Here is a 57671-nt window from a genome sequence, read left to right as displayed (position 1 = left end):
GCCAAAATGATCGCTAGCAAAAAGATAGAATTGGCAATTCTTCGCAGTTCCCGATAGCGCTGTAAGCCCTGTTGATTCCCCACTCGTATCATTGCCGCTACACTGAGTCCCATAGCCACCATAAAGGTCATGGAGGATAAGTTCAACGCAATTTGATTTGCTGCTTGTGGGTTCTTTCCTAATATTCCTGACATCCAGATGGCAGCCGTAAATATGGCTACCTCAAAGAACATTTGCAAGGCAGATGGAAAGCCGAGATTTAAAATACGTTTGATCATCGCGCTTTCTAAAACAAAGAGTTTGATCTTCAACACATAATCCCTTGATTTGAGATTGCGCTTCATCAAAAGCCACAAATACCCAACCATAATCAATCGCGAGGCAAGTGTACCAATGGCTGCTCCAACAATTCCCATTTGCGGAAATCCGAACTTTCCAAAGATCAAAAAGTAGTTCAAAATGATGTTGATCACATTGGCCAAAAGCGTAGCATACATAGGCGCCCGCGTCATGGATAAACCATCACTACACTGCTTAAAGGCTTGAAAAATGATTAAGGGGATCAAAGAAAAAGCGACAAGGTCCAAATAAGGTTCAGCCAAAACCACAACCTCTTCCGGTTGATCCATGAAGTACAACATAGGTTTGGACATATAAACCCCTAAAAAGAGCGTAATACCCAATACAGTACAGAGGAACAAACCGTGTTTAAAGGCCGCTTTACCAGCAGTGAAATTACCTTCAGCATCAGCGGCAGCTACCAATGGCGTTATGGCCGTAGAAAAACCAATACCCAATGACATGGCAATGAACATAAAACTATTTCCTAGCGAAACAGCTGCAAGTTCCGCAGTGCCCAACTGCCCCACCATGATATTGTCCACAAAACTGACAAAAGTATGCCCGAGCATGCCCAAGATCACCGGGGCGGCTAAGGTCCAATTGTATTTAAATTCTTTGGTGTATTGCGCTAGATTCATCAGGGATGGTTGGCTTGCAGTATTGACCTGCTGCAACGGTCTATCAAAATTAAAATTTAATATCTTTAAACAAAGACTCGCAGCATGAAAGTAAACGCCAATACTATAGAAGAATATTTCCAAGCCATTCCTGAAGAGCGACAACCTTATATGAAAAAGTTGCATCAAACCATTGTGGACAACCTGCCTGATGGTTTCCAAGTGGGGATGAGTTACGGCATGGTGGGCTATGTAGTTCCACACAGTTTATATCCCGCGGGTTATCATTGCGACCCCAAGCTCCCGCTTCCATTTATAAGCATTGCTTCACAAAAAAACTTTATCGCCCTATATCATATGGGAATCTATGCCAATCCTGAGCTTTTACAATGGTTTCAAGAAGAATATCCGAAGCACGTAAAGACCAAGCTAGACATGGGTAAAAGCTGTATTCGATTTAAAAAACCAGAGGTCATTCCTTATGACCTGATTGGAGAGTTGTGTAGGCAGATGGACCCCCAAAAATGGATAGATATCTATGAATCAGTGATCAAGTAGTAAGAAATTCCTTATATTCGCACCAACATATTTGCAATCCAGATTTTAAAAACTACTTATACCCCCCAGTATAACCATGAAAAAACCGCAAATTCTGGCTTGTGTTGCGGTACTCTTTTTTGGAGTACAACACGCCAAAGCCCAAGTGGGTATCGGAACCACTACGCCGACTGCCCAACTGACTATTGATGCAGGGTCGAGCGGAATAGCTCCCCTTGAACTGACCAACACTACTACGGCACCTACGCACAACTTAAGCGGAGGACAAATTGCCGTGATCAACAACGAGCTTTATTTCTACGAACCAGACAGAAGCCATTGGTTAAGTGTGACCACAATTCCAGTTGCTTTTGTGAGAAACGGAAGCGTAAGCAATCAAAACCTCTACTTTTCTGGAAGAATTACAAACCAGAGCTCAGGTGCTGTTATGCCTAAAAATGGGACGATAATCGCTATCTCCGGGATTTCTTCAGGTGGAAACGGTGAAAAGCGTTTTCAGCTTCGCGTGCGCAACGATGGTTCTGATCAAAGTGTGACCGATGTAAGCTTAGATGACAACGTGCTCAACGATGATGAAGTTAATATTGATTTCTCTGCAGGAGATAACATTACTATGCGCGCTCGTGACGATGGAAACGGAGATGTTAATAATCCATCCATCATCCTTTGGATCAAGTGGCGCGAATAAGCTTATTTAATTCCGTACTTATCAAACAGGTATACTAGGGAAGCCATAGCGGCTGCCCCGAGTTCCAATTCCCTTTTGTTAATGGCATCAAAGGTGTCATTGGGTGCGTGATGGTAGTCGAAGTAACGCTGAGAGTCCGGTCTTAATCCGCAGAGTACAATACCATCATCTTTCAATGGGCCAATGTCGGCTCCACTTCCCCCTCGGGTGAATGAGTGCACTAAATAAGGTTCAAACAAGGTATTCCAAGACAATACTTGCTCATAATTGGCTTGATCGGTATCAAAAGAAAAACCGCGAGGTGAGAATGCACCGGCATCACTTTCAAGCGCAAAAACGTGGGTTTCCTTGTTCTTGGATGCAGCTTCTGCGTAAGCTCTTCCGCCGCGTAAACCGTTTTCTTCATTCATAAACAGCACTACGCGCAAACTGTGCTTGGGCTTGTAATTGGCCTTTTGCAATAAACGCAGCACTTCCATGGATTGTACGCAACCAGCTCCGTCATCGTGAGAGCCGTCTCCGGTATCCCAAGAATCTAAATGTCCACCAACCACAAAAAATTCGTTGGGCTTTTCAGAGCCTGTAATCTGACCGATCACGTTATACGACTGAACATCTGGAAAGGTCTCGCAGCTTTGTTTTATTGTAAGTGTTAAATCCGCATCATTTTGAAGCGCTGCACTCAAGGCCTCTGCGCCCAAAGTGCTCACAGCTGCAGCGGGTATGCGATCGTCAGGATTTAAATCACCGTAAGACATGGAACCTGTATGCGGATAATCATCCAAACGCAAATTCATGGAACGGACGATAACACCAACTGCACCGTATTTGGCAGCTTCCATGGCGCCAGCGTAGCGCTGATCTACACAGCCTCCATAGGCAGCAAAAGTGTTGATGAGCTCCGCCTGCATGGGTCTGTTATAGAAAACGATCTTTCCTGAAATTGCATCTTCGCCCAGCTCTTTTAAGGCCTCAATAGACTGCACTTCAATAACCTCAGCTTTGAGTCCCGAGGCCGCGGTAGCTACAGATCCGCCCAAAGCACAGATCTGCAGGTCTGTTCTAGATCCTGCGGTTTCAAAATAGGCAGTTTCCTTTTCCCCTCTAACCCATTTAGGCACCATTACTGGTTGCAGCCAAACCGAATCCAAGCCCAGATTTTTGAGCTCTTGTTCGGTGTATTTTACGGCCTGCTCTGCTTCTGGAGAACCCGACAAACGTCCGCCTATTTCATTAGAAAGATGCTCCAACCACGAGTAGCTCTGACCGTTGAGTAAAGCCAGATCATAAATATTACGCAACATTAAAGAATCTGATGGCTGCGTTTGCCCAAAGGATACTGCAGTAACTAACAGGCAAAGGCTTAGTAAACGCGCTTGAAATTTCATGAGGTTTATTCGTTGTTGAGTTCTTGGATGTACTGTTTGAGTTTGGCTTGAGTCTCTGGATCCAACTCCGGTTCCTGGATGTTGTTGTAAGTTTCCATTGCTTCCAAAAGAATGCTCGCAACGATCACTCGAGCCGCTCTTTTATTATCTGCTGGGATCACATACCAAGGGGCGTGATCCTTAGAAGTTCTGTTGATGGCATCTTGGTAGCATTCCATATATTGATCCCAAAGTTTGCGTTCTTTGAGGTCTCCCGAAGAGAACTTCCAGTTTTTTTCTTTTTTATTCAAACGCCGAAGCAGGCGTTGCTTTTGCTCGTCCTTAGAGAGATTCAAATAGAACTTAAAAATGAGCGTCCCGTTTTCTGCTAAATGCTTTTCAAAGTTGTTGATCTGTTCAAAACGCTTATCCCAGAATGCATCGTCTATCTGATCCACACTTTTGAGTTTAGGCAAACGCTCGTTGAGAATGTATTCTGGATGCACTCGAGTCACCAAGACATTCTCGTAATGCGTACGGTTGTGGATTCCAAAGATTCCACGACGAGGCAAGGCAATATAATGCCTCCAGAGGTAATCGTGATCCAATTCTAAGTCTGTTGGCACCTTAAAGCTGTGCACCTCTACCCCGCGAGAATTGAAATCTTTAAATACCTCTCTAATTAAACTGTCTTTTCCAGCAGTATCCATCCCTTGAAGACAAATAAGCACGGCGTACTTATCGTGAGCATACATGGTATCCTGAAGTTTGCCCAGACGAGCGCGCACACGCTCTAAAACATCTTCTAAGGTTTCTTTGTCTAGACCAAAGTCTTCATAGGTTGCGTGTTCTTTGAGATCCGTTTGTCCGGCTACGCGGTATTTACTGCTGTCAATATTCATGCTGATGGTATTATTTGCTGGCGAACAAGCGCACGTCTTCCTCGCTAATAGATTCTCCTCCTAAGATAATCAATCGTTCCACTACATTGCGCAATTCCCGAATGTTTCCGGTCCAATCGTACTCTTTGAGCAGCTTTACGGCCTTGTCTTGAAACTTTTTCTGTGCGGTTCCTTGTTCTTCGGAGATCTTCTTGGTGAAATAATCCAAAAGCAAGGGAATGTCTTCTCTGCGATCGTTGAGGGCAGGAACTTTGATCAAGATCACCGCTAAACGGTGATAAAGGTCTTCTCTAAAATTACCCTCTGCAATTTCTTTTTTAAGGTCCTTGTTTGTCGCGGCAATCACCCGAACATCTACTTTGATGTCTTTATCATTACCCACACGCTGGATCTTATTCTCTTGTAAGGCTCGCAGCACTTTGGCCTGAGCAGACAAACTCATATCCCCTACCTCATCCAAAAAGATGGTTCCGCCATTGGCAGCTTCAAATTTTCCGGCGCGATCTTTATTGGCAGAAGTAAAAGCACCTTTTACGTGACCAAAAAGTTCGCTTTCTATGAGTTCGCTTGGAATGGCAGCACAGTTTACCTCGATCATGGGTCCCTTGGAACGATCGCTCTTTTGGTGCAACCAATGAGCAACAAGTTCTTTACCCGTACCGTTAGGCCCTGTAATAAGTACACGAGCTTCTGTTGGAGCTACTTTTTCAATCATCTCTTTGATGTGAGTAATTGGAGCGGATTCCCCGATCATCTCGTAATTCTTACTCACCTTCTTTTTAAGGCGTGTATTCTCAACCACCAACTCTTTGCGATCTAAAGCAATACGCACGGTATTTAAAAGTCTATTCAGATCAGGTGGCTTGGAGATATAATCAAAGGCTCCAAGACGCATGGTATTAACGGCAGTATCCAGATCACCGTGACCAGAGATCATGACAATAGGAGTCTCAGGCTTGAGCTTCTTGGCCGCTTCTAAAACCTCAACGCCGTCCATTTTTGGCATTTTAATATCACATAATACCAAGTCGTAATCTTCTTTTTTGATCAATTCAATTCCGGAAAGTCCGTCTTCGGCCTCGGTCACTTTATAATCGGCACTCTCTTCTGTGAGTATCTTGGTCAATACTCGGCGGATTGCCGCCTCATCTTCTATGATTAATATTTGAGCCATATCAAATCTTATATTTTACACCGGTTCTGAAGTAACCGGTATTGTTTTCATTCAAGTTAAATACGTTGTTGCGGTTTTCATCACGCAATCGTAATTCATTGTACAAAGTGTATGCCGCATAAAGGTAGAAATAGAAATTCTTGGCAAAGTTGTACTCATATCCCAGACCTGCAAGGATTTGCGTCATGGAAATATTATCTGCTATTGCAGTGGTCCCGTCCGGATTGGTCACCACACGATTGTTCTGTATATTGGAAAAGAACCCATCTAAAGAGGCATAAGCCTGCAGGCTATTCTTGGCATTGAACATATGCTTGATGTTCGTTTTTGGGGTTCCGAGGGAATACGACCAGCGCGGGTGAAACTGTCTGTAATAGTTAATGATCGGCAAAGGAAAAGGACGCCCTTGGTTTGTGGAATACTGCAACCCTATAACCCAACGATTGGGTTTTGCAACCTCATCAGAAGATCGATCTCGAATCATGTAAGCAGAACCACTGAATCTAAAATCACGTCCTAGAAAATCAGCACTTTCAAAATTGGAAGCCAATTCAAACCCAGCTCTCGCCCCAAAACGCCAGCCACTTTTAAACTTAAAGGTATAGGCTATGGTTGCTCTGAACATTTGAAACGTCTTGGCATCATTGGCATCAAAAGGCACCGGATCATCAATATCTAGCGTAATGTGTCGGTATTCAAAACCAGGGATCAGATAACTGCCTTCCCAAGAAAGCGGTATCGGAAAATTGATAAAGGTTCTAAATCGACTCAAAGAATTGTCACTGTCTACTTGCGGTATCCGAAGCCATTCCACACGCATAAGATCGGTGGATTGTCCCAAACAACATCCGCCAGAAAGTATCAAAAGCAAGAGCAAGAATTTACGCATTGCCCTCCTCTGAAATTTTGGTTGCAACCATGGATCTGATGTGCAAATCACGTTGTGGAAACGGAATGCTGATATCATTAGCTCTAAAGGCCTCGTCGATCTTAAAACGGACATTACTCTTGGTCAACGGATCCTTAAAACTATCAGTCACGTAAAAGAACACGCTAAAGACCAAAGCAGAATCACCAAAGTCTTGAAACAACACTCGAGGTTCCGGACGTTTGAGGATTCCCGGCTCAGATTGAACGCATTCCAACAAGAGCTTTTCTACCAAACGGGTATCGCTGCCATAAGCCACTCCCACGGTTACGCTCTCCCGCGTCATTTTGTGATTCTGGGTATAGTTAAAGACGGTATCGCTGATGAACTTATGGTTGGGAATGATAATGACTTTATCATCTCTGGTAATGCAACGCGTGGTTCGGAGTCTGATTTCTATGACCTTTCCCACCTTACCGTTGATCTCAATGATGTCGCCTACCAAAAGGGATTTATCTACGATGATGAAAATCCCGCCAATAACATCTTGAAAGAGTTCTTGAAGCGCCAGCCCAAGACCCACAAAAAGTGCGGCTGAAGCGGTCAATAAGACGGTGACATTGATTCCTGCAGCGTTCATGGTGAGCAGGATCACCAGCATATAGATCAAATACTTCAGGAATTTGAAAATGCTCACAAACTTCAAGCGATTTTCTTCTTCCATGCGGCGGGTTACCCACTTGCGGATCAGGTTTAACATAAAACCTGAGATCATAATGGCCACTACCAAAGTTAGGATAAGCCCTATAGTGAGGTGAATCTGTTTATCACCTTCACCAAAATGAAAGCCTCTATTGAGAAAATCTCGAATAGAGGCCCACAAACTTTTACCGATCTCCGTGGCCTCTTCGGCCAGGGTTTCATCTTGTATAAGCGCTAGTATTTTAACCATTTAAACAATTCCTTGTAGCTGGCCTTTTTTCCGTACATCAAAATACCGACACGATAGATTTTCGCGGCCACCCAAACTGTGCCTATAAAAGTAGCAAATAAAATCACTACTGATAGTATTTGTTGCCAGATTGGGACTCCAAACGGTATACGCATAAGCATAACCACTGGAGAGGTTAAAGGAATGAATGAAAATACTTGAGAAACAGTACCATGTGGATTTTCAATAACGGTGAAAACCCCGACATAAACTGCCAAAATCAATGGCATGAGAATGGGCAGCATAAACTGCTGGGTATCTGTTTCATTGTCTACTGCAGCACCAATGGCCGCGTAGAGCGATGCGTACATCAAATATCCTCCTAAGAAGAACAGGATAAACATGATCACCAAGTTCATCAAAGGCAAAGCGTTGATTTCATTGACCAAGCCAACCATCTCGCTTTGCGTCTCCGGACTATCTTGCATTTGCTGTACCATTTCTGTTTGAGCGGATTGCGCCTGTGCCGGATCAATGTCCAACATGGCGGATCCTACTGAAAGGAACACACCGAGCAGAACTACCCACACGGCAAACTGAGTGATCCCAGCCAAGGAAGTTCCAAAGATCTTTCCAAGCAGCAGCTGAATAGGTTTCACTGAAGAGATGATCACTTCAATGATACGGCTGGTTTTTTCTTCAATCACCGAGCGCATGATCATGTTTCCATAAATAATGATGAACATGAACAATAAGTATCCCGCTATACCTCCAAAGGCCAGCTTTACAACGGAGCCCATTTTAGAGGTCTCCTCGCCTTTAAAGGTTTCTAGGTTGGTACGCACCCGTACCCGAAGGTCTCGGATCTTTTCGGCATCCATCCCGGCTTCTGCCAGACGTGAATCCGTAGCCAAACTACCAATGCGGTCTTCTATCTTGCTTATAAGCAAAAGTGAAGGAGAATCCGCTGAATAGAAGGTTACTTGATCTGCCATCTGATCCATAGAATTTACTTTAGGAATATAAAGCAGACCATACTGTTCAGCACGCTCCACCTTTACTTTGGCAGAGTCTAAACTGACCCCGGTGAGGATTTCGTATTTGGTATTGTCTGTGTTCTCAAATTTGTCAATAAACAAGCCCGTTTCATCCAAGACAGCAATGGTCTTGCTGCTTTCGTTGTTGAGCTGTGACAAATAGGCTACCACAAAGATCAGCGCCACCATGATCAGCGGGCTAACAAAGGTCATTACAATAAAGGATTTGTTCTTTACCTTATTGAGATATTCGCGTTTTATAATGAGTGGAAGGTGATTCATCTTAGCTGTTTTTTACCGTTTGAATGAAGATATCGTTCGCGCTAGGCACAACTTCTACAAAGTGCGTGAGTTGTCCTTTCCCGCTTAGGTACTGGATCAGATCATTGGCCGAACCATCGGCACCTAACTTGATATTACACATCAGCTCATCATTGATGCTCTTGAATTGAGCCGGAGACACCTCGAACTTTCCTTGAAGTTCTTTTAAAACAGCCTCCTCATTTGGCGTCATCAAGCCAATCTCAAAGGTATTGGTCTTGTTTTGTCTTTTGATGTCGATGAGTTTACCGTCCAGAATCTTATTGGATTCGTGAATCAAAGCGATATGATCACACATTTCTTCCACCGACTCCATGCGGTGCGTAGAAAAGATGATCGTGGCTCCATTGTCGCGTAGACGAAGGATTTCATCTTTAATAAGAGTAGCGTTGATCGGGTCAAATCCGCTAAAAGGTTCGTCAAAGATCAACAGTTTAGGTTCGTGCAGTACGGTAACCACAAACTGAATTTTCTGAGCCATCCCTTTGGAGAGTTCTTGGATCTTTTTGTTCCACCAATCTCCAATTTCTAGGCGCTCAAACCACATGCGCAGGCGCTTTTTGGCCTCGGCCTTATCCAGTCCCTTTAACTGGGCCAAATACAAGGCTTGTTCACCTACTTTCATAGACTTGTACAAACCGCGCTCTTCTGGCAAATAACCGATGTCTTTGATGTGATCGGCACGCAGCGGTTCACCGTCTAGCGTAACGCTACCGGTATCTGGCATGGTGATCTGATTGATGATACGGATAAAAGTAGTTTTCCCAGCTCCGTTAGGCCCAAGCAGTCCAAAGACGCTTCCCTTTGGGACACTAATGGAGACTTGGTTGAGGGCAGTATATTCACCAAATTTCTTGGATACACTGTCTGCAACTAGCAAATCATTCATAAGATACGTTGAAGTTTTTTGGTTATGTTCATGCAGGCACATCACTACATAGAACACAAAGTTAGTACAATCCGACGGTTATTTGTTACAATCTAAACTGTCCTAAAAAATAAAACCCACCCTTGACTGTGATCAAGGATGGGAAAAAAATTGCTATGAAAAAGAAAAATTATCACTAGAAAGGAATCTAGTAATAGTCAAATATAAAAAAATATTTTTAATAACTGTCTTTCATTAGGAGAACATATCCTTCACTTTCTCAAAAAAGGATTTGTCTTCTTTTTCTGGTTTTGGTTGGAAGTGTTCATCGGCACTCATGCGCTCAAAGAACTCCTTTTGCTCCTTAGAAAGTGTGCGTGGAGTCCATACGTTTACATGAACCAACAGATCTCCTTTACCGTAGCCGTTCAAGTTTGGAATTCCCTTGCTTCTCAGACGAAGGATCTTTCCGCTCTGCACTCCGGATTCGATCTTGATTCTCACCTTTCCGCTCACGGTTTCAATCTCTTTGGAAGTACCCAAGGCTGCCTCTGAGAAACTGATGTATAAATCGTAATGCAGATTGTCGCCTTCTCGCTGTAAAAGCTCGTGTGGCTTCTCGGTAATGGCAACCAAAAGATCTCCAGGAATACCGTTGCCAGGAGCGTCGTTTCCTTTACCGCTAACTTTGAGCTGCATACCGTCTTCTACTCCGGCTGGAATTTTGATCGATACAGTTTCTTCTGTAGCGATCATACCTTGTGCATCTGCATTGGCCGGCTTTTTATCTACGATCTGCCCAACTCCTCCACATGTAGGACAGGTAGTAGCTGTTTGCATACGTCCTAAAATGGTATTTTGGATTCGAGTGACTTGTCCGGTACCGTTACACGTGCTACAGGTAGTGAAAGTAGTTCCTTGCGCCATTTTCTTGCGCTTCACCTTGATCTTTTTCTCCACGCCAGCAGCGATCTCCTCTAAGGTCAAACTCACGCGAATACGAAGGTCACTCCCTTTGCGTCTACGTTGGCCACCACCGAATCCGCCAAATCCTCCAAATCCGCCGCCGCCAAAGGCACCGCCAAAAATGTCTCCGAATTGACTGAAAATGTCATCCATGTTCATTCCGCCGCCGCCGCCAAAACCGCCGCCTTGGAAAGCTTGGTGTCCAAACTGATCGTATTGCTGACGTTTTTGAGGATCGCTTAAGATCTCATAGGCTTCTGCAGCCTTTTTGAACATCTCTTCTGCCTTCTCATCGCCAGGGTTCTTGTCTGGGTGGAACTCAATGGCCTTTTTGCGATAGGCCTTTTTGATTTCCGCTGCAGAAGCGCCTTTATCAACGCCGAGTATTTCGTAAAAATCTTCTTTCACTGTCTTGTCTTATTGTTGTCCGATCACCACTTTTGGGTATCTGATGATCTTATCGCCTAGGGTGTAACCTTTCTCAATCACATCAATGATCTTTCCTTTTAAGTCATCCGACGGCGCAGGAATTTGCGTCACAGCCTCGTGCAGATCGGCATCAAATGTCGTGCCTGCTGCGATCTCTATGGGCTGTAATCCTTTACTTTTCAAAGTTTCTTTGAGTTTGTTGTGGATCAGGGTAACGCCTTCAAACAGGCCGTCATCACCGGCACGATCGATCTCTTTTAATGCACGATCAAAATCGTCCAAAACAGGAAGCAGGGATTGAATTACCTCTTCTCCTGCGGTTTTAAACAACTCCACACGCTCTCTGCTGGTGCGCTTTTTAAAGTTCTCAAATTCTGCAAAAAGTCTTAGAAATTTATCTTTCTCCTCTTGCAACTCACGTTGGGCTTTTTCCAAGTCAGTTTCTTGTGGAGTTTCTTCTTGCTGATCTAAAGCAACGTCTTGATCCAAGATCTGATCCAGTTCGTCGCTACTAGTATTTTTATTTTTGTCTTTCTTGCTCATGGCAAAAACGCTGTTTTTATAGGTCGATTTACAGCGTGCAAAAGTACTGCCATTGTTTGAAAAATGTCAAAATGTCACCAATTATTTATGCCGCTAAAGCAAATTTGACAAGGCAGCGTCTAAATCCGGGAATTCAAAGCGGTATCCGGAATCTATGATCTTGGCCGCACTGACCTTCTGCCCTTCTAAGACGAGTAAAGCGCGCTCCCCCAAAGCCACTTTAAGCACAAAGCCTGGAACTGGAGGCAAAATGACTTTCTTACCGAGCGCTTGGGCAACGCCCTGAGTTAGGGTTATATTGGTTACCGGATTGGGCGCAACACCGTTGAACACACCGCTTAATCTGTTCTGGATCAGGTGGAAATAAATTCCGCTGATGTCTTTTCTATGAATCCAAGAGAACCATTGCTTACCAGATCCTAAAGCTGCACCAAGACCTAGTTTAACCGGTTTCATGATCTCCGGCAAAGCGCCTTGATCAGGATCTAAAACCACCCCTGTGCGCAATTTAGCCACTTGCATTCCCATGGCCTCAAAACGATCCGCAGCAGCTTCCCACTGCACCACGACTTCTGCCAGGAAATTATCTCCAACCGCGCTGCTATCTTCTGTGTAATGTGCTGTTAGACTATTTGGATACAGGCTGATTCCGGAAGCGCTGATGAAATGAGTCACTTGATGATCCAGTTTTCTCAAACTTTCTTCCAGCAGCATCATGGTACCTACTCGAGATTCTACGATCTCTTGTCGATAGGCTTTGGTCCAAGGTTCGCTAATGGGTGCGCCGACTAAATGTACAATAGTGTCCACGCCGTTAAAGCATTGATCATCGATCTCGTTGTTCTTGGGGTTCCAAAGAAAACCGCGATGATTATCGGTTTGTATGAGTTTACTGGATCGGGTGGTTAAGAAGTGAACGGTATGTCCTGCCTGATGCAAGTCCGCAGTAAGTTGAGTTCCGATGAGTCCAGTAGCTCCTGTGATTAAAACCGTCATGCTATTTTTTTGCAAAAATACGCATTAGCCGGCGGACTATTTCTGAAACTTATCTTAAGGCTTTGTGGCTCTGAGCATATGACGTTTGCCCGGAGGGCCATCCAAGCGTTCCACTTCAAAGCCCAGGGATTGTAGATCACGCCGTACATCGCCTTTGGCACAGTAAGACACCCAAACACCGCCAGGCTTAAGCGCTTTGAAAGTCTTTTCCAAGATATCTCGATGCCAAAGTTCCGGCTGGACTCGAGGTCCAAAAGCGTCAAAATAGATCAAATCATAGGCCTGCTCGGCGTCTAATTGATCAAAGGTGCGTTGCTGCTTGGTCAACGTAAAAAGCGGATCAATAGATAGTGGTTGCTCCCAAGGGCCTTCATGCATGGCTTGAAAGTCTGCCAATGGCATGCCTAGGTCTTCCGGGTATCGCATAGCTTGCCATTCCTGTTCAGCAATTGGAAAGGCCTCCATCCCTGTGTAGTGTAATTCAATTTTGTGGTCTTTGGCAAAACCCAAACTCAATAGCGCATTGAGTCCCGTCCCGAATCCAATCTCCAGGACAGACAAAGACAAAAAAGACCCCAGCGCATGTTTGTGCTGGAGTCCTTGTTTTATAAATACGTATTTGGCCTCAGCAATTGCGCCGTGTTTGGAATGGTATTGTTCGTCCCAATCGGGCAATTGAATGGTCCAGGATCCGTCTCCGGTCTGGATGAGTTCGCGTTTCACAGCTTACTCTTGAGGATTGGAGTCTTCCTCCTCTTCTACTTGCGCCTCAGGTAAAAGAACACCGCTGGATACGATGGCCAAAGATTGTTTAGGTTCTGTGATGGCAGCGATCTCTTCTGGAGATTTTCCATCATCTTCTGCGTAGTGCTTTAAGTCTTCTACACTAACTTCCTCAATAAAGGCAACACCTTCTATGATGGCGTCTTGACCGGCAATATCTTTAGGCATGAAGAAGGCATAATCCTTAAAACGAACCATGGATTCTTCTCCGTCGATATCGACCTTCATCCAGCAACCCTTCTTTTGGCAAACAGAGTTTACCTTAGAGCTGAATTTCACAGGAACGGTGTCCCCAACTTTCAAAGTTTTGGTGAATTCTGCCAAAGCATCTGGAGTCATCACTTCTGAAACAGCTACAGGAGCTCCAAAATTTTGGAAACTCTCTTTAACCTCTTCTACGGCGATGGTTGCATCTTCTTGAGAAACTTCTGATTTACACCCTACCAAGGCTGCAGCCAGAACTAATAAAACAAACAGATTTCTCATTGTTTTTTGATTTAATGATAAGCAAATAATATAGTGCAATTTTATGAATTATTTACATTTTATGTGGCGGTTTTTTTGGCTAATTTTGCGCTTTAAACCTTCCTTACATGCAGTTATCTACTTCGAAATCCCTAGAAATTACGCAAATCCCTGAGTCTAGAATAGATCAGGTTGATTTCCAGAATCTTGTATTCGGGCGTGTTTTTACGGACCATATGTTTGAATGTGATTTCGTAGACGGAAGCTGGCAAACTCCTAAAATCAGACCTTACGGGCCTTTGAGTATTGAACCTGCGGCTAAAGTATTTCACTATGGCCAAGCGGTATTTGAAGGCATGAAAGCTTATAAGGATGAAGATGGGAACACTTTTTTGTTCCGCCCAGAAGACAATTTTGAGCGCATCAATAAGTCGTCAAAGCGTATGGCGATCCCAGAATTTCCTAAGGAGTTTTTCTTTGAAGGTTTGGAGACTTTATTGAGCATGGACAAAGCTTGGATCAAACCAGGGCTTGGAAACTCCTTGTACATCCGTCCGTTTGTTATTGCGACGCAAAACGGAGTATCAGCCTCTCCATCGGATCAGTATAAGTTTATGATAATTCTCTCTCCGGCTCAAGCCTATTATACCGGAGAAGTGAAAGTGGTGATTGCAGAACACTTTTCTCGCGCTGCCGATGGTGGTGTGGGTGCTGCCAAGGCTGCTGGTAACTACGGAGCCCAGTTCTACCCTACCAACCTAGCAAAGGAAATGGGCTACCAACAAGTGATCTGGACCGATGCCAATGAGCACAAATACCTGGAAGAAGCGGGTACCATGAACGTGTTCTTTAGAATTGGCGATACGCTCCTTACTGCACCAACCAATGACAGAATTCTGGACGGAATCACTCGAAAAAGTGTGATTCAAATTGCCAAGGACGCTGGAATAAATGTAGAAGTAAGACGCGTTTTGGTGGAAGAAGTTGTGGCAGCTGCTAAAAATGGAACTTTAAAAGAGATCTTCGGTGCAGGAACTGCAGCGGTGATCAGCCCGGTAAGCGGTTTTAGTTATAAAGGGGAACAGTTCGACATAGCTAGTTCAGAAGATAGCTACGCGAAGAAATTCAAATCGGCCTTGATGAACATCCAACACAATTTGGCTGTTGATCCTTACGGTTGGCGCTACGCGATCAATTAAGCATTTAAAATCTCAGCGATATTGGGCTTGAAGTAATTAGGCCCTTTAAGTACTTTCCCGTCTTCTCTGTAGATGGGTTTTCCGTCTGCACCCAATTTGCTCATATTGCTGCGCTGAATTTCTGTAAAGACCTCTTCTATTTTGTGTTGCAACCCGTGTTCTATGATGGTTCCACAAAGGATATAAAGCATATCTCCCAAAGCGTCGGCAACCTCAACTAAGTCTGCATTATTGGCAGCCTCTAGATACTCCTCATTTTCTTCACGCATGAGTTTGTAGCGCAACAAATGTTTGTCCTCTCCCAAATGGGCCTTAGGAGCTTTTAAACTATCTAAACCAAAAGCGTCATGAAAAGCCTGAACGGCAGCAATTTTATCTTGCATAATGTGGGTTCTAAGTTGTAATTTTGTAAAAGCTAAATCTACAAAGATGTTCACGACCGGACGTATTGTTTTTATAAGTTTTTTTGTCCTTGCTTTTGTTTTGGCCATGATCTGGGCCTACCGCAAAGACAAGAATCTACACCTCAAACAATACAAGGGTGCCAAATGGATCCTGCTTGGGTTCATCCTTTTCCTACTCGCACTACTGGGGCTTAAAGAGGTGCTAAACCTATAGTCCTAAGCCACTTCCTTAACAAATATATTGAGGATTGCAAATTGGAATTTTAACATTTGCAGACTAACTTTTCAAAAAAATACCCCGTATAGGGTATGTTTTTGGGGCTATACTATTCTCAATTTTGACCTATGAAACTATTCAACAATCCTGTAGTAAAAGAGGTGATCCCTCATACCCTATTGTTCTTTGCTGGCATTGCAACACTAATCTTTTGTTATAAACTGGCCGGTGGTCTGAATGCAGATACACCAGATGAACAGATGCACGTATTGCGCATTTTTGTAGCCTTTGGAGCGGCGGCAATATCTATTGCACTCCCTGGCTTTATTGAGGTAGGTAATAACGCGCTTAAAACAGCGGAAGACAAATCTACCATGAGTTTAAATCTTAAAGCAGGCGGAGCCTTAGCCATCTTTGTGTTGGTGTATTTGGTACAGCCGATTGGGGGGTAGCTGACATGTATTACATAAAAGACAAACAATTAGCCGATGAAGTTTTAGACCTAAACTACCGCGATTTTTTCAATTTAATAAAAGATACGGTTTATGTCGCCGTAATTGCTAAAGATGACAATCCTGAAAGCAATTTATGGGGAATAGAAGTCGGGTATAAAAAAGGAAGAGGAATTGGAGTAGATTTAATTCCATTTAACGTTGGTCAGCTGGATATTAACTCGAACAAAGGTATATCAGCTGAATCCATTGTCAATGACATTTTTGACCGAATAAAAGATAGAAACAATCCTGATAGTGGAATTGAATACAGAGAGGTCGATAATTTCAAACTACATTGTTTAATTGAGAACAATGACCAAGTAAGAATCACTCATAAAGTGATAAGACCGGCAGCATCAGGTTGTGCGATTGGACCGAGCAACATATACAGAATGGGAACTTTAGGAGCTGTAATTAGACTAAAGTTCAGAACCCACAATAATGATCATCTTGTGAACACAAGACAGTCACAAGAAAACTTTAGCCAACAATATTACCTGATGTCTAATTATCATGTTTTAGTCACGAATTACCGGGAACTTGGTAAATCAAATTTAGTTCATCAACCGAAAGACAGATATCAAAACAGAACTTCTTTTAAGAATGTTCTGGGCGAAGTCGAATATGGAAAATTCAACAACTTTGTTGATGTCGCTTTGGCGCGAGTTCATAACCCAGATGACGTTAGTTTAGGGAATATATGGAATAGTCGAAAGGTCAATGGTTATAGATCTCCCATAATAGGAGAACAAGTATACTTCCATGGTAAAACGACCTATTGTCGTGAGGGTTTTATTAGATCAGATAATGCTTACGTTTTCCACAAGAACCCTTATTCAGGTGAACCAATGTCGATACAAAAACAAATCTTAACCACCGCTGTAAGTGAAGACGGAGATTCTGGGAGTTTATTGATATCTAGAAAAGATAACGCTGCCATAGGACTTATAATTGGTGGTGATGATAAACATTTCTCCATAGCGAATTCTTTGGATACAATCTTTAGTCAAAACACATATTTTGAGTCTAGATGGCGTAATGATAGAATTTCGTTTGAATTATATAATATCTAAATCAATATATCATGTCACAACCTTGTCAACAGCATCACGTAAAAGTGATCAACGGAAATCAAAGCACTTACGATATCGCAAAAGGCGACGGAACTATAATGCGATTCAATGTACGAGCCGAGTTTTCTAACTGGATAACTCAAAACAATAAAGACTATGCTCGTAGCATCGAGGTTGAATTGTTCAATGTTTCATTTGGCGATTTATACCGTTTATCGAAAGTTCGATTCTGCTCGGATTGTAATGTTTTCGAAATTCATGTCGAGAAAATATCTAACCCAGCTGGTGTCAAACTGGCTTATGAATATCGTAACGCAATTAATGAAAGATTTGACCTTACTGGTGATAGTAATGGAAATTGTGGAGATGACCGTCAAGTAATGATCATAATCTATAATAACGATCCTTCCCATGAAGACAATTTTTACAATACTTGCTGCGAATACGATCCACCGGTAGCTTCTAATGAGCCACTAGACTATCCGCATGATGAAAGTGCAAAGGATGACAAAGGCAATCTTGAAGGCCTGAAAAGTGGATTTAACCCAGACACCGCTAACGGCAACATCCTTGTCGGTAAAAAACAGTAAGTAGATTGAACAAACTGTTATCATACATCCTTGTCTTGACGAGCCTTGTTGGATTTGGCCAACAACTCGATATAAACACAGGACTTCAATATACGCGTGATGGCCTCTTTACTGAGGCTATTGCGCATTATGAATCCCTAGACACTATTGGCGCAACCATTGAACAACAAGCACTCTGGTCCTTTTATTTGGCAGACGTATATAATTCTGACGACAAGCAAGATAAAGCCTACAAATTGATGCTACACGCCAAGGAGTTATTCAAAAAGTTGGATGCACCTAAAGATGTAAACGATTGCAATATGATGTTACTTCGAATTCGAAGTCATATCAACGACATTACTTTTGATAACAGTGATATTCTCGATGAGATAAACGCCTATGTTGAAACCTATAAGGACTCCGATCCTCAGATTCAGTTCAACAACTATTTGACCATTGGATCTGGTTTCAAAGATGCCCAACTCTACGATAAAGCTATAGCCGTATTTGAAGAGAGTCTAGCTCTTTCAACTCGATTGGGAGATAGTGTTCAAATGGCCTATGACAATATGAACATAGGTTCTATGTATCAATCCAAAGGAGAAAATGTCAAAGCCTTGGCTAAGGCCAACGTAGCACTCCCAATCCTACTTAAGATTCAAGATACCAATAGCATTGCCGCCAACTATAATAACCAAGCTCAAGCATATAAAGCTTTGGAACGTTATGATGAGGCGCTAAGACTTTATTTAAAGGCCGATAGTATAGATTTACGAGAGAATCCGTACAAAACCAAAGAGATCATTTATGAGAATATTGCGGATCTCTACAAGAGAAAAGGTGATTTTGAAAACGCTCTACTCTACTATAGAAAGTCAAGAGATCTAACCGATAGCACTGACAGCCGGATTCAAAGTCTCGATATAAGTTTAGCCGATAGTCGAGCTAGTTTAGCAGAAGAAAAGGCAGAACGCATTTTAAAGGAACAAGAATCCACCCGCAACCAAAACATCGCTTATGGCCTTGGAGGTTTGCTTTTATTGGGCAGTATTATTGGCTTTTTGGTATATCGCAATACCAAACGCAAGCAGCGTATTGCAGAGCAGGAAAAAGAGATTGAGGTTCAAAAGACAGAGAAACTGCTCAAAGATCAGGAGCTAAGCACCATTGACGCCATGATCGCTGGGCAGGAAAAAGAACGTCAACGCTTGGCGAGCGATCTGCACGACAGCGTGGGTGCAACCCTCTCTGCGGCTAAAATGCAGTTTGAGCATCTTAAAAAACACCGAGGCAAACTGGACAATGAAGAAGAATTCTATGAACGAACCCAAACACTCTTGGAAGAAGCCTATACCGAAGTTCGCTCTATGGCGCATGCCAAGAATTCTGGAGTAATTGCCAAACACGGTTTGTTGCCGGCTGTAAAAAAACTAGCCCGCAACGCATCAGCAACAGGAAAAATAAGCGTAGAGGTTCAAGACTACGGCTTGGATCAACGCTTAGAAGGATCTTTAGAAATCGCTGTGTTTAGAATGGTGCAAGAACTGGTCACCAACATCATTAAGCACGCAGAGGCTACAGAAGCCAATATTTCACTCACCCAACATGAGGATGTCCTCAATCTGGTTGTAGAAGACAATGGAAAGGGCTTCAAAGTGGGCAAATTCACCGATAAGGATGGAATGGGCCTCGGCAGTATTGAAAAGCGCGTAGAGCATATGGAGGGCCAGATGGAAGTGGACAGTACACCGGGCAAAGGCGCAAGTATAATCATAGACATTCCGCTCTAATGTGGAACGACCTAACATCTAACGTATACAGCTTTTTTACTGGAGGCTTGCTCTTTTTGGTGGTCTACCACCTGATCATCTACGCCCAAAACAAGAAGTCTTACTACCTCTACTATTCGTTTTATATGCTGTGCCTGGCCTTGTATTTATTGCAATGGAATTTAGGCATGCCCAATGATATTCCCTTAGCCTCTACTCGGGCTTTACTGCTGTGTTTAAGCGGTGGATTCTATCTGTGCTTTGTCAATACCCTTGTTGATTTTAAAACAGAGAATCCAAAATGGAACCGCATTTTAGATCGAGCTTCTAAGATCGCTTTTGCGCTGAACGCTCCTTTGATTCTGGTCTACTTTTTAGGTCCAGAGGGCCTGAATTATCAGATCATGCTGTTCAATCTATACGCTTTGGCGTATATCATCTTTGCAGCACGGATCTTTTATCAACTCTACAAGCTTAACACCATTTATTCACGCTATTTGTTATTGGGATCAACATTCTACTTTATAGGAGCCGTACTTACCTTCTTTACAAGCTTCTTTATCTCTATTGCTGAATTTAGCGAGCGCTTTGGATTTCAACTGCTGAGTTTTACGGTGATAGGCATTACCCTTGAGGCCATTGTTTTTGCCGTAATTATTGGGTACAGAAATAAGGAGACCGAAAGGCTCAAATTACTCTCCGAAGAGAACGAAAAGCTGGAGGCCCAAAAAGTAATCACTTTAATGAAGGATCAAGAACTGCGTGCCATTGACGCCATGCTTACCGGTCAGGAAAAAGAACGTCAACGCCTGGCCAGCGATCTTCACGACAGCGTGGGCGCTACCCTATCCGCAGCTAAAATGCAGTTCGAATATTTAAACAAGCATCAAGATCAACTAGAAAACAAAGAGCAGTTCTTTACCAAAACACGAGAACTTTTGGACAAAGCTTATCAAGACGTTCGCAGTTTTTCACATGCCAAGAACAGCGGAGTTATGGCGCAAGACGGCTTATTGCCGGCCATTCATCAGCTCATCAAGACCAATTCCATCGCTGGTGCCCTTGAAATTGAACTGCAGCAGTTTGGACTGAATGATCGTTTGGATGCCACCATGGAGATCTCCATTTTTAGAATTATTCAGGAATTGGTCACTAACGTAATCAAACACGCCAAAGCTCGCTTTGTGAGCATTTCTCTGACCAAACACGAGAATTTTTTGAGCATCGTTGTTGAAGATGATGGCCAGGGTTTTAAGGGCGATCAAAAAACATTAAAACAAGGCATGGGACTCTCCAGTATAGAGACCCGTGTGGAACATTGGGAAGGCACTATGGAAATAGACAGTCGGCCCGGAAAAGGAAGTAGCATTTTAATAGACATACCTTTATGATACGCGTAGCAATAGCAGAGGACCATCAGTCCTTAATTGACGGAATCAATCTTTTACTCAAATACGAGGAAGACATCAGTGTAGTTGGCATGGTCAACGATGGTGAAGCCTTGGTAAACCTGGTCAACCTCAAGCAACCCCATGTAGTATTGACCGATATAAAAATGCCCAAAATGGACGGTATTACAGCTTGTAAATACATTCTGAAGGAACGACCACACACCAAAGTCATTGCCTTTACCATGTTTGAGGATCAAGGAGCTGTAAGCGAAATGATCGCCGCAGGTGCCAAAGGATATTTGCTTAAAAACTCTCCTTTAGAAGATGTGCTCACCGCAATAAAAGAAGTGCATAATGGAGGTACCTTTTTTGACAAGACCATCGATGTGGAAGCTGCGAGCAATCCCTCTGGACAGGGCTCTAAAAAAAGCCTGCTGTCTAAAAGTGAACGAGAGATCCTTCGATTGATCGGAGAAGGAAAGTCTTCTAGCGAGATCGCTGAGATCAGATTCAACTCGGTCTCTACCATTGAAAAGCACCGTAAAAATATGATTCGTAAATTAGGGCTTTCAGGTAAAGGGGAACTACTCCGCTACGCCTTAGAAACCAAATACAAATTTGAATCCTAAATGAATTCTATTTGCATCCCCAATCTACCCGCCACTGGGTATTTTACAACCTCAATCTGCTCCCTAATATTGTAGAAATTAATTCAATTATCATGTATAAATTAGCACTCCTCACTATTCTTAGTTTATTTTTGACCACAACTGACGCCACCGCCCAAAGCCGAGATTTTGACGGAATTTGGTCCGGTTCTCTAATTACCTCTAACGGCGATGAAAGCGAACTCACCCTGTACATTGAAGACAACAATGTCTATTCCGTTTACATTGACGAAGACGGCGACAGAGCCAAGTACAAAATGAATGAAGTCATTTGGTCCAAAGGCTATGGGGAACAGATCAGTTTTGTTTGGATGAACAAAGGTGGCGTCTGGACCGAAACCCAAATGTATTCCATTGTCTGGTTGGACAGTAACCGCATTTCTGTGCATCACCTGCGCCACGTAAGCAATGAAGATGGCGAAAGCGGAAATACGGACTGGGGTTACACCTCTGAAGGAATCTTAAGAAAAGAATAATAGTATTTCAAAACCATAAAAAAACCTCCCGGAACCATCAAGGTCGGGAGGTTTTTTTATTTTCTTGATTCCTGTTTACTTCAGGAAGTTATAACGCTTGGCATAGTCCAGCATTTGAGATTCAAAGCTCTCTGGCTGAACAATTTCAAAACCGGTGATCTCACCAGCATCGTTCATTACCGGAACGATCTCAGGATTCACAAAGCCTCCATAAGGAGCAGAAGTGAACTTGCTGTTTCTATCAAGAACCTCCTTATGCAAGTTCTGGTCAACCTTCACTCCGTAGTCCTCTACCAAGGCCTTAGCTGCTTCGTAATCACCTTCTGAGGTAATACGTTGGGTCTCGCGTAATAGACGCCCAAAGATCTCACGTAGCTTTTGATAATCGTTGATGTTGTAATAGGTCTTTCCATCTTGAACGATCTTCTGGATCACATTGTCTTTTAAACCTTGCTCATAAGCCCAAGCGCTCACCCATTGGCGGTTACGCATATGCGCTTCTTCTACATCAGCACCCAATTCCAAACGCACCAATTGACTCACCAAACCATTACGGATATAACCGTCATAGGCAGCCATACCGGTTTTCTCCCAGTCTTCAACCAAACCGAGCTCTTGCAGCTTAGGGTCCATCAAATAATACAATCCGAATAGATCTGCACGACCTTCCTCAATGGTTGACTTATAACTCTTCAAAGTCTCTTTTGGAGTTCCAACGCCTGGATTGATCTGCCCAGAAGCGTGTCCAACTACCTCGTGAAGCGCTGTGTGTAGCTTATCGGCTAATTGTCCGTATTTAGTTTCTAGTTCGATCTCTAAAGAGTCATAGGCAAACTCCTTTAAACGTCCAGTACTACCGGCATTGGCATACGAGTTAATGATGTTTCCTAAAGACACGGACTTACTGCCGTGCTTTTGACGGATCCAGTTGTTGTTAGGCAGATTCACTCCTATCGGTGTTGAAGGTGAAGCATCTCCAGCCTCTCCGGCTACGTTTACTGTCTTATAAGAAACTCCGGTAACGCTGTCCTTTTTGTGTTCATCCATCAAAGGAGAATTGTCCTCAAACCACTGTGCCTCTTTAGAAAGCACCGCCATCTTTTTAGACATATCAAAATCCTTGATTTCTACGATAGTTTCATAAGATCCTTTGTAACCTTTAGGATCGTTATACACTTCAATGAAGCCGTTGATCCAATCAATATTTCCTTCGGTAGAGTTTACCCAAGCCACGGCGTAATCATCCCAAGTATCTAGGCTTCCTGTTTGATAGTACTCAATAAGCAAACCTAAAGCCTTGGCTTGGTTCTCGCTTTCAGCCACACCTTTAGCAAGCTCCAACCACTTAATGATCTCATCAATTGCGGCACCATACATACCACCGCTTTTGTATACTTGTTCTACCAATTGACCATTTTCCTTAACCAATCGGGTATTCAATCCAACTTCGATAGGCTCATCAGCATCTACCTCGATAGCGCTGTAATAGGCCTCAACATCAGCCTCAGTAACATCAGGTCCGTAGAAGTTGATCGCACTTTCTAAAACGATATCCGCATCTTTACTCAGGTTTACTTTCTTAGAATCTGCATCGTTAAAGATCACTTCAAAAGCCTCAGCATTCAAGTCTGTATTGGTAGCAGCCAAGAGCTCTTTCAAATAGCTCTGCCCAAACTCTGGCATTAATTTATCATTGGAATAATGGTGGTGAATTCCGTTGGAGAACCACACGCGTTTTAGATACACCTCAAAAGCTTTCCAATCATCGCTAGATTTATCACCTTGATACTTGGTATATACATTTTCTAAAGCTGTGCGAATGGCCAAGTTATGTCTGTAATTCTGAGCCCACATAATATCGCGGCCCACTAATCCAGCTTGAGTTAAATAATAAACCAGCTTTTGCTCTTTGAGGGTCAGATCATCCCAGCCGTCAATCTTGTAACGCAAGATCTTCAGATCCGCGAACTGATCAATCTGATATTGAAATTCCTGCTCGGCCTGTGAATTGGGAGTCTCTGCGCCAGAATCGTTTGCAGATTCCTGACAAGAGATAAGCCCTAGCGCAAGAAAGCATCCCGCTAAAAGGTATTTGATATTCATAATATAGTTAGTTTAGATATGCGCAAATGTAGCAAAATATTCCCGTTGAATTTGATATCTTAGAGCCTCATCAACAGCTAGAAAACATGAAGTTTTTAAAGTATTTGTTTTTGCTGATCCTAGTGATCATAGTGGCAGGCGCGGTCTATTTCGGAGCCCAAGACGGCACTTTTGACGTCACGGCTACCAAAGATCTCAAAGTACCTCAATCTTTGGCCTTTAAGACTGCAGATAATTATCAGACCTGGAGTCAATGGGGTCCTTGGATGCAAACCGATCCGAATGTACAGATCACCTATAGCGATACCCTCCAAGGGGTTGGCGCTGGATATTCTTGGATCAGCGATCACCCTGAAGTGGGTCAAGGAAATATGAAAACCGTGGCCGTTACAGAAAATGAAGCCATAGAACAAAAGATCACCTTCAATACGCCTTTGGGCGATAGCTCCTCTGATGTCTATTGGAGCTTTGAACCGGGGCCGGACAACACCACTCGCGTTAGCTGGGGAATGAAAGGAGAACTCAGTCTATTGGAAAAGGTCTTTATGTCGTTTCAATCCGGATCCTTTGAAGAGGCCACTAAAGAAATGTATGAAACAGGCTTGGAAAATATGGAGAACCACATTTTGGAACAGATGGCAAAGTTCTCAGTGAATTTTGACGGCATCGTGGAATATGGAGGCGGCTATTATATGTACGTGACTGAATCTGCAACAACTGCAGGCCGAGCGGCTAAAATGGGTCCCATGTTAGGCGAGGTGATGACCTATATGCAATCCAATAACATTCAGCAAAGCGGTGCGCCTTTTACCATCTTCCATCAAACGGATGAAGCCGCGGGAACTGTTATCTTTTCCGCAGCTATTCCGGTAAAAGAACGTATCAATACCGCTCCAGACAGCAATGTTTTATGCGGGTATATTGAACCTTTAACAGCGATCAAAACCACACTTAAAGGAAACTATGATCACTTGGATGAGGCCTACAAAGCCGCTCATACCTACATTGAAGAAAAGGCATTGACACTGGATCCAGAAAAAGCACAATTTGAGGTCTACGCTTCAGATCCTGGATTGGAGCCCAACCCTGCCAACTGGTTGACCGAGGTCTATGTTCCTATTATTGCACCAACAGAAACCATTAATTAATGAAAGCTGTATTACTGGTCTTTTTAGGAGGCGGATTGGGAAGTGTTTTGCGCTATGGCGTTAATACTTGGACAGCACATCTAAACTATTCTCCTTTCTGGGGAACCTTTATGGTTAACATGATCGGTTGTTTGCTTATTGGATTGCTATTTGGATGGAGCATGCGCTTTTCTTGGATGGATCAAAGCCTACTTTGGTTATTATCTGTGGGATTCTGTGGTGGATTCACTACTTTTTCCACCTATGCCCTAGAAGGTCAACAATTCTTAAAGGACGGTCAATTGGCCAATTTTGTGGGATATATGGCCGGGAGTGTTTTGGTGGGAATTGCAGCAGTCGGTCTTGGGATTTGGCTCAGTCGCATTGGAATAAATTCCTAAGAAGCCTTGCCATTGAATTAAAAATTGTAGTTTTACTCTTCAATTGAATCAAAATGATTTGTACCACAGTCCAATACAAGTATCAAAACTGGTCATATGACCTTATGGAGGCTGTGCATTAATGAGCGAAAATTAAACCAATTATAACAAGCGTCCAGTCTAAACCCTGGACGTTTTTTTTTACCCAAAGTGAAAACACTATACAGAAACTATATCGAAAACTTTAAAGGACTTTCCAGAGAGATCTGGATGCTGTCCTTGGTGACACTGATCAACAGAACGGGTGCCATGGTGATTCCGTTTCTCTCCCTTTATTTGATGAAAGAGCTGAATTTCACCTTTGCACAGGTCGGGTGGATCATGTCGTGCTATGGTTTGGGTTCTGTTTTGGGCACTTATGTGGGAGGACGCATTACAGACGTCATTGGCTATTACAATGTGATTGTTCTGAGTTTGTTCTTAGGTGGATTGGGCTTTATTAGCTTGCAATGGGCTTCTGGATTCTACGGAGTCTGCGCAGCGATTTTTGGCGTTATGTTTTTGGTGGATGGATATCGCCCTGCGGTCTTTGTGGCGGCAGAAGCCTACAGTACTCCACAGACCGTGACGCGTGCCATTGCTTTGATCCGCTTGGCGATCAATTTGGGCTTTTCCATAGGCCCGCTAATTGGCGGAATTATAATTGCAACAGCCGGATACAACGCTATTTTCTGGATAGATGGGGTAAGCTGTATGATCGCCGCAGGAGTTATGATCTTGGGCTTAAAAGCGGTTAAAGCGCCTACCAAGGCAGAGCGCAAAGCTATGGTCAAACACGGAGCACCTCCGCTTAAAAACCGTCCGTTTTTGATCTTCTTTTTGCTGATGATGCTCATAGCCATTGTCTTTGTACAGTACTTTTCTCTGGTACCGATCTATTATGAAAAGATCTACAACCTCAGTGAAGATATCATCGGGTGGATCTTGTTCCTCAACGGAGCCATGATCGTACTGACAGAAATGCCGCTGGTGGGTTGGCTGGAAAGAAGCAAACTCTCTAAGACTCGATTGGTAGCCATTGGTACGCTCTTTTTAGCGGCGAGTTTCCTGGTATTGAATTTAGGGCATCACTTTGGCTTGCTAATCATAGGAATGATCTTGATGACCATAGGAGAAATGATAGAGTCGCCCTTTTCTAACGCCTTGGCTTTGGAGCTCTCTCCAGAAGGCCGCAAAGGAAGTTATATGGGCATGTACTCCATGAGTTGGAGCTTTTCTCACGTTTTTGGACACAATACAGGGATGAACATGGCCGATCGTTTAGGTTTTGGGATGACCTTTAATATCTTCGGAATTGGACTGTTAGTGATCGCCTTGATTTGCGACCGAATGCATAAGATTTGGAAGCAATCTGTTACCTTTATTCAAACAAAAGAAGACTCATAAAATGAACACAAGCAAATTTAGTTTTTAGCATACCCCTGCTGGAATAAAAATTATTTACATAGATGAAATATTGGGCAATCATAATAGTAGCGCTACTGAGTTTGAGCAGTTGCAAACAAGCACAAGAGGGAAGCTTGGGTACGGTAGAATTAGAAACTACTAAAACCTTTCCCCCTATCAATCCTTTTAGATACAACGTAGGTTTCTTGATCATGGATGGGACGTACAACACGGAGTTTACGGCACCATTTGATATTTTTCAACATACCATTTACCGAGACAGCATCAAAGCCATGAATGTCTTTACAGTTGCCAATACCGATGATCCAATCACTACCTTTGAAGGCGTGCGAATTATTCCGGATTACAACTATCTGAACGATGAAATTCCTAAGATCGATATTTTGGTGATCCCCAGTGCAGAGCATCATTTAGACACGGATTTGGAAGATACCGCTATGTTGGAATGGGTTAAGCAGGTTGCAGACAAAGCCATGTTTGTGACCTCTCATTGCGATGGAGCCTTTGTATTGGCTAAAGCTGGCTTGTTGGATGGTTTGGCTTCTACGACCTTCCCTTCTGATATTGAAAAATACAAGGAAATGTTTCCACAATTGGATGTGCGTGAAGATGTGCTTTTTGTGCGTCACAACCGCTACATTACTTCTGCTGGCGGCGCTAAGAGTTTTGAAGCAGCTTTGTTCACTGCAGAATTACTCTACGGAAAAGAAGTGGCTAAACGCCTAGCACAAGGCTTGGTTATCGACTGGGATCTGGACCAAGTACCACACGTGAATATTGTGGATTAGTTTAAGGGCTGAATTGGCGCATTCTTGATCACATCAGACAAAACGATCTGTGTTTTGGTCTCTCCGTAAATGATCAGCTGGTCAATAAAACTCTCTAAGTGAAGTTGGTTTTTAAGCACCACTTCCATCACGATATTCTCATTACCAGTAATGCGATAACAGTTTACAACTTCATTAAAGGTCTTTACCTTTTCTAAGAAGGGTTTGAGTTTCCCCATAAAGGCTCTCAAGGTTATAATTGCCTTGAGTTGATAGCCCATCTCTAGAGAAGAAAGATTGGCGTGATAACCATTGATCACTCCTGCATCTTCCATCTTTCTAATGCGCTCTGCAACGGCCGGTGAAGTAATGCCAACTTGCCGCCCGATCTCCGCATTAGACTGACGAGCGTTAGCCTGCAAGCACTTGAGTATCTTCCAATTAAGGGTATCCATCTTCATTTGTTCAGTATTTTCGCCTATAAAATTACGATTATAAAGTAAATATATCCAAAAACTTTAAATTCGATAGAATACTCCCTTAATATCTAAGTAACTTTGAGTGTTTTGATAATCTATCATTACAATTGCTATGTATTCAAAGGTTCCCTCATCGCCTGTTTATCAAAAGGCACTAGAGATTTTTACCTTGTCGAGACGGATATCTGACTACCTCATTGAGGATTTGTCAGAATTGAATCCTCACGGTAAGGAGAATCCGCACATCTATTTCACAGGAGATATTATTCAACAGTCGGTTTGTTTAGCGCCAGAGATCTTAAAGGCTGAACAACAGCTAGAGCGCGATAAAAAGCATAAGCACGCTGATTACCTAAACCGATTGACCAATCGTCTTTACAGAAATTGCGAACGCTTAGAAGGCAGTAACAGCAACGGGGCTGAATTTGTAGGAATTCTTAGAAAAGAATTGCGCAAATTCAAGAAGTTACAACGCAATTGGATGCTTACCCTTTAAAGATTTCTTACATATTTCTGCGGTACTGTCCGCCAACTTCAAATAAGGCCTGAGTAATCTGTCCTAAGGAACAACGCTTACAGACTTCCATAAGTTGCTGGAAGATATTGTCGTTTTGCACCGCAGCTTGTTGCAATTCTGCAATCAAATCTGTGGCTATATCCTGATGACGCTCATGCAAGGATTCCAAAGTTTCGATCTGTTGCTGCTTCTCCTCTTCCGTAGCGCGAATCACCTCCGCAGGCAATACTGTTGGAGATCCCTTTTTACTCAAGAAGGTATTCACCCCAATGATCGGGAATTCTCCATTGTGCTTAAGAGTTTCATAGTACAGGCTCTCTTCTTGGATCTTAGAACGTTGATACATGGTCTCCATAGCCCCAAGAACACCTCCACGTTCTGTAATACGGTCAAACTCCGCTAAAACAGCTTCTTCTACCAGCGCAGTCAACTCCTGAATAATATAGGCCCCTTGGATTGGGTTTTCATTCTTAGCCAGCCCTAATTCCTTATTGATGATAAGCTGAATGGCCATAGCACGACGCACACTTTCTTCCGTAGGCGTAGTAATGGCCTCATCGTACGCGTTGGTATGCAATGAGTTACAATTATCATAGATTGCGTACAAGGCCTGTAGCGTCGTTCTAATGTCGTTAAAATCGATCTCTTGTGCGTGCAAGCTTCTTCCCGAGGTTTGAATGTGATATTTCAGCATCTGCGCTCGAGGGTTTGCACCGTATTTGTGCTTAAGCGCCTTGGCCCAAATTCTACGTGCCACACGCCCGATCACTGCATATTCCGGATCGATTCCATTACTGAAGAAAAACGAAAGGTTGGGACCAAATTTGTTGATGTCCATCCCGCGGCTCAAGTAATACTCTACATAGGTAAATCCATTGGCTAGGGTCAAGGCCAACTGTGTAATTGGGTTGGCACCTGCCTCTGCAATGTGATAACCAGAAATAGAAACTGAATAGAAATTACGCACCTTGTGATCAATGAAGTACTCTTGTACATCACCCATTAAACGCAAAGCGAACTCCGTAGAGAAAATACAGGTGTTCTGTGCTTGATCTTCTTTTAAGATATCGGCTTGTACCGTACCGCGAACTTGTGTCAAAGTCTCTGCTTTGATACGCTCGTATACATCCTGAGGCAATACCTCATCACCAGTGACCCCTAAAAGCATTAAACCTAAACCGTCATTACCCTCAGGCAAATCACCACGGTAAACAGGACGTTGTTGCCCTTTGGCTTTATAGATGGCATTGACCTTTTTGTCGATCTCGGCCTCCAGGCCTTCTGCCTTAATGTATTTTTCACAATTTTGATCAATTGCGGCGTTCATAAAGAAGCCCAAAAGCATCGGTGCCGGACCATTTATAGTCATACTCACCGAGGTCATTGGATCACTGAGATCAAAGCCACTGTAGAGCTTTTTAGCATCGTCCAAACAACAGATAGAAACTCCAGAGTTCCCGATCTTTCCATAGATATCGGGTCTGTGCCCTGGATCATTTCCGTACAAGGTCACCGAATCAAAAGCCGTAGACAAACGCTTGGCTGGCATACCTTGAGATACGTAATGAAAACGTCTGTTGGTGCGTTCTGGCCCACCTTCACCGGCAAACATACGTGTTGGATCTTCCCCTGTGCGTTTAAACGGATAGAGACCAGCCGTATAAGGGAATTCTCCCGGCACATTCTCTTGCAACGCGTATTCTAGGATCTCTCCCCAAGCAGTGTACTTAGGCAAGGAAACCTTCGGAATATCTGAATGAGAAAGTGACTTGGTGTGTGTTTCAATTTTGATCTCTTTGTCACGTACTTTAAAGCTGTAGATCGGAGCCTTATAGCGCGCCACCTTATCAGGCCATTGTAATAGCAATTCCCAATTGTACGGATCCAGGTTCATCTTGACACGATCGAACTCCTTTTGCAGTAAGTCCATAAAGACCTTGTTGTCTTCTGACACGGTTTCTGCAAGAAACTCATCATTCAATCCGGCTTTGGACAATACGTCCTTAAAGCGCGCATCAGAATCCACATTCAAAACAGAACATATGGTCTTGTAGATACCAAAGAGCTGTTGAGCCGTGGCGATCTGCGCAGTAGCACGATCGTCATAAGCGCGGTTGTTCTCCGCAATTTCAGAAAGATAACGCGTACGCGCCGGAGGAATAACATAAATCTTCTCACTCATGGCATCGGTCACCTCATAGGTACTGCTAAGCTCAGCTCCGGTACGCTCTACCAAAGTGTCCATGACTTTGCGATACAGGGTATTCATGCCTGGATCGTTGAATTGTGAAGCAATAGTTCCGTAAACCGGCAACTGCTCCTGCGGCGTATCCCACAGATTGTGGTTACGCATATATTGTTTTTTCACATCGCGCAGCGCATCCAATGCTCCGCGTTTGTCGAATTTATTGATGGCGACAAGATCTGCAAAGTCAAGCATATCGATCTTCTCCAATTGCGTAGCTGCTCCAAATTCAGGAGTCATCACATAAAGGGAAATATCCGAATGCTCTAAGATCTCGGTATCGCTTTGGCCAATTCCGGAGGTCTCCAAAATGATCAGGTCAAACTCCGCAGCTTTTAAAACCTCAACAGCCTCATTGACATACTTAGAAAGAGCCAAATTGCTTTGACGCGTAGCCAAAGAGCGCATATAAACGCGAGGAGAATTAATGGCGTTCATGCGGATACGGTCTCCCAAAAGGGCGCCACCCGTCTTTCTTTTAGACGGATCCACAGAAACTAAACCTACAGTCTTCTCCGGGAAGTCAATTAGGAATCTACGAACCAGCTCATCCACCAAACTCGATTTACCAGCACCACCAGTTCCCGTAATACCTAAAACAGGAGTGGTCGTCTTTTCATTTTTTTTGTGGATGGTATCCAGAGTTTCTTTCGCGACCTCTGGGAAGTTCTCAGCTGCAGAGATAATACGAGCAATCGCGCCTGTTTCTTTGCTTGCCAAACGACCAACCTCACCATTGAGTGAATCCCCAATTGGGAAGTCTGCTTTTTGAACCAGGTCATTAATCATGCCTTGCAAGCCCATTTCACGGCCATCGTCTGGAGAATAGATTCTGGTGATCCCATAATCCATGAGTTCTTTGATTTCCTCAGGAAGGATTACTCCTCCACCTCCACCAAAGATCTTGATGTGACTTGCTCCACGCTCCTTAAGGAGGTCGTACATATACTTGAAGTATTCATTGTGACCACCTTGATAAGAAGTCATGGCAATGGCGTTAGCATCTTCTTGAATCGCCGTGTTGACAACCTCTTCTACGGAGCGATCATGTCCTAAGTGAATCACCTCAACCCCTGTGGATTGAATGATTCTGCGCATGATGTTTATAGCGGCATCGTGACCGTCAAACAGAGAGGCTGCTGTTACGATTCGTACTTTGTTCTTGGGTTTATATGGAGCGGCTTGCTGCATGGTATTTTATCCTAATTTTGGGGCAAAGTTAACTATTTTGAGGGTGATTTTTGTACTTTCACCCACAGAACGAAATCGTTTTAGGATACACTTAAGAAAAACACCCCTCAAAACCGAAATAAAACTCATGAAACGCCTTTCCTTACTCGTATTGACCTTGATCACTTTTAGCTGCGGAGAACTGCAACAAGTCGTAAACTCGCTTCCCAATGGTTTGCCTCAACTCTCAGAGCAGGAAATTGGAAACGGTCTCAGAGAAGCCTTAGATCAGGGTATTGAAAAACAAGTGAGCAAACTCACGGCCAAAGATGGATTCTATAAAAATGAGCTCGTTAAGATCTTATTGCCAGAAGAGCTTCGTAAAGTAGATAAAGCGCTACGTGATATAGGTTTAAGCAGTTTAGCCGACGAAGGCTTAAAAGCACTTAACAGAGCCGCAGAAGATGCTGTGAAACAAGCTACACCTATTTTCGTGGCTGCGGTGAAAGATATCAGTTTTGCAGACGCTAAGAACATACTTTTAGGAGCCGACAATGCGGCGACTACTTATCTGCAGAATAGGACGCAAACAGCGCTATACAATAAATTTAATCCCGTGATCAATGACTCCTTTAGCCGTGTTGGTGCAGATGAAATCTGGGAGCAACTTATCAACAAGTACAACAGCATCCCTTTGGTCAACGACGTGAACCCAGATTTGACCGATTATGTTACTAATGAGGCACTTAAGGGCGTGTATACAATGATCGCAGTTGAGGAGCAAGAAATCCGAAATAAAATAGGTGCGCGTACAACTGACTTATTGCGCCGTGTTTTTGCACTTCAGGATTAAAAGTTAATTTTTACGGATAAAACCACAATTCAGCGGGGGTTTTCTTACAGTTTTAAGAAAAAGCTTTAAGGTAATATTAAGCTTAGTTTAAAGATTAGTAATTAACTTTAATGAAAATCACTCCCCTATGTTATTTACCTTAAAAAGAAGTAAGCTACGGCGTCTGGAGATTTCCTACCAGCGATGGATGCGGTATGCTTACACGACAGCCGTCTTTGACAAAGAAGAAAGCAAGCGAGCACTGCAAAATGCGGAACGCAAATTGCAAGAAATTCAAGGCTTGTTAAACTCAGAATACGTTAGCGCATCTGCCTAAAATAAGTGTAGGCATCCTTTAAGCGACTGCCGTACCAACTGAAGTATTCTCCGTCAACCAATTTTACTGGCTTACCGAGCTGGTCACTTAACTCTGCACGATCTTTTTCTTTAAAGGGATAGGGCTCAGAACTCAATAGGATTAAATCAGCTTGAGTTAATAACTCTTGGTCTACCTCTGGGTATCTACCCTCGGGATCTTGCAATAGATTATCGTAACCATTCTCGCGAAGCAGATCACCAATAAAAGTAGCTTCACCTGCCGCCATATAGGGGCCTTTCCAAATCAGATAGGCAACTTTTAACCGCTTACGACCTTTTATATGATCAGCGAATGCTGCGCGTTGCTTTGTTATGCTATTTACAAGTTCATCGGCCTTTTGCTGCTTACTAAAAAGGGCGCCCATCCCATTAATATATTCCAAGCTGTCGTCTACAGTGTAAATATCACTGACCCAAACCGGAGCTATACCGGCCAAAGTTTCTACGATCTCTTGGGTATTCTCTTCTTTATTGGCGATGATGACATCTGGAGCAAGCTGCGCTATTTTATCAATCTTGACATTCTTGGTTCCGCCGATTACAGTTTTAGATTTTCTGAGATGCTCTGGATGTACGCAGAATTTTGTGAGCCCCACGATCTTATCGGCTAAACCTAAATCCACCAAGAGTTCTGTTTGAGAAGGTACTAAGGAAACGATCCGTTGTGGCACGGATTTAAAGCTGTGTGTGGTCCCTAATTGATCTTTAGATTGCATCTAGAATTACGGCCATTTGCTCTTGCAGTTCAGCCGCTCTTGCCGCAGCTGCTTCTGCGAAGTCTTCACCTTTAGAGGCGTAGATGATTCCGCGTGAAGAGTTCACCAACAACCCTACATTTGGAGCCATACCGTATTTGCATACTTCTTGCAAACTTCCTCCCTGCGCTCCAACACCTGGAATCAGCAAGAATTGCTCGGGCAACTGTTTGCGAATTACAGCAAGATGCTCTGCCTTGGTAGCTCCAACAACATACATCAATCGGTCTGCATGTTCCCAGTTCAAGGAAGTCTCAATGACTTGTTCATACACATTTTGATCACCAACTTGCAGGGTTTGAAACTCAAAAGCACCAGCATTGGAAGTTAAGGCTAAAAGGATCACAAACTTCCCCGGAAACTGTAAAAAAGGCTCCACCGAATCGCGGCCCATATAGGGAGCAACGGTAACAGAATCAAAATTCATGGATTCAAAGAACGCCTTTGCATAGCGCGTAGAGGTATTCCCAATGTCGCCGCGTTTTGCATCAGCTATGGTGAAGTGATTCGGATACTCTTGATTTAAATAATCAATGGTCTTTTGCAGGGCTTTCCATCCATCTAAACCGTAAGCCTCGTAAAAAGCGGTATTGGGTTTGTAACCTACGCACAAATCAGCTGTAGCATCAATAATTGCTTTGTTGAAGGTAAAAATCGGATCTTCCTCAGCCAAAAGGTGTGGAGGAATCTTTTCGAGATCAACATCGAGTCCTACACATAAAAAGGACTTTTTAAGCCGTATTTGCTCGGTAAGTTCTTGGCTGGTCATTTAAAAAAGTTCGCTGTTTTCTTTAAGCTTTTCAGTATTCTCGGCCAACATCAATTCATCAATAAGTTTTTGGATGTCACCATCAATAATGTTGCCCAGATCGTAAAGAGTGAGACCAATACGGTGATCGGTCACACGGCCTTGCGGATAATTATAGGTGCGGATCTTAGCAGAGCGGTCACCAGAAGACACCATACTCTTACGCTTCTCTGAATCTGCAGCTTGCTTCTTAGCCAATTCTGCTTCATAAAGACGAGATCGCAATACTTTCAACGCCTTTTCTAAGTTCTTGTGTTGTGATTTCTGGTCTTGACAACTCACAATGATACCAGTAGGTTCGTGGTGAAGTTTAATTGCCGAATAAGTCGTATTTACCGATTGACCTCCAGGTCCGGTAGAGGTGGTACGCTCAATACGAACATCTTGCATATCCAGTTCTACATCAAACTCTTCAGCTTCTGGCAATACCATCACCGTTGCTGCACTGGTATGCACGCGTCCTTGGGTCTCAGTTTGAGGCACGCGTTGTACACGGTGTACCCCAGCTTCAAACTTCATAGTACCGTATACATCTTCTCCGGCTACTTCAAAAATAACCTCTTTAAACCCGCCTGAAGTACCTTCATTATAGTCTACCGTAGAAACGCTCCAACCCTTTCCTTCACAGTACTTGGTGTACATGCGGTAAAGATCTCCGGCAAAGATACTCGCTTCATCTCCTCCAGTTCCAGCGCGAATCTCTACTACAACATTCTTGGCATCTTCTGGATCTTTAGGGATCAACATATAACGGATCTCCTCTTCCAATTGGGGAAGACGCTCTTTGGCCTCATCGAGTTCCATCTTAGCCATTTCAACCATCTCGTCGTCAGATCCGTCTGCGATGATCTCCTCGGCTTCAGAAATATTACCCGAAAGCGTTATGTATTCCTTGCGTTTTTTCATGAGTTCGCTAAGCTCCTTGTACTCCTTATTGATCTGCACATACCGCTTCTGATCAGAAATGATATCCGGCTGAATAATAAGGTCGCTTACCTCGTCAAAACGCTGTTTAACTATATTGAGTTTATCAAGCATAATTGCAAAACTTGGTCGTAAATTTACGACAATTAATGATAGCGGAATTCCCCGTATTCACTGCGAATAGTCAGTGATTTCTCCGCAGATGCCTCTACACGACCAACGCGCTTGGCAGCGACACCGAAAGATTCCGAAATGGCAATGATCTGATCGGCAACCGCCTCAGGAACGTACAATTCCATACGGTGTCCCATATTAAAGACCTGATACATCTCCTTCCAATCGGTTCCGCTTTCTTGCTGAATCAATTTAAAGAGCGGAGGCACCTCGAACATATTGTCCTTTACAATATGGAACTGATCTACAAAATGCAAAATCTTGGTTTGAGCTCCGCCACTACAATGCACCATTCCGTGAATGTGATTGCGCTTAACATCCTCCAATATCTTTTTGATTATAGGCGCATAGGTACGCGTTGGTGACAGTACCAACTTTCCGGCATTTAAGGGACTGTCAGTAATCGCATCGGTAAGTAGCTTGGAACCGCTATACACCAGATCTTCTGGCACTGATGGATCAAAACTCTCTGGATACTTGCTACTGAGTTGTTTGCCAAACACATCATGTCTGGCAGAGGTTAGGCCATTACTGCCCATACCTCCATTATATTCGGTTTCGTAATTGGCCTGTCCATAAGAAGCCAAACCTACGATCACATCACCGGCTTGGATATTGCCGTTGTCAATCACTTCATCACGGCGCATACGCGCAGTTACTGTAGAATCAACAATAATGGTTCGCACCAAATCCCCAACATCGGCAGTTTCTCCTCCTGTGGGATAAATATCAACACCAAAGTCGGCCATTTCCTTTACCAAATCTTCAGTTCCATTGATTATGGCAGCAATCACCTCTCCTGGGATCCGATTTTTATTTCTTCCGATGGTAGAACTCAAAGTAATCCCAGTGGTTGCTCCTACGCATAATAAATCATCGAGATTCATCACCAGGGCGTCTTGAGCTATACCCTTCCAGACAGAAAGATCACCCGTCTCCTTCCAATACATATAAGCTAAGGAAGATTTGGTTCCAGCCCCGTCTGCGTGCATAACCAAACAATGGTCCTCACTCCCGGTCAAGTAATCGGGAACAATTTTACAGAAAGCCTTGGGAAACAAGCCCTTGTCAATATTCTTGATGGCATTGTGAACGTCTTCTTTGGCCGCAGACACTCCGCGACCTGCATAACGTTTGGAAACCTCCTTACTCATAGTGTTGTTGACTTAAAGGGCAAAAATACCACAATTGCTATAATTACTAAAGCAATTGGCTGGGCTTACTCTTCAAAATCAATCATAGATGCGTTCGATTCTAAAAGTGTCTCATTAGCCATCGGATCTCCAAGATCATGTACAAAGATATTTGGAATAGCCGTTGCAGCTCTAGCCTTATCGGTGTAGTAAACATTGTTTTCATTAGGGCCAAACTTCGGATCAAAGTTGTTACGTCCTATTGTCACAAAATTATCGATCTGAGTTGCCGTAGCCGTAGGGATATCATAAATAAAAACACGAGCGTCTTGCGGCAGATAAGAAGGCAATTCCAAGCCTGAGATATCGTACCAATACAACACTTTGGATCCGTTAATATTTAGATCTAAACCGCCAGCAGCACCAGGCTCGCCATCAAAAATAGTATCCAGAAGATTTCCGTCAATATCAACAGTAATAATAGATACGTTATATCCGTCAATATCATTCAACTTTAATGCAATAACATCATTAAACTGGCTCCAAGCAATTTCTGTTACCAACATGCCCGCGGCAGGTTCATAGAATGAAGTCGTAACACCGGTAGTCGCAGAACTGCTCACACGGCGCACGCCACTCAAGGTTGGATATAAAATACTCGCACCATTGGGTTCCCAAGCAAAATCAATCTCATTGAGATCAAAACCACTCACAGGTACTGGGAAGGTCAATCGGCGTTTATCAGAACCGTCCTCGTTCATCAGGAATAGATGCGTTTGTGCTCCGACACTCTGCAGATAAGCAATTTTACCAATTGCGCTGTTCTTACGTGGACGCCAACTGTTGTTTGCTTCAGATGTCAACTGAATTAAGTTACCCTCTAGATCGGATCCGAAGATCACATTATTGTCTCCAATTTTGCGTACAAAGAGGAAATCTGCTTGAGGAATAGCTGAAGTTTCAAAGCTACTAATAGCACTTAAGACCGGCGGATTTACACCATCATCAGCACTGATCTGCCAAAAATATTGCGCAGAATTGATCAAACCGCTGTTCACGGTCAAGGTAGTGTCAGTAACCGTTTGAAATTCCAACACCTCATCATTTTGATCATTTTGCAGACTAATGGTATAGGTCACATTATCGTCCTCGTCCGGATCACCTCCCGACCAAACAAAGTCCAAACTTAAAGGTAGGTCTGTTGCGTTATTGGCAGGAGCAATAGGAACAGGTGTAAAAGGTGATGAATTTGCAACAACTTCTTTATTGAGTTCAAAGATCACGTTAGACTCGCGATTCGTCTGAATTACTGCTGCCTCAAAGTCAACGACAAATCCGTCTAGCTCTGCCTGAACTGCATAGTCTCCAACCGGCACACTTTCAATTACAAAAAGTCCTGCCTCAGAAGTAAACACCGTACTGGTGATTGGCTGTGTAGAGATCTTTACATTGGCCAAGGGCTCATTATCTCCACTAGAAACTACTAATCCAGTCAATGTTCCAGTAGCTCCATCTTCAATTTTATCTTCACTACAACCTATAAGAACAGCAAGGGTAGCGATTGTTAGGTATCGAAATATATTCTTGAATTTCATGGGTCCTTGTTTAGTTTGTAGGTTCCGGAGCTTTCCCTCCGCCAAAATGATAGTTTAGTCCAATTCCAAAAGTGAGGTAATGATCGTTTCTCGATCCAAAGATCTCATCATCTAATTTGTCCGTGAAAGTCACGTGGTATCCAGCTCGAGCCATAATAGAAAAGTTAGGATTCAAGGTATATTCAAACCCTGCACCTCCCTGCACTTTAAAGAAGCCCTCCCACTCTTGCAAGAACCTGGATCTCGTATTATCGACAAAACTGATATAGCCTCCCCCTCCGTAGAAAATTGGCGAAAACTTATCATAAGGCAATAACCTGTATTGTAGATTGGCATCTGCTGCTAAAAACCAATACCTTCTGGAAATTGCTTTGCTCGAGTTTAACCTGAGGATACTCCCTTCCACACCAACCCTAAAGGCATCTGAGAGCTTATACTGATAACCTAAACTAGCGTTAGCATCAACCTCGCTAGAAGAGAAATCACCGTTGATCAAAGAACCACCCACATTCACATTGAGAACATGCTTCTTCTCACTGCGCGCTGCAAGCTCGCGTTCGTATAGTCCAGTGGAAGCCTCCAGCTCTTTTTCCAATAAGTAATCATCGATCAATGCTTGATCTATCTCTTGACCGTCTTTAGATTGCCAAAGACCGTCCATAATACCTTCAATGATCAAAGCTTCAACAGCTTTTTCAATCGCCTCAGAAACGGCGAGTTGCGTAGGTTCATTTTTTGTAAACCCAGTTTCAACCTCTAAGAGACGTTGAAAATTCACATAACGGAACAAGCTTACATCTATGGCTTGAGATAAAATAGTCTTTGAGACATAAACCGTTTTCAAAATAGCACCATTGCTAGTAGAGACGGCACGCAGATAAACCGTAATACGGTCTTGACGGTAACGGGTTGAACCTCCGGCTCCGAAATAACGCGCTCCAGCTCCTCCGGTCAAAATATTGGTATCGTATGAGATCACTCCACCTTCTAAAAGAATTCCTGCAAACAGCAGGGGTTTTAGTCGAGGGATATTTGCGTCAGGATTGGCCTTTCTGTAATCATCACGCGTAGAGCGAATGATGTTACGTTCATTGAGCAGGTTACTTAAATTCTCACGCTCAATAGGATTGAACCACTTGGAATCTTCTAAGGCCTTTATAAGAATGGTCGTAGCTCCTTGCGTAACGGCTGTACTGAATGTACTTCCGTTCTCTACAGCCTTGTATTGACCCGTTTGATCCTTGAAGTTGTATACACCCACTACAATGGGTTCGTTGGGTACTGGTAACTGCTTTAGTGTAGTTGTTTGAGTAGATATCTCTCCCAATCTGGCAGATTGCACATCTACCGGCTGATTAAATAGTGCCCCACAGCTGTTTAATAGGACAGCAAGAGACAACAGGGATATCCTGGACAGTAACGTTTTCATTACTTATTTATCTAGTTAGGTATGACTATTTGGGTTTGCTCACCCGTGGAAGTGTCGAGAATATTCACCACAAGGCCTTCCGCAGAATCGAAAATCTCAAGAGCTAGGGTACCAAAACTGTAGGTACCTGCTTCGAGACCATCTCCTAATTGAGCGGTGAATAAACTTCGTGTTAATTGGCCCAACACCTGTCGGTTAATGCTTTCTGCAAAGTCATCAAGCGTGGATAGGTCTTCACGAAGCGTCCGGTCGTTGAAACCGTTTTGCGCGTTCGCCGAATTCAGCAACCAGTTGTAGTTGAAGGTATCCCCGCCAAATGCAGGGTTTACCGCTCGATAAACCAACTCTTGTCCAAAGACAGATTGAGCGATCCCAAAAAGTAAAAGCGTTAGTAAAATCCTCATGGGTTAAAGCTAATATTTTTTTATGTTATTTTGATCCCGTTTTTGCTGTTGTAAGTACCTAATTGTTCGACTAAGTGCAATGTCGGCCATTTCTTTGATGTAGTCGCTTCTAGGGTTTACAAAAAACTGCCAAACTAGCGTCTCACCTACTTTGACCTCTACCTTAGTATTTGTTCCTAAAGCCAGCAGTTCTTCGATGGTTATGATGAACTCTGAATTTACATTCTTACGCAAGTAGTTTGCGTAATATTCGCGATAAAAGTCACGAGCGGGTCTGGTCTTGGTATTCTCAATCACAAGACCGGTGAGAACAATACCGTCGGGTTCGTCATTGAGTTCTTGTTCGTTTTTAACTGCTTCTGTGTCGAATTTGAACAGATCAGGATCATTTTGATCTTGTCCAAAGAAAACTACTCGGTCCTTACCAACTATCTTGTCGTTCTCGTCGTAAATCAAAAGTAGGATGATCTTTCTACGTTCATCCCTCCTGGGTAGGGTAATGCTGTTCAAATTACGCTTTTCACCGGCAGACAAAACAAAGCGTTCCTCCTTGTCCTCTTTGGCGGTACTACCGTCATCCATCTGAACAAAGCCAGACATCACATAACGCAAGGATTGATCAATAGCTGTTTTGTTTTCTCCAGACGCGACTATATCAATGAACTCGTCATTGAATGATACGTCAAGCTTGGCCGCAATTTCTTTATTGTAGATCTGAGCTAGTGTCAGCCCTGAGAATAACATCAGGACGACCGATAAGTAGTATCGTCTTTGTCCTGAGTAGTTCATGGTTTAATTAAAACTTCGAACGATGATGGATTGGTTTTGACCTTGCATAGAAACCTTCATGTCTTCAGTAATACTATTACCTCCGTGAAAGACAAAGTTTTGACTTTCTCCTTCTTGTACGATGGTCAAATTATGCACACGACTGTTTAAGCTAAAGTCGTTAACCAGGTGATTTGTCCCTCGCTGCACCACTTGTTGATTGATTAAGTCTGCACGCAATTGAAGATTGACAATATTATCCTGTCCAATTTGAGTGATAGCAAAATTACTTTGCAGCGCTGAGTTATCTATTCGAACATTATTGTTCTCTCCAATTTGATCGATAAATACTGTATTGCTTGATTGAGCTGCAATGGCTACCTCAGTGCTTTGCTGCTGAGTTTGTGACAAAACCTCCTGCTGTTGCGCAGTATTAGTCTCATCAGCATAGGTTTGAGCCTGGATACCTCCAATAGAGACAACAAGCATAAACAATAGGATTCGAATTTCTTTTTTCATAATCAGCGTTAATTTACATAATTAATTAACGTTATAATGGGCGTGTTCTGTTAAAAAACACGCCCAGTTATAATTTATAGGAGAAACCCTTATAAAGGATTTCAATCTTCTAATTAGTCGTTTTGAGTAACGATAGAAGAGTTGCCGTTTCCAAGCTGAGTAACAACACTCATGTGACCCAATCCATTTTGAATTACAGTACTTGTGTTGTTGTCACCAGTTTGAGTTACGTAGCTCTCGTTTAGATCACCAGTTTGGATTACACCAGAAATGTTAAGATCTCCAGTCTGATCAACATCACTGAAGTTGTCATCTCCGAATTGCTTAACATCACTAAAGTTACCCATTCCAATTTGAGATACGAAGCTCTCGTTGCTGAAACCGTTTTGAAGAACACTGCTGTTGTTTAGCATTCCTTCTTGGTAAACAGTAGACTCATTCTCATCACCAACTTGGGCAACACCAGAAGTGTTGTTGTCACCAATTTGTTCTACGTAAGAATAGTTATCGTTTCCGTTTTGGTTAACCAAAGATCCGTTAGCGTCACCAGTTTGGTATACCTCAGACCAGTTGTCATCACCAGTTTGGTTTTGAAGGCTTCCGTTGGAGTTTCCGTTTTGGATGTTGAACCCAACATTATCATTACCGGTTTGTGTAGTAAAGCTATTGTTGTTGTCACCATATTGACCAGCTCCAGCGTAGTTATCGTTACCAGTTTGGGTCATACCATTAGTATTGCTATCTCCAAATTGTTCGTTTTCAGCTACGTTGTTGTTTCCAACTTGAGTCTGATCGTTGTCGTTCTCGTCACCTTGCTGATCACTACCTGCGTAGTTGTCATCACCTTGTTGAAGAATATCTGACTCGTTATCGCTTCCGATCTGACGGTTTCTACCATCGTTGTCATCACCTTCTTGAGTAACGTTAGAGGTGTTATCGTTTCCAACTTGTCTGATCCAAGCAAAGTTATCATCAGAACCGTCACCGTCAGCATCACCAAATTGGTTTACATTAGCTTCGTTGTCGTTTCCTTCCTGATAAATCTTAGAATAGTTGTCATCGTTAATTGAAGCACCTGCGTCAAAACCTTGATACGTGTTCGCCGAGTTACCATCACCAATCTGATCTACATCAGATTCGTTATTGTTACCAAGCTGGTCTGTATCATTTGCGTTAAGAGCTCCTGTCTGATCAACAGCAGAAATGTTTTCATCACCAACTTGATCAACAGTAGAACCGTTCATGTAACCTGTCTGGTTCACTGTTGAACCATTCATATTACCTGTTTGTGTTACGGTACTGTTGTTCATCTGGGCGAAAGACGTCGCTGCGAACAACAAGGCAAATGCACTTAAAATTACTTTTTTCATAAATATAAAATGTGGGGAATAGCAGTTTCCTGCTTAGACCATAATTATAATCTGATTTGAACTACTACCCGCCTAATGCGGGTAGCAGATCAAACCTAAGATCAATTAATAATAATTAGTCGTTTTGAGTTACAGAGCTCATGTTTCCGTTACCCTGCTGAAGAACAACTGACATGTGCTGAGTACCAGTTTGAGAAACTGTGCTCATGTTGTCGTTTCCAAGCTGATCAACATCAGAGTCATTTTGGAATCCGTCCTGAGTAGTAACAGCGTCGTTCATGTCACCATCTTGGAAGATACGGCTAAAGTTCTCGTCACCAGTCTGAGAAGCAGAAGCGTTGTTGTCATCTCCAAAAGAAGTGTTTTGAGCGTCGTTCATGTCTCCGAACTGACCGATGTAAGCAGTGTTTCCGTTACCTACTTGGTAGTTACCGAATGAAGGACCGTTAGCGTCGTTCAAGTTACCAACTTGCTCGATAGAAGAAACGTTCATGTCTCCAAACTGTCCAGTACCAGAGTTGTTGTCATCTCCGATTGAAGAGTTAGAAGCAGTGTTCACGTTACCATCCTGACGGATACCCCAGATAAATGGAGCGTCACCAGTAGCAGAACCACCACCTAGGTTACGATCACCATCTTGCAAAGAAGAAGCAGTGTTCGAGTCACCTGTCTGAGTGATACGGAACTGGTTGTCGTTTCCATCTTGACGAAGGTTGTCAATGGTGTTAGAGTTACCAGTCTGCTCTGCAGATCCAGTGTTGTCGTTACCAGTTTGACGAACACCCCACTGAGATCCGTTAGCAACGTTGTTGTTACCCAACTGATCGATGTTAGCGTCGTTACGCTCACCGAACTGACGAGTACCAGCGTTGTTACCGTCTCCAATAGAAGAAGTGTTAGCTACGTTGTCAGTACCATTTTGAAGAGTACCCCAGATGAAAGAACCACCTGTAGCTGCTCCACCACCTTGGTTACCGTTACCTTCTTGGTAAGTAGTAGACTGGTTAGTAGTACCAGTTTGAGTCGTCAAGAACTGGTTGTTGTTTCCAAGTTGATCAACGTCAGAGTTGTTCTCTACACCGTTTTGCTCAACTTCAGAGTTGTTGGCGTCACCGATTTGGTCAACGTCAGAAACGTTCATAAGACCTGTTTGCGATACAACAGAGGCATTCGCATTACCGTCTTGGAAAACGTCACTATCGTTCATCTGTGCAAAACCCACAGTTCCAATCAATAGTGCTGCTGCGCTTAAAATTACTTTTTTCATAATTGTTTGATTTAAAGTATAAGGATTAGGAATTAGTATTCAATATTAAGGTATCGCTCGTGCGTGAGAGAAAATGTTTGGTAATATTTGGCAATAAGTATCCTTGCACGCTTTTTAGCGATGTTTTAATCATTTGTTTTTCAGTAAGTTAACTCAAGGCTTTTTTACATTCAGCCCGGAATTACATTTGGGATGTGTTGATGTTAGTAGCGCTTGACTTCTCGTCTTGCAATCACGCTACATGGGGAATTTCGTTTTAATTGCGGATTAAATATAGGAAAGATTCCACGTCAGAAAAAGAGGATAAATCCTGTTGATTTTCTCGAAGGTTTAAATTGTAGGACAACACCTACGCAAGGGTGAGAATATGCCGACCTCTGACCTAATTTTCTCGGCGAAAAACCAATATCTTTCGATATTTTGAAATGTTAAATTTTTGTTAATTCCTACAAAGGCACGAAATCGTTTTCGTACAACAGGTAGAACTACGTAGTTCTACTTATCTAATTCGTGAAAAGCAGCTCTCTGTACTTGGTTAGCGGCCAAAGTTGATCATCAACCAACAGCTCTAATTTGTCACAATTCTTTCTAACTGATTGAATATGAGGGAGTACAGTTTTACAATAGGCCGTAGCCTTTTCACTTGCATTGCGCACATTTGCCTGCTTCCGAGCCTCAATCATCGCGGCAACGCCCTGATTGATCTCCCGAATATAACCGGATATCTGTTCAAGCAGGCGCAAAGGTTCTTCGGTATATTCGTTTATGGTTTTGCCGTACACGACTTTTAAACCTGAAATATTCTCAAGCAAAACATTCTGATATCTGATGGCTGTAGGAACAACATGGTTTCGGGCAATATCTCCAAGCACTCTCGCCTCGATCTGAATACGTAAGGCATACTCCTCCATTTCGATCTCGTACCGCGCTTCAACTTCTGTCTTACTCAGTATCCCTAAAGACTCAAAAAGAGCTACGCTTGAATCGCTAATTTTAGCCTTGAGCGCTTCTGGAGTATTCTTGGCATTTGAGAGTTTGCGTTTTTTAGCTTCCTTCTCCCAGGCTTCTCCATAACCATCGCCTTCAAATCGAATGCGCTTGGCGTCCTTAATATATTCTCTAAGGACATTAAAGATCGCATCGTCCTTTTTCATTCCCTTATTATCAATAAGGGCATCCACCTCAACTTTAAAGTCTTGAAGCTGTTTAGCAACAATCGCATTGAGCACGGTCATGGAGTTTGCGCAGTTGGCGCTGCTACCCACTGCTCGGAATTCAAATTTATTCCCGGTAAAGGCAAAAGGAGAAGTTCTGTTTCGGTCCGTGTTGTCCAATAAGATCTCTGGGATCTTCCCTACTACATTGAGTTTGAGTTCTGTTTTTTCCTGCGGAGACAATTTACCGCTGGTTACTTTTTCAAGTTCATCAAGCACTGCCGTAAGCTGTGAACCTATAAAAACAGAGATTATAGCAGGAGGCGCTTCATTGGCTCCCAGCCTATGATCATTCCCTGCACTGGCTATTGAAGCGCGCAAAAGCGCTTCATGAGTATTCACGGCCTTAATCGTATTAATAAAGAAGGTGAGGAACTGCAAGTTCTTCATCGGCGTGCTTCCAGGGCTGAGCAGATTGACACCAGTATTGGTTTGCAACGACCAGTTATTGTGTTTTCCCGAGCCGTTAATACCTGCAAAAGGTTTTTCATGAAATAAGACCTTAAAATGATGACGCTTAGCCACCTTGTCCATAACATCCATTAATAAGGAGTTGTGATCTACTGCCAGATTGGCTTCTTCAAATATAGGAGCCAACTCAAATTGATTAGGCGCCACCTCATTGTGACGTGTTTTTACTGGAACACCTAAAAGCATGCATTCATGTTCCAATTCGCGCATAAAGTTCAAGGCCCGCGATGGGATCGATCCAAAATAATGATCGTCCAATTGCTGTCCTTTAGCAGATGCATGACCTAATAAGGTACGGCCCGCCAACATGATATCCGGTCTTGATGCCGCTAAGGCTGCATCGATCAAAAAGTATTCTTGCTCCCAACCTAACGTGGCATTGACCTTACTGACATTCTTATCAAAATAACGAGCTACTGAGGTTGCCGCAGCATCAACGGCTTGGAGCGCTCTAAGTAAAGGTGTTTTATAATCTAAGGCTTCTCCGGTATAGGATACAAACACCGTCGGCACGCAGAGGGTAGTTCCATAGACAAATGCCGGAGAGGTCGGGTCCCAGGCAGTATAGCCTCTGGCCTCAAAAGTATTTCTTATTCCACCATGCGGAAAACTACTCGCATCGGGTTCTTGTTGCACCAATTGACTGGCCCCGAGCTTTTCGATAACCGTACCGTCAGCCTGGGTTTCAAAAAAGGCATCGTGTTTCTCCGCAGTTGATCCTGTTAAGGGCTGGAACCAATGCGTATAATGTGTTGCTCCTTTGGATATGGCCCACTCTTTCATCCCAGCCGCAATATGACCTGCCGTTTGACGATCGATCTTATCTCCCTTTTCTATAGCTGCTTGAATAGTCTGATAAGCGTCTGATGTTAGATACTGACGCATGGCCGCATCATTAAATACATGTTTAGCAAAGAGTTCGGAGCGGCGCCCTGTTTCTTCTACCTTAATAGTGTTGCGCTGAAGTGCGGTTTGCAAAGCATTGAATCTGATCTGTGCCATAGGTCTGATTTTTGACAAAAATACAATTTAAAGCAGTCAAAACTACGATTAAAATAAAATGACCCCCTAAAATTGAGGGGGTATCAACAAAATAATCAATTTTGTTGAAAACTTACCCCCTATTTCTTTAGCGGTTCATTAAAGAATATTACTTTTGCATCGTTCATTTAATATTGAAGCTATATATTATGAGTAAATCTAAACTAGAGTACATTTGGTTGGACGGTTATTTTCCCACCCAAAACATGCGAAGCAAGACTAAAGTAGTAGACGATTTCAGTGGAAATCTGGAAGATTGTCCTATTTGGTCTTTTGACGGCTCTTCTACCAAGCAAGCGGAGGGTAACTCATCTGACTGTTTGTTGAAACCCGTAGCAATTTATCCAGATCCTGCGCGTAGAGACGGGTACCTGGTTATGACAGAAGTATTGAATGCGGATGGAACTCCACATGAGTCTAATGCGCGCGCTACTATTGATGATGACGATAACGACTTCTGGTTTGGATTTGAGCAGGAGTACTTCATTATGGACAAGCATACACAACTTCCTCTAGGATTCCCAATTGGTGGATACCCTGGACCTCAAGGAATGTACTACTGTTCTGTTGGAGGTAAGAACACTCACGGACGTGACTTTGTTGAAGAGCACGCTAACCTGTGTATCGATGCCGGATTGAACTTTGAAGGAATCAACCAAGAGGTTGCTTCTGGTCAGTGGGAATTCCAATTGTTTGCCAAAGGAGCTAAGAAAGCTGGAGACGAGATTTGGGTAGCTCGCTACTTATTGGATCGTCTTACTGAACAATACGACTACTATATTGAATACCACCCAAAACCAGTAAAAGGTGACTGGAACGGTTCTGGTATGCACGCTAACTTCTCAAACACCACTTTGCGTACTTGTGGTTCTCAAGAAGTATATGAAAAGATCTGTGAAGCCTTCCGTCCAGTGACTAAAGAGCACATTGATGTGTATGGTGAATTTAACGATCAACGTTTGACTGGATTGCACGAGACTGCATCGATCAAAGACTTTAGCTACGGAATCTCTGACCGTGGTGCTTCTATCCGTATTCCTATTATTACTGTGGAAAAAGGATGGAAAGGATGGTTGGAAGATCGTCGTCCAGCATCGAACGGAGATCCATACAAGATCGCAGGAAGAATTATTAAGACGGTTAAGTCTGCAGAGGTTTAATCCGAAGATTAACATCCCTACTTACTCTAAAAAGCGTCTGTTCACTCAGGCGCTTTTTTTTATATAAAAGCTAAGGCAATAAAGACGGCGTAACCGATCACTAAAAGCAACCCCTTATAACGCGCAAAGACAAAGCGCTTTGGAATAAAAGCAAGAGGTATCAAGACCCCTGCAAAAGCTAACATCCAAAAGATGTCCGCTGTCAGTACCTTAGGGTCATTCAGTCCAATGGGTTGAATAATTGCGGTAAGCCCTAAGACCGAAGCGATGTTGAAAATATTGGAACCAATCAGGTTTCCCAAAGAAATTGCTTTCTCTTTTTTAAGTGCAGCGATAACTGAAGCTGCCAGTTCTGGCACTGAGGTCCCGATAGCGATCATAGTCACGGCGATGACGCGTTCGCTGATTCCAAAATAAGTGGCAATGTCCACAGCTCCTTTGACCAAAAGTTCACTTCCACCCCAAAGAGCAACGCCTCCAATAAGAAGCCAGATTACGATTTTTACGCCAGAGGTCATGGCCAGAGCGCCATTTACACTCCCCTCTCCTTCACTCTTAGCACGCAAACGCGCACGGCGGATCAGCAAATACAAATACACTACTAATGCACTGATCAACATAATGCCCTCCCAAAAGGAGATTACTTTGTCATTTAGCAAAAAGAGGTAGAGCGCTCCACTGAGCAGCATCATTACGGGCCAATTGAATTTGTAGAAGTCTTTGTCTATGGCTAGCGGCATGATCACGGCAGTTACTCCGAGCACCAAACCTATATTGGCAATGTTGGAACCGATCACGTTCCCCAAAGAGATGTCTGAGTGTCCATCCAAAGCCGCTTGAAGACTGACCAAAAGTTCAGGCGCAGATGTTGCAAAGCTCACTACGGTAAGCCCGATGACCATCTTGGAAAGTTTCAATTTAAAGGAAAGGGCTACGGAAGATCGGACCAAATACTCGCCCCCTACTACCAACAGCGTAAACCCTAAGAGGATATACAGTACACTCATTCACTTAAAGTATGCGACGAAGATACTACAATAATAAAGGACGAACAATGACCAAAAACAGGGAATTTTTTATCCTTTAAACAATATTTAACTATAATCGTAGTTGTATAACTAGAAAAATAGTTATAGATTTGATTCATCAATCAAGCACAAGGTATTATGGAAAGACTCACCAATAAAGAAGAAGCGATCATGCAAGCGCTTTGGAAGCTTAAAAAAGCTTTTGTAAAAGAGATTCTTGCAGAACTGGATCACAACAATCACTACAATACAGTATCAACAATTGTTCGCAATTTAGAAGAGAAGGGATATATAGGACATCAAGCCTTTGGAAAAACCCATCAGTATTTCCCACTGGTAAGTAAGGAGGCCTATACCGACACCTTTATGAGTCTGGCTAGTGAACGCTATTTTGATAGCAGCTTCAAGAATATGGTAAGCTTCTTTGCCAAAAAAGAAAAGATCAGCGCCGCCGAACTTAAAGAAATCCTAGATATCATCGAAAACCAAAAAGAAGACTAATGGAACTGTTCTACTACCTGCTAAAATCGGCGAGCATCCTAGGGCTTTTTTATGTGGTCTATTGGATTGCACTGCGCAGACACACCTGGTTTATCGCTAACCGCCAGTATTTGGTGTCTGGAATCTTAGCGGCTTTAGTTTTACCGCTAATAGAATTTACTCAAACGGTTTATTTACCCGCGCCAGAGTTAGTACCTGTGACGACCTTCACAGGAACTCCTGTAGCAATAACAGAACAAGTTGCTGCGGTTCAAGTCGAGTCTTTTAATTGGGCCCTATTGGCCATAATTCTTTATTTAATTGGTTGTTTGGCTGGACTGATTCGATTTGGATATCAAAGCTGGTCCTTGTTACGCGTCTTAAAACAAGGGCACTACAAGAAGCATAACGATTTTTACTATGTAAAGACCACCCAGAATATTGCGCCATTCAGCTTCTTTAAATTTTTAGTCTACAATCCAGAATTACACAGCGCAGAAGAACTGGAGATGATCCTGCAGCACGAACGTGCCCATGCTCAAGGATGGCATTCCGTGGATGTGCTCTTGAGTAATCTTTTGACCATTGTTCATTGGCTAAACCCAGTGGCTTGGCTGTATAAAAAATCAATCATTCAAAATCTGGAATACATCGCAGACCAGCAAACGGTGCGTGAAGTTCCATCAAAAACCGCTTATCAATTGGCGTTGGTAAAGGCCTCTACAGGCGCCCAGCACCTTGCGTTAAGCAATTCATTCTATCAATCATTCATCAAAAATCGAATAGTTATGTTAAATGCAAATCAAAGCCGCAAGATCAAAAAGTGGCGCCTTTTGTTAATCCTGCCCTTGTTGGTCGGGTTTATGTACAGCTTCAATGTGAATACAGAAGTTGCCTATCTAGAAAATGAAGAAGCTACCGCAGTGACTCCATCCTTTTTAATTGACAAATTCTCAACTCAGGCCGATATTGAGGCGGTTGAAGCCTATTTTACTAACAACCACCCCGAGGTAACCATTGAGTTCAGTAAAGAAAAGTGGATAGACAATACCTTGACCGCTTATCAAATGGAAGTGAACTTCCCACAAAGTAATAGTGGCGGTGGCAAACTAGTTGACGAGCGCACCGAGGAAGCCGTTATAGCACGCTTGATTAGCTTCAAGGAAGGGCCCGAGATCTTGATTGAACACCCAGACCCAGACCGCCAAGATTATATAGTGGTCAACGAAGAAGGGCTGTCTATATTTGATCCGGAAATTGAAGCGCAATTAGATAAAACGTTTCCTAAAAAAGAGTCCGCAGAAACAACAAGCACTAGTAATCAGACTGCTTCTGTGATCGGTGACACAAAAATTGTCAGTACCTCTTTCACGTTAAACGATAAAGAGTCAACACCTAATTATTTATTCATCATCAATGAAAAACCTTGGAAAAGTGAAGATTTACCGGAAGGGAAGATCCTAACGGCAAAAGGACCTATTGAATTCTTTGAGCCAGAAGAAGCCATGGCAACCTATGGTCAAACAGGACCTGACGGATTGATCGTGGTTCATGGTCTCGCTAAATTTGAAGATGCCGTTACGTCCAATACTACTGCGGCCGGATTGAGCGAAGTAAAAGTGATGATCACCGCCAATATGACGCGTGCAGAATTAGACGAGAAGATCGCCTACCTCAGCGAGAATTATGATATTGAATTAGTGGTAAAGCAGCTCAATTACAATGCAGATGGCATGATCTCTCAGATTGAAATTAGCTACAGTCGCGCTGGAAACTCTGGCCACTACTCCATCAATAACGACGACAAAGCCATAGACGATATTGTGTTGATCTTTGGAGAGGACGGTAGTATGAGCAGCATGTCTGGAGGCAACCGTGCCGATGCGCGCTTAGAAGCGCGTAAAGCTGCTTTGGAAGCACGTAAGGCAGAAATGGAAGCCCGAAAGTTAGCCCGCAAGGCAGAAATGGAAGCCCGCAAGGCAGAAATGAAAGCGCTACGCGAAGCTCGTGAAGCCGAATTGGCAGCTATGAGTGATACCCAACGTGCAGAAATGGAAGCTAGGGTTGCTGAACTTAAAGCTCGCGAAAAGGCTTTAGCCGCCGAGCAACGCGCTTTAGCAAGAACATCTACTACTGTAAACGGCAGACGTACTAGTGGCTATGCAAGACGAACCAACAGCAGAACTACAGCCACAGTTTCTGGTTATGGTGTTTCTGATGTATACATTACCAAAAACACCACGGATGCTGAGTTAGAGCAGATCAAAAAAGAACTAGCCGCAGAAGGCGTAAGCTTCACCTACAAGCGTGTAAGACGCAATGCTGCTGGTGAGATCACAGGTATTAAGATCACCTTGGACAATAACAAAGGAAGTCGTTCCTCAACCCAGGTTTCTGGAGAGAATGACGGAATTGACGATATTCACTTAGAATACTAAGTCTTAAAGACAATTAGACGAAGCCCCGACCGAGTTCGGGGCTTTTTTTATATTTACTCCATGGCGAACTTCTACAAAACACTCGCAAAGATCAACAAGGCCGTTCTACCCAGCATGACTAAAAAAGGTCTGGATATTGCTAAAGCAAAAAAATGGCAGCTGGCCTTAATAGGCTATCGCGCTTGGGTCACCAAAAAAGCTTTGGATTAATAAGACAGTACGCGGTGAACAGTCTGACCAGAAAGTTTTTCATGCCCGTTTAAGAAACTCAGCTCCATTAAAAAACTACAGGCCACTACTTTTCCCCCTAATTTTTGAATGAGTTCACAACTGGCAGCTGCTGTGCCTCCTGTGGCCAAAACATCATCATGCAGTATAACACGATCTCCAGGCTTTATTGCATCACTGTGGATCTCTAAGGTATCTGTGCCGTATTCCAAATCATAAGACTGAGCAACAGTCTCAAAGGGTAACTTTCCTGGTTTTCGCACGGGAACAAACCCAATTCCCAACTCACGAGCTATGGCCATTCCAAAGAAAAACCCACGCGCTTCTACCCCAACAACTTTGGTAGCTCTTAAATCTTTTAAAGGCGCCACTAATTGCTTTAAACAAACTTCTCTGGCCTGAGCATCTAACAATAAAGGAGTTATGTCTTTAAAACTAATTCCCGGTTTTGGAAAGTCTGGTACTACGCGAATAAACTGGTTGAGATCCATGAATTTTTTAAATATTTGGCTTTGTGGTAAATTTAAAAAGAAATATATTTGCACCCCAATAACGGCCTCGTAGCATAACTGAATAGTGCACTTGATTACGGCTCAAGAGGTTGCAGGTTTGAATCCTGCCGAGGTCACTTAAGAATGGAAAGCGCAACATTAGTTGCGCTTTTTTGTTTTCACGAGGTTTGAAGCTCGCTTCGAAACCGAAGTGGAAATAGAAAAGTCAAAACCAGAGGTTTTGAGCTTTCCATTTAGACTACGAACGCAAAGGAACTTTGCGCAGCAAAGAATCCTTCTTTTATAATTAAGCCCCTCCCTCACCATCCACCAAACCCCGCGCCCGCGATTGAGCGGTATGTCTAAGCTCTTTGCAAAGCAAAAGCGAGTAGCGAAAGCGCGGTGGTGAAGTGCGCTCCGCGCTACTTCACTAGGCGCCCAAAATCAATTAACTTCAGAACGGTCCTTGATGAGCATCATCGCCTCAAAATAAGCTGCCACCACTGCCCATATGATGGACAACACGATATAACCGTAAAGCTGTGTTAGCCAAAGTAGCTCGATGTTCTCAAACCAATTTACCTCAAAGATCCAATTTACTCCCAGCAAAAAACCATAGGCGGCGAGAATCAAGTGACTGACCAACTGCCAATAAGTTACCTTTATAAATAAAATTGTAGACCAATACCGTTTTTGATAGGCAACAAACAAACTGCCCATCATCACTCCTTGGATCAGTAATAAAATAGGAAGGATCAAAATATAGCCAATGAAGTAAAAAGCTGCGGATTTGAGCAATATCAAAGGAAAAACGATCCAAAAGGCACGTATTTTATCACCTTTATTCACAGCCACTCTTAAGCTAGAAAACAACTTACTTTCTGCGTATTGCCGCTCTTTCTTCTCTAGCATTCGCTCCCCTAAAGCAGCAACTTGAGCATTGGTGGATGCGGCTCGTCGGGCCAGTTGAAACGCCACAGCAAATAAACAGAAGCCTATTAGAAAGATCAGAAGAACGATCATTATATCAACATTTAAAAGTCACCAAGCATAAAACGTTCAAACTGAGATTCAACCTCTGTCAAAGGCATTTTAAGTTTTAAATAAGACTGATTGGAATCAGCAGAATCTACCCAAGTATTTCCTCCGGAATTATCTGCCATACATTTACCGCCAACAACTCGATCCCAATATTCCCCTACTCCTCCTCGAACCGCATAAAGCACAGCAGTTTGATCAAAGGTAGCATTGTCAAAGATAGCCCCCTCAAACTGATGGTTCATCCAAGGGGCGTATTGACTAAAGTGATAGAAGCCCAAATAGAGTGGAGAATCCTTTGGCAAATCATTGAAAACGGTCCCCGTGCGTATTTCAGCGCCCAATTCGGCCCCAGAAAAGGTGACGGTCGTTGTTAAGTTGTCAAGCACAAATTTGGTCACTCCAGGGATATTGCCGTTAAAGTTCCATTCATCCTTACTAGTTGGAAAATTACCACCCATGATTACAAACTCTTTGACTTTAGCTTCAATTAATTGCATCCCATTCATCTCGGAATACGCATCCGGCTCGGATTGCATCAAGTTCATGATATTGGCCAATGGCCCGACAGTAATAATGATCACACTTTGATCGTCACTTTTACTGAGCAATTCTCTGTAAAGCGCCGTTGCTTCGGGCATGTTTGCCGCGGCAGCATCATGAGGTAAGCTGTCTGCGAGCACTTTGGTGTGTTGCCAAGGTGTTCTGTGAAAATCACCGGCTCGGAGTCCAATGGGAATGTCGGGGTTTCCGTAATAGGTATTCACCGCATCTATGGCCGGAACTGCGAACTGTTCCAAATTCCAACACATGACTGCCATTAGCTCAGCCTCTTGTTTATTGTGAAAATGATTCAACATGGCTAGTGCTCCAAGATCATCAGCATCACCCCCAAAGTCGGTATCGAAGATCAATTGAACCTTTGGGTTCGCCTCTTGCTTACAACCTGTAATAAAACAGACAAGCAGTACATTTAGAATCCAAACTACTATTTTGTTTTCAGTCCTCATCGGTCTACTTTTTTAAACTCACCTGCTTTTCTATTCCCAGTTTTTTCATCCGAGCAAAGAGGGTCTTATCCTTCATATCCAGAATGCGTGCGGCGCCTTTGGGACCGCTTACCCGCCAACCCGTATGATCAAGGACCCGAATGATGTACTCGCGCTGAGTAGCTTCTAAAGATTTAAACTCTTCCACTCCTAGCTTCCCTTTGACTAATGGGATCCAAGAGCCAGGTTTCAAAGTTGGGCCTTGCTCTGTGATCACTGCTCTTTCAATAAGATTCTCCAACTCCCGAATGTTCCCTGGAAAATTGTAATCCATCAGCAAGGCTATAGTCTTTTTAGACAGGCGACTGAAATTCTTCCCCGCCTTAGCCGCATAGCGTTCTAAAAAGAACTGCGCCAAGAGCGGTATATCTGATTTGCGTTCTCGCAAGGGAATGTTGTGAATAGGAAACACGTTCAAGCGATAATACAGATCTTCTCGAAAGCTGCCGTTTTTAACCATTTCTTCCAGATCGCGGTTGGTCGCGGCTATGACCCGAACATCCACTTTTGATGTCCTTGTGGCCCCCAGCTGATCAAATTCTCCTTCCTGCAAGACTCTGAGAAGTTTGGCCTGCAGATCAAGAGGCACCTCTCCGATTTCATCCAAAAAGATCGTTCCTCCGTCTGCCAAACTAAACTTTCCCAACTTGTCTTGCACAGCGCCGGTGAACGCACCCTTCTTGTGTCCAAAGAGTTCACTTTCTATTAATTCTTTAGGTAAGGTGGCGCAATTCACTTTGATCAAAGCGCGTTCGGTACGCTTGGAATTTAAGTGTACAGCGGAGGCGAGCAGTTCCTTACCCGTTCCAGACTCTCCAGTAATTAGTACAGTGGTATCGGTCACGGCAACTTGAGTCACTTGTTCCAACACGCGGCGGTACTCCTCACTTTGACAAATAATATTGTCTAGGTTGAGTTTACTGCTGATCTCTTCACGCAGGTATTGGTTGTCTATTTCTAGTTCATCCTTTAGCTCGGATAATTCATTAAGGGCGATTTTCAATTCTTTTTCGGCGATTTTGATATCACTTATGTCTCTGCAAATAATACAGGCCAACTCTTCGTGCATATACTCCACTTTAAGACCCGTAAAATCAAAATAATAGGTTCGGCCTTTGTCATTAGTATATTCATTGACAAACTCAAAAACACCATCGCGCATAATGTTTTTATACGTTTCCTTAATCCATGCCCTGTCATAGTTGGGGAAGTACTCAAAACCATTTTTTAAGTGCTCGGCACTGGATTCTCCTAAACCTTTTACCATTGACTTATTGGCGTACTTGAACTGGTAGTCATCATCCCTCAAATAAATATAGTCCTTGGTATTATCAATAATGTACTTAAAAGTCTCGAGTTGTTGCTGTTTCTCGACATCGTCTGTTACATCTTGATAAGTTCCAATGACCTTATAAATCTTACTACGTTTAACCACTGGCTCAGCAACACAACGAATAAATTTGGCGCTCCCGTCTTTCGTTTTTAGCGAGAATACCTCATCAAAACTAATCGCCTTGCGCATAACTCCGTGCAACAGGGCTTTAAGTTTATCATGATCCTCAAAACGATGAATCACATTCCCAGGCAAGAAATCTTCATTATTGTCAGTATCAAATATGCGATGAGCCTCTTCAGTGACAATTATGGAGCCGTCTTGAAGATTGAGCTTCCATCCACCAATGGCATTCAAGCGTTCTGAGTGTTTAAGAAGGTTTTTATAGAAGCTAGATTCCGTAATCTCATTTACAATCGCACAAATAATTTCTTTTCCATTATTTGAGAAAAACTGCGCAAAAACTTCCACATCGTAGTATTTCCCCTTCTTAGTTTGATGGACCGACTTAAAGGTGTGCACCTTTTTCTTCTTGACCTCTTTCCAGTGTTCTTTCCAACTTTCAGCTGTGGCGCTGGGGTTAATATCAAAAATGTTCAGAGACAAAGCTTCCGACTGTTTATAGCCTAAACGCTCACAAAACTTGGCGTTCGCGTAAACGATTGCCCCTTCCTGATCCATCCACATGATCTTTAAAGGCAGGTTTTCTATCTGCCAATCCATCACTTGGCTTTGCTGCTCAAATTGTCCCATTGCACTAGAATTTGGACTGTTAAAATACAACTAAAATTTCTCAAATAATAGAATTTTCTAAAAATAGAGAAATGAATCTATTTGATATTTGACTTTAAACACCTGTATTACAGCATTTTACATTTTTGGCACAAGAATAGCCTAATACTGAGCAAACAAAAACATAACAATGAAACGTAAAGACTTTATCAAAAAATCACTCGCAGGTTTAACTGCAT

Annotated in this window: 55 protein-coding genes and 1 tRNA gene (1 of these 56 running past the window's edge); 22 read left to right on the top strand and 34 right to left on the bottom strand. The window is 43.0% G+C overall.

Going from position 1 to position 57671, the window contains the following annotated elements:
• Nucleotides 1-980, bottom strand: the 5' portion of a protein-coding gene (locus ACSLP7_RS12630) for an MATE family efflux transporter (protein ID WP_435579632.1). It extends 424 nt beyond the left edge of the window; only the first 980 of its 1404 coding nucleotides appear in the window; its start codon is at nucleotides 978-980; its stop codon lies off the left edge, out of view.
• A gap of 84 nt (nucleotides 981-1064) precedes the next feature.
• Here ACSLP7_RS12630 and ACSLP7_RS12625 point away from each other — a divergent pair, with 84 nt between their 5' ends.
• Together ACSLP7_RS12625 and ACSLP7_RS12620 are read left to right on the top strand one after the other, a co-directional pair.
• Nucleotides 1065-1517: an iron chaperone gene (locus ACSLP7_RS12625; protein WP_435579631.1), complete on the top strand. Its 453-nt coding sequence runs from the start codon at nucleotides 1065-1067 to the stop codon at nucleotides 1515-1517.
• A 76-nt stretch (nucleotides 1518-1593) separates the two neighbouring features.
• Nucleotides 1594-2205, top strand: coding sequence for a hypothetical protein (locus tag ACSLP7_RS12620; RefSeq protein ID WP_435579630.1), 612 nt, complete (start codon nucleotides 1594-1596; stop codon nucleotides 2203-2205).
• A 2-nt stretch (nucleotides 2206-2207) separates the two neighbouring features.
• Here ACSLP7_RS12620 and ACSLP7_RS12615 read toward each other — a convergent pair whose 3' ends face one another.
• From ACSLP7_RS12615 to ACSLP7_RS12560, 12 genes are all read right to left on the bottom strand, one after another.
• A complete protein-coding gene (locus tag ACSLP7_RS12615) occupies nucleotides 2208-3593 on the bottom strand; it encodes a M20/M25/M40 family metallo-hydrolase (RefSeq protein WP_435579629.1) in 1386 nt (461 codons plus the stop codon).
• A 5-nt stretch (nucleotides 3594-3598) separates the two neighbouring features.
• A complete protein-coding gene (locus ACSLP7_RS12610) occupies nucleotides 3599-4474 on the bottom strand; it encodes a PPK2 family polyphosphate kinase (protein WP_435579628.1) in 876 nt (291 codons plus the stop codon).
• Between the two features lie 10 nt (nucleotides 4475-4484).
• Nucleotides 4485-5648 carry a sigma-54-dependent transcriptional regulator gene (locus ACSLP7_RS12605; RefSeq protein WP_435579627.1) on the bottom strand — a complete coding sequence of 388 codons (1164 nt, stop codon included), beginning with the start codon at nucleotides 5646-5648 and terminating at the stop codon, nucleotides 4485-4487.
• Nucleotide 5649: 1 nt separating this feature from the next.
• Nucleotides 5650-6537: a DUF6268 family outer membrane beta-barrel protein gene (locus ACSLP7_RS12600; RefSeq protein ID WP_435579626.1), complete on the bottom strand. Its 888-nt coding sequence runs from the start codon at nucleotides 6535-6537 to the stop codon at nucleotides 5650-5652.
• Nucleotides 6530-7468, bottom strand: coding sequence for a mechanosensitive ion channel family protein (locus ACSLP7_RS12595; RefSeq protein ID WP_435579625.1), 939 nt, complete (start codon nucleotides 7466-7468; stop codon nucleotides 6530-6532). The genes ACSLP7_RS12600 and ACSLP7_RS12595 overlap by 8 nt, the downstream gene beginning before the upstream one ends.
• A complete protein-coding gene (locus tag ACSLP7_RS12590; RefSeq protein WP_435579624.1) occupies nucleotides 7453-8766 on the bottom strand; it encodes an ABC transporter permease in 1314 nt (437 codons plus the stop codon). Before ACSLP7_RS12590 ends, ACSLP7_RS12595 begins: the two co-directional genes overlap by 16 nt.
• Before the next feature lies 1 nt (nucleotide 8767).
• On the bottom strand, nucleotides 8768-9694 hold the full coding sequence (locus ACSLP7_RS12585) for an ABC transporter ATP-binding protein (protein ID WP_435579623.1): 927 nt from the start codon (nucleotides 9692-9694) through the stop codon (nucleotides 8768-8770).
• Nucleotides 9695-9928: 234 nt separating this feature from the next.
• A complete protein-coding gene (gene dnaJ, locus ACSLP7_RS12580) occupies nucleotides 9929-11047 on the bottom strand; it encodes a molecular chaperone DnaJ (protein ID WP_291183267.1) in 1119 nt (372 codons plus the stop codon).
• 9 nt (nucleotides 11048-11056) lie between these two features.
• On the bottom strand, nucleotides 11057-11611 hold the full coding sequence (locus ACSLP7_RS12575) for a nucleotide exchange factor GrpE (protein ID WP_435579622.1): 555 nt from the start codon (nucleotides 11609-11611) through the stop codon (nucleotides 11057-11059).
• A 93-nt stretch (nucleotides 11612-11704) separates the two neighbouring features.
• A complete protein-coding gene (locus ACSLP7_RS12570) occupies nucleotides 11705-12607 on the bottom strand; it encodes a TIGR01777 family oxidoreductase (RefSeq protein WP_435579621.1) in 903 nt (300 codons plus the stop codon).
• A gap of 54 nt (nucleotides 12608-12661) precedes the next feature.
• Nucleotides 12662-13330 carry a tRNA (5-methylaminomethyl-2-thiouridine)(34)-methyltransferase MnmD gene (mnmD, locus tag ACSLP7_RS12565; protein ID WP_435579620.1) on the bottom strand — a complete coding sequence of 223 codons (669 nt, stop codon included), beginning with the start codon at nucleotides 13328-13330 and terminating at the stop codon, nucleotides 12662-12664.
• 3 nt (nucleotides 13331-13333) lie between these two features.
• The gene (locus ACSLP7_RS12560) at nucleotides 13334-13876 is read right to left on the bottom strand and encodes a DUF4920 domain-containing protein (RefSeq protein WP_435579619.1); all 543 of its coding nucleotides are present in this window, start codon (nucleotides 13874-13876) and stop codon (nucleotides 13334-13336) included.
• A 107-nt stretch (nucleotides 13877-13983) separates the two neighbouring features.
• Between ACSLP7_RS12560 and ACSLP7_RS12555 the strand changes: the two genes are divergently transcribed.
• The gene (locus ACSLP7_RS12555; RefSeq protein ID WP_435579618.1) at nucleotides 13984-15054 is read left to right on the top strand and encodes a branched-chain amino acid aminotransferase; all 1071 of its coding nucleotides are present in this window, start codon (nucleotides 13984-13986) and stop codon (nucleotides 15052-15054) included.
• On the opposite strand, the gene ACSLP7_RS12550 is transcribed toward ACSLP7_RS12555, so the two are convergent.
• Nucleotides 15051-15437 (bottom strand): hypothetical protein, encoded by a 387-nt coding sequence (locus ACSLP7_RS12550; protein ID WP_435579617.1) that lies wholly within the window; start codon nucleotides 15435-15437, stop codon nucleotides 15051-15053. The two genes, ACSLP7_RS12555 and ACSLP7_RS12550, sit on opposite strands and share 4 nt — an antisense overlap.
• A 46-nt stretch (nucleotides 15438-15483) precedes the next feature.
• Between ACSLP7_RS12550 and ACSLP7_RS12545 the strand changes: the two genes are divergently transcribed.
• From ACSLP7_RS12545 to ACSLP7_RS12510, 8 genes are all read left to right on the top strand, one after another.
• A complete protein-coding gene (locus tag ACSLP7_RS12545; protein ID WP_291183253.1) occupies nucleotides 15484-15672 on the top strand; it encodes a hypothetical protein in 189 nt (62 codons plus the stop codon).
• A gap of 131 nt (nucleotides 15673-15803) precedes the next feature.
• Nucleotides 15804-16127 carry a hypothetical protein gene (locus ACSLP7_RS12540; RefSeq protein ID WP_435579616.1) on the top strand — a complete coding sequence of 108 codons (324 nt, stop codon included), beginning with the start codon at nucleotides 15804-15806 and terminating at the stop codon, nucleotides 16125-16127.
• A gap of 5 nt (nucleotides 16128-16132) precedes the next feature.
• Nucleotides 16133-17242 (top strand): hypothetical protein, encoded by a 1110-nt coding sequence (locus ACSLP7_RS12535; protein ID WP_435579615.1) that lies wholly within the window; start codon nucleotides 16133-16135, stop codon nucleotides 17240-17242.
• Between the two features lie 11 nt (nucleotides 17243-17253).
• Nucleotides 17254-17832, top strand: a complete 579-nt coding sequence (locus tag ACSLP7_RS12530) for a hypothetical protein (protein ID WP_435579614.1) — start codon at nucleotides 17254-17256, stop codon at nucleotides 17830-17832.
• 5 nt (nucleotides 17833-17837) lie between these two features.
• On the top strand, nucleotides 17838-19604 hold the full coding sequence (locus tag ACSLP7_RS12525; RefSeq protein ID WP_435579613.1) for a tetratricopeptide repeat-containing sensor histidine kinase: 1767 nt from the start codon (nucleotides 17838-17840) through the stop codon (nucleotides 19602-19604).
• A complete protein-coding gene (locus tag ACSLP7_RS12520; protein ID WP_435579612.1) occupies nucleotides 19604-20974 on the top strand; it encodes a sensor histidine kinase in 1371 nt (456 codons plus the stop codon). Before ACSLP7_RS12525 ends, ACSLP7_RS12520 begins: the two co-directional genes overlap by 1 nt.
• The gene (locus ACSLP7_RS12515) at nucleotides 20971-21603 is read left to right on the top strand and encodes a response regulator (protein WP_435579611.1); all 633 of its coding nucleotides are present in this window, start codon (nucleotides 20971-20973) and stop codon (nucleotides 21601-21603) included. Before ACSLP7_RS12520 ends, ACSLP7_RS12515 begins: the two co-directional genes overlap by 4 nt.
• Before the next feature lie 92 nt (nucleotides 21604-21695).
• Nucleotides 21696-22118 carry a hypothetical protein gene (locus tag ACSLP7_RS12510; protein WP_435579610.1) on the top strand — a complete coding sequence of 141 codons (423 nt, stop codon included), beginning with the start codon at nucleotides 21696-21698 and terminating at the stop codon, nucleotides 22116-22118.
• 75 nt (nucleotides 22119-22193) lie between these two features.
• Here the strand turns inward: ACSLP7_RS12510 and ACSLP7_RS12505 are convergent, their stop codons facing one another.
• Nucleotides 22194-24221, bottom strand: a complete 2028-nt coding sequence (locus ACSLP7_RS12505) for a dipeptidyl-peptidase 3 family protein (RefSeq protein ID WP_435579609.1) — start codon at nucleotides 24219-24221, stop codon at nucleotides 22194-22196.
• Nucleotides 24222-24307: 86 nt separating this feature from the next.
• Between ACSLP7_RS12505 and ACSLP7_RS12500 the strand changes: the two genes are divergently transcribed.
• From ACSLP7_RS12500 to ACSLP7_RS12485, 4 genes are all read left to right on the top strand, one after another.
• Nucleotides 24308-25369, top strand: a complete 1062-nt coding sequence (locus ACSLP7_RS12500; protein ID WP_435579608.1) for an SRPBCC family protein — start codon at nucleotides 24308-24310, stop codon at nucleotides 25367-25369.
• A complete protein-coding gene (crcB, locus tag ACSLP7_RS12495; protein ID WP_435579607.1) occupies nucleotides 25369-25749 on the top strand; it encodes a fluoride efflux transporter CrcB in 381 nt (126 codons plus the stop codon). Before ACSLP7_RS12500 ends, crcB begins: the two co-directional genes overlap by 1 nt.
• A 189-nt stretch (nucleotides 25750-25938) precedes the next feature.
• Nucleotides 25939-27174, top strand: a complete 1236-nt coding sequence (locus ACSLP7_RS12490) for an MDR family MFS transporter (protein WP_435579606.1) — start codon at nucleotides 25939-25941, stop codon at nucleotides 27172-27174.
• A gap of 62 nt (nucleotides 27175-27236) precedes the next feature.
• Complete coding sequence (locus tag ACSLP7_RS12485; RefSeq protein ID WP_435579605.1) at nucleotides 27237-27983, top strand: DJ-1/PfpI family protein; 747 nt, start codon at nucleotides 27237-27239, stop codon at nucleotides 27981-27983.
• Here ACSLP7_RS12485 and ACSLP7_RS12480 read toward each other — a convergent pair.
• Complete coding sequence (locus ACSLP7_RS12480) at nucleotides 27980-28423, bottom strand: Lrp/AsnC family transcriptional regulator (RefSeq protein WP_291183227.1); 444 nt, start codon at nucleotides 28421-28423, stop codon at nucleotides 27980-27982. The genes ACSLP7_RS12485 and ACSLP7_RS12480 overlap by 4 nt on opposite strands.
• Before the next feature lie 130 nt (nucleotides 28424-28553).
• Between ACSLP7_RS12480 and ACSLP7_RS12475 the strand changes: the two genes are divergently transcribed.
• Nucleotides 28554-28937, top strand: a complete 384-nt coding sequence (locus ACSLP7_RS12475; protein WP_291183225.1) for a hypothetical protein — start codon at nucleotides 28554-28556, stop codon at nucleotides 28935-28937.
• A 7-nt stretch (nucleotides 28938-28944) separates the two neighbouring features.
• On the opposite strand, the gene ACSLP7_RS12470 is transcribed toward ACSLP7_RS12475, so the two are convergent.
• Entirely contained in the window at nucleotides 28945-32394 is a 3450-nt protein-coding gene (locus tag ACSLP7_RS12470) for a methylmalonyl-CoA mutase family protein (protein ID WP_435579604.1), read from the bottom strand.
• A gap of 127 nt (nucleotides 32395-32521) precedes the next feature.
• On the opposite strand from ACSLP7_RS12470, the gene ACSLP7_RS12465 reads away from it, so the two are divergent.
• Nucleotides 32522-33226 carry a DUF4197 domain-containing protein gene (locus ACSLP7_RS12465; RefSeq protein WP_435579603.1) on the top strand — a complete coding sequence of 235 codons (705 nt, stop codon included), beginning with the start codon at nucleotides 32522-32524 and terminating at the stop codon, nucleotides 33224-33226.
• 299 nt (nucleotides 33227-33525) lie between these two features.
• Here the strand turns inward: ACSLP7_RS12465 and ACSLP7_RS12460 are convergent, their stop codons facing one another.
• From ACSLP7_RS12460 to ACSLP7_RS12405, 12 genes are all read right to left on the bottom strand, one after another.
• Nucleotides 33526-34299 (bottom strand): ABC transporter substrate-binding protein, encoded by a 774-nt coding sequence (locus ACSLP7_RS12460; protein WP_435579602.1) that lies wholly within the window; start codon nucleotides 34297-34299, stop codon nucleotides 33526-33528.
• Complete coding sequence (gene pyrF / locus ACSLP7_RS12455; protein ID WP_435579601.1) at nucleotides 34289-35107, bottom strand: orotidine-5'-phosphate decarboxylase; 819 nt, start codon at nucleotides 35105-35107, stop codon at nucleotides 34289-34291. The genes ACSLP7_RS12460 and pyrF overlap by 11 nt, the downstream gene beginning before the upstream one ends.
• Complete coding sequence (gene prfA, locus ACSLP7_RS12450) at nucleotides 35108-36184, bottom strand: peptide chain release factor 1 (RefSeq protein ID WP_435579600.1); 1077 nt, start codon at nucleotides 36182-36184, stop codon at nucleotides 35108-35110. It abuts the gene before it with no gap.
• A gap of 32 nt (nucleotides 36185-36216) precedes the next feature.
• Entirely contained in the window at nucleotides 36217-37398 is a 1182-nt protein-coding gene (locus ACSLP7_RS12445) for an AIR synthase related protein (protein WP_435579599.1), read from the bottom strand.
• 65 nt (nucleotides 37399-37463) lie between these two features.
• Complete coding sequence (locus ACSLP7_RS12440) at nucleotides 37464-38972, bottom strand: carboxypeptidase regulatory-like domain-containing protein (RefSeq protein WP_435579598.1); 1509 nt, start codon at nucleotides 38970-38972, stop codon at nucleotides 37464-37466.
• Nucleotides 38973-38982: 10 nt separating this feature from the next.
• The gene (locus ACSLP7_RS12435; protein ID WP_435579597.1) at nucleotides 38983-40401 is read right to left on the bottom strand and encodes a CsgG/HfaB family protein; all 1419 of its coding nucleotides are present in this window, start codon (nucleotides 40399-40401) and stop codon (nucleotides 38983-38985) included.
• Nucleotides 40402-40412: 11 nt separating this feature from the next.
• The gene (locus ACSLP7_RS12430; protein ID WP_435579596.1) at nucleotides 40413-40805 is read right to left on the bottom strand and encodes a curli production assembly/transport component CsgF; all 393 of its coding nucleotides are present in this window, start codon (nucleotides 40803-40805) and stop codon (nucleotides 40413-40415) included.
• A gap of 9 nt (nucleotides 40806-40814) precedes the next feature.
• Complete coding sequence (locus ACSLP7_RS12425) at nucleotides 40815-41594, bottom strand: CsgE family curli-type amyloid fiber assembly protein (protein WP_435579595.1); 780 nt, start codon at nucleotides 41592-41594, stop codon at nucleotides 40815-40817.
• A gap of 3 nt (nucleotides 41595-41597) precedes the next feature.
• Nucleotides 41598-42092 (bottom strand): hypothetical protein, encoded by a 495-nt coding sequence (locus tag ACSLP7_RS12420; protein ID WP_435579594.1) that lies wholly within the window; start codon nucleotides 42090-42092, stop codon nucleotides 41598-41600.
• 113 nt (nucleotides 42093-42205) lie between these two features.
• Nucleotides 42206-43462, bottom strand: a complete 1257-nt coding sequence (locus ACSLP7_RS12415; RefSeq protein ID WP_435579593.1) for a hypothetical protein — start codon at nucleotides 43460-43462, stop codon at nucleotides 42206-42208.
• Between the two features lie 115 nt (nucleotides 43463-43577).
• On the bottom strand, nucleotides 43578-44729 hold the full coding sequence (locus ACSLP7_RS12410; RefSeq protein WP_435579592.1) for a hypothetical protein: 1152 nt from the start codon (nucleotides 44727-44729) through the stop codon (nucleotides 43578-43580).
• A 503-nt stretch (nucleotides 44730-45232) separates the two neighbouring features.
• Nucleotides 45233-47416, bottom strand: coding sequence for a glutamine synthetase III (locus tag ACSLP7_RS12405; RefSeq protein WP_435579591.1), 2184 nt, complete (start codon nucleotides 47414-47416; stop codon nucleotides 45233-45235).
• A 188-nt stretch (nucleotides 47417-47604) separates the two neighbouring features.
• Between ACSLP7_RS12405 and ACSLP7_RS12400 the strand changes: the two genes are divergently transcribed.
• A complete protein-coding gene (locus tag ACSLP7_RS12400) occupies nucleotides 47605-48615 on the top strand; it encodes a glutamine synthetase beta-grasp domain-containing protein (RefSeq protein WP_435579590.1) in 1011 nt (336 codons plus the stop codon).
• A gap of 59 nt (nucleotides 48616-48674) precedes the next feature.
• On the opposite strand, the gene ACSLP7_RS12395 is transcribed toward ACSLP7_RS12400, so the two are convergent.
• Entirely contained in the window at nucleotides 48675-49622 is a 948-nt protein-coding gene (locus tag ACSLP7_RS12395) for a calcium/sodium antiporter (protein WP_435579589.1), read from the bottom strand.
• Between the two features lie 159 nt (nucleotides 49623-49781).
• Between ACSLP7_RS12395 and ACSLP7_RS12390 the strand changes: the two genes are divergently transcribed.
• Genes ACSLP7_RS12390 through ACSLP7_RS12380 form a run of 3 tightly spaced genes read left to right on the top strand, consistent with a single transcriptional unit; the run spans nucleotide 49782 to nucleotide 52771 of the window.
• Nucleotides 49782-50144: a BlaI/MecI/CopY family transcriptional regulator gene (locus ACSLP7_RS12390; RefSeq protein ID WP_435579588.1), complete on the top strand. Its 363-nt coding sequence runs from the start codon at nucleotides 49782-49784 to the stop codon at nucleotides 50142-50144.
• Nucleotides 50144-52561, top strand: a complete 2418-nt coding sequence (locus ACSLP7_RS12385) for a M56 family metallopeptidase (protein WP_435579587.1) — start codon at nucleotides 50144-50146, stop codon at nucleotides 52559-52561. Before ACSLP7_RS12390 ends, ACSLP7_RS12385 begins: the two co-directional genes overlap by 1 nt.
• A 60-nt stretch (nucleotides 52562-52621) precedes the next feature.
• Nucleotides 52622-52771 carry an SsrA-binding protein gene (locus tag ACSLP7_RS12380; RefSeq protein ID WP_435579586.1) on the top strand — a complete coding sequence of 50 codons (150 nt, stop codon included), beginning with the start codon at nucleotides 52622-52624 and terminating at the stop codon, nucleotides 52769-52771.
• Here the strand turns inward: ACSLP7_RS12380 and ACSLP7_RS12375 are convergent.
• On the bottom strand, nucleotides 52768-53280 hold the full coding sequence (locus ACSLP7_RS12375) for an adenine phosphoribosyltransferase (protein ID WP_435579585.1): 513 nt from the start codon (nucleotides 53278-53280) through the stop codon (nucleotides 52768-52770). The two genes, ACSLP7_RS12380 and ACSLP7_RS12375, sit on opposite strands and share 4 nt — an antisense overlap.
• Before the next feature lie 63 nt (nucleotides 53281-53343).
• Here ACSLP7_RS12375 and ACSLP7_RS12370 point away from each other — a divergent pair.
• Nucleotides 53344-53417, top strand: a tRNA-Arg gene (locus ACSLP7_RS12370).
• A gap of 307 nt (nucleotides 53418-53724) precedes the next feature.
• Here the strand turns inward: ACSLP7_RS12370 and ACSLP7_RS12365 are convergent.
• Genes ACSLP7_RS12365 through ACSLP7_RS12355 form a run of 3 tightly spaced genes read right to left on the bottom strand, consistent with a single transcriptional unit; the run spans nucleotide 53725 to nucleotide 57453 of the window.
• Nucleotides 53725-54303: a hypothetical protein gene (locus ACSLP7_RS12365; RefSeq protein ID WP_435579584.1), complete on the bottom strand. Its 579-nt coding sequence runs from the start codon at nucleotides 54301-54303 to the stop codon at nucleotides 53725-53727.
• A gap of 11 nt (nucleotides 54304-54314) precedes the next feature.
• Nucleotides 54315-55328, bottom strand: a complete 1014-nt coding sequence (locus tag ACSLP7_RS12360) for a nucleoside hydrolase (protein ID WP_435579583.1) — start codon at nucleotides 55326-55328, stop codon at nucleotides 54315-54317.
• A 4-nt stretch (nucleotides 55329-55332) separates the two neighbouring features.
• Entirely contained in the window at nucleotides 55333-57453 is a 2121-nt protein-coding gene (locus tag ACSLP7_RS12355) for a sigma 54-interacting transcriptional regulator (protein WP_435579582.1), read from the bottom strand.
• Nucleotides 57454-57671: the final 218 nt, after the last annotated feature.

Origin of the sequence: Gilvibacter sp., assembly GCF_965601605.1 — a bacterium.
Lineage (GTDB): Bacteria > Bacteroidota > Bacteroidia > Flavobacteriales > Flavobacteriaceae > Gilvibacter.
This window is presented reverse-complemented; position numbering and strand designations above follow the sequence as displayed.

What these genes read in the sequence shown, in the direction of transcription:
- ACSLP7_RS12600 (WP_435579626.1), bottom strand. Translation starts at nt 6,537, where the DNA reads ATGCGTAAATTCTTGCTCTTGCTTTTGATACTTTCTGGCGGATGTTGT.
- ACSLP7_RS12545 (WP_291183253.1), top strand. Translation starts at nt 15,484, where the DNA reads ATGTTCACGACCGGACGTATTGTTTTTATAAGTTTTTTTGTCCTTGCT.
- ACSLP7_RS12585 (WP_435579623.1), bottom strand. Translation starts at nt 9,694, where the DNA reads ATGAATGATTTGCTAGTTGCAGACAGTGTATCCAAGAAATTTGGTGAA.
- ACSLP7_RS12505 (WP_435579609.1), bottom strand. Translation starts at nt 24,221, where the DNA reads ATGAATATCAAATACCTTTTAGCGGGATGCTTTCTTGCGCTAGGGCTT.
- ACSLP7_RS12500 (WP_435579608.1), top strand. Translation starts at nt 24,308, where the DNA reads ATGAAGTTTTTAAAGTATTTGTTTTTGCTGATCCTAGTGATCATAGTG.
- ACSLP7_RS12535 (WP_435579615.1), top strand. Translation starts at nt 16,133, where the DNA reads ATGTATTACATAAAAGACAAACAATTAGCCGATGAAGTTTTAGACCTA.
- ACSLP7_RS12610 (WP_435579628.1), bottom strand. Translation starts at nt 4,474, where the DNA reads ATGAATATTGACAGCAGTAAATACCGCGTAGCCGGACAAACGGATCTC.
- ACSLP7_RS12510 (WP_435579610.1), top strand. Translation starts at nt 21,696, where the DNA reads ATGTATAAATTAGCACTCCTCACTATTCTTAGTTTATTTTTGACCACA.
- ACSLP7_RS12425 (WP_435579595.1), bottom strand. Translation starts at nt 41,594, where the DNA reads ATGAACTACTCAGGACAAAGACGATACTACTTATCGGTCGTCCTGATG.
- pyrF (WP_435579601.1), bottom strand. Translation starts at nt 35,107, where the DNA reads ATGACCAGCCAAGAACTTACCGAGCAAATACGGCTTAAAAAGTCCTTT.
- ACSLP7_RS12595 (WP_435579625.1), bottom strand. Translation starts at nt 7,468, where the DNA reads ATGGTTAAAATACTAGCGCTTATACAAGATGAAACCCTGGCCGAAGAG.
- ACSLP7_RS12590 (WP_435579624.1), bottom strand. Translation starts at nt 8,766, where the DNA reads ATGAATCACCTTCCACTCATTATAAAACGCGAATATCTCAATAAGGTA.
- ACSLP7_RS12530 (WP_435579614.1), top strand. Translation starts at nt 17,254, where the DNA reads ATGTCACAACCTTGTCAACAGCATCACGTAAAAGTGATCAACGGAAAT.
- ACSLP7_RS12460 (WP_435579602.1), bottom strand. Translation starts at nt 34,299, where the DNA reads ATGCAATCTAAAGATCAATTAGGGACCACACACAGCTTTAAATCCGTG.
- ACSLP7_RS12445 (WP_435579599.1), bottom strand. Translation starts at nt 37,398, where the DNA reads ATGAGTAAGGAGGTTTCCAAACGTTATGCAGGTCGCGGAGTGTCTGCG.
- ACSLP7_RS12570 (WP_435579621.1), bottom strand. Translation starts at nt 12,607, where the DNA reads ATGACGGTTTTAATCACAGGAGCTACTGGACTCATCGGAACTCAACTT.
- crcB (WP_435579607.1), top strand. Translation starts at nt 25,369, where the DNA reads ATGAAAGCTGTATTACTGGTCTTTTTAGGAGGCGGATTGGGAAGTGTT.
- prfA (WP_435579600.1), bottom strand. Translation starts at nt 36,184, where the DNA reads ATGCTTGATAAACTCAATATAGTTAAACAGCGTTTTGACGAGGTAAGC.
- ACSLP7_RS12560 (WP_435579619.1), bottom strand. Translation starts at nt 13,876, where the DNA reads ATGAGAAATCTGTTTGTTTTATTAGTTCTGGCTGCAGCCTTGGTAGGG.
- ACSLP7_RS12540 (WP_435579616.1), top strand. Translation starts at nt 15,804, where the DNA reads ATGAAACTATTCAACAATCCTGTAGTAAAAGAGGTGATCCCTCATACC.
- ACSLP7_RS12520 (WP_435579612.1), top strand. Translation starts at nt 19,604, where the DNA reads ATGTGGAACGACCTAACATCTAACGTATACAGCTTTTTTACTGGAGGC.
- ACSLP7_RS12625 (WP_435579631.1), top strand. Translation starts at nt 1,065, where the DNA reads ATGAAAGTAAACGCCAATACTATAGAAGAATATTTCCAAGCCATTCCT.
- ACSLP7_RS12515 (WP_435579611.1), top strand. Translation starts at nt 20,971, where the DNA reads ATGATACGCGTAGCAATAGCAGAGGACCATCAGTCCTTAATTGACGGA.
- ACSLP7_RS12555 (WP_435579618.1), top strand. Translation starts at nt 13,984, where the DNA reads ATGCAGTTATCTACTTCGAAATCCCTAGAAATTACGCAAATCCCTGAG.
- ACSLP7_RS12550 (WP_435579617.1), bottom strand. Translation starts at nt 15,437, where the DNA reads ATGCAAGATAAAATTGCTGCCGTTCAGGCTTTTCATGACGCTTTTGGT.
- ACSLP7_RS12605 (WP_435579627.1), bottom strand. Translation starts at nt 5,648, where the DNA reads ATGGCTCAAATATTAATCATAGAAGATGAGGCGGCAATCCGCCGAGTA.
- ACSLP7_RS12410 (WP_435579592.1), bottom strand. Translation starts at nt 44,729, where the DNA reads ATGAAAAAAGTAATTTTAAGCGCAGCAGCACTATTGATTGGAACTGTG.
- ACSLP7_RS12415 (WP_435579593.1), bottom strand. Translation starts at nt 43,462, where the DNA reads ATGAAAAAAGTAATTTTAAGTGCATTTGCCTTGTTGTTCGCAGCGACG.
- ACSLP7_RS12475 (WP_291183225.1), top strand. Translation starts at nt 28,554, where the DNA reads ATGTATTCAAAGGTTCCCTCATCGCCTGTTTATCAAAAGGCACTAGAG.
- ACSLP7_RS12480 (WP_291183227.1), bottom strand. Translation starts at nt 28,423, where the DNA reads ATGAAGATGGATACCCTTAATTGGAAGATACTCAAGTGCTTGCAGGCT.
- ACSLP7_RS12380 (WP_435579586.1), top strand. Translation starts at nt 52,622, where the DNA reads ATGGCGAACTTCTACAAAACACTCGCAAAGATCAACAAGGCCGTTCTA.
- ACSLP7_RS12430 (WP_435579596.1), bottom strand. Translation starts at nt 40,805, where the DNA reads ATGAGGATTTTACTAACGCTTTTACTTTTTGGGATCGCTCAATCTGTC.
- ACSLP7_RS12420 (WP_435579594.1), bottom strand. Translation starts at nt 42,092, where the DNA reads ATGAAAAAAGAAATTCGAATCCTATTGTTTATGCTTGTTGTCTCTATT.
- ACSLP7_RS12355 (WP_435579582.1), bottom strand. Translation starts at nt 57,453, where the DNA reads ATGGGACAATTTGAGCAGCAAAGCCAAGTGATGGATTGGCAGATAGAA.
- ACSLP7_RS12440 (WP_435579598.1), bottom strand. Translation starts at nt 38,972, where the DNA reads ATGAAATTCAAGAATATATTTCGATACCTAACAATCGCTACCCTTGCT.
- ACSLP7_RS12485 (WP_435579605.1), top strand. Translation starts at nt 27,237, where the DNA reads ATGAAATATTGGGCAATCATAATAGTAGCGCTACTGAGTTTGAGCAGT.
- ACSLP7_RS12365 (WP_435579584.1), bottom strand. Translation starts at nt 54,303, where the DNA reads ATGATCGTTCTTCTGATCTTTCTAATAGGCTTCTGTTTATTTGCTGTG.
- ACSLP7_RS12615 (WP_435579629.1), bottom strand. Translation starts at nt 3,593, where the DNA reads ATGAAATTTCAAGCGCGTTTACTAAGCCTTTGCCTGTTAGTTACTGCA.
- ACSLP7_RS12400 (WP_435579590.1), top strand. Translation starts at nt 47,605, where the DNA reads ATGAGTAAATCTAAACTAGAGTACATTTGGTTGGACGGTTATTTTCCC.
- ACSLP7_RS12575 (WP_435579622.1), bottom strand. Translation starts at nt 11,611, where the DNA reads ATGAGCAAGAAAGACAAAAATAAAAATACTAGTAGCGACGAACTGGAT.
- ACSLP7_RS12435 (WP_435579597.1), bottom strand. Translation starts at nt 40,401, where the DNA reads ATGAAAACGTTACTGTCCAGGATATCCCTGTTGTCTCTTGCTGTCCTA.
- ACSLP7_RS12620 (WP_435579630.1), top strand. Translation starts at nt 1,594, where the DNA reads ATGAAAAAACCGCAAATTCTGGCTTGTGTTGCGGTACTCTTTTTTGGA.
- ACSLP7_RS12405 (WP_435579591.1), bottom strand. Translation starts at nt 47,416, where the DNA reads ATGGCACAGATCAGATTCAATGCTTTGCAAACCGCACTTCAGCGCAAC.
- ACSLP7_RS12375 (WP_435579585.1), bottom strand. Translation starts at nt 53,280, where the DNA reads ATGGATCTCAACCAGTTTATTCGCGTAGTACCAGACTTTCCAAAACCG.
- ACSLP7_RS12360 (WP_435579583.1), bottom strand. Translation starts at nt 55,328, where the DNA reads ATGAGGACTGAAAACAAAATAGTAGTTTGGATTCTAAATGTACTGCTT.
- ACSLP7_RS12385 (WP_435579587.1), top strand. Translation starts at nt 50,144, where the DNA reads ATGGAACTGTTCTACTACCTGCTAAAATCGGCGAGCATCCTAGGGCTT.
- ACSLP7_RS12390 (WP_435579588.1), top strand. Translation starts at nt 49,782, where the DNA reads ATGGAAAGACTCACCAATAAAGAAGAAGCGATCATGCAAGCGCTTTGG.
- ACSLP7_RS12470 (WP_435579604.1), bottom strand. Translation starts at nt 32,394, where the DNA reads ATGCAGCAAGCCGCTCCATATAAACCCAAGAACAAAGTACGAATCGTA.
- ACSLP7_RS12465 (WP_435579603.1), top strand. Translation starts at nt 32,522, where the DNA reads ATGAAACGCCTTTCCTTACTCGTATTGACCTTGATCACTTTTAGCTGC.
- ACSLP7_RS12395 (WP_435579589.1), bottom strand. Translation starts at nt 49,622, where the DNA reads ATGAGTGTACTGTATATCCTCTTAGGGTTTACGCTGTTGGTAGTAGGG.